This is a genomic window from Micrococcus sp. HMSC067E09 (assembly GCF_001812555.1).
GTDB classification, from domain to species: Bacteria; Actinomycetota; Actinomycetes; order Actinomycetales; family Micrococcaceae; genus Micrococcus; species Micrococcus lylae.
The window spans coordinates 1-44,410 of sequence record NZ_KV809452.1; the positions used below are offsets into that span (position 1 = coordinate 1).

The window sequence follows — 44,410 nt, forward strand, 5'->3', positions numbered from 1 at the left end:
GGCCCACCTCCTCCAGGAGGTGGGCCACCGCCGTCGTGAAGCGTGTGGGCGTGGCCCCGTGGGCGCCTCCGCCCGTCAGCGCACCGCGGGCTCCCGGCGTTCCGTGCGGACGGGGCCGCGACCGGCAGGCGGGAGCAGGAAGCGGTCCGGGTGGTCGGCGAAGACGCCGTCGCCCGGGTCCGCGTAGCGGCCGTCCCCGGCGTCCGGGGCGAGCCCGGCACGCACCGGGTCTCGCTCGGGGTCGAGGATGTCCTTGACCACGGTCACGCAGATCCAGATGACCGCGGCCATGTGCAGGACGATGCCGGAGCCGTACCAGAGCGGGATCCACAGCGCGTCCTGGCCGAAGGCGCCGGAGGAGGTGATGCGGGCCGACTCCATCCAGACGCCGCCCCAGTGGTAGACCTCGATCGCCTGCCAGACCCAGAAGGTCTTCCAGCGCGGGCTGGCGAGCACGACGAGCGGGATCAGCCACATCACGAACTGCGGCGAGTACACCTTGCCGAGCAGGATGAACGAGGCCACGATCAGCAGGCACAGCTGGGCCATCCGCGGACGGTGGCGGCTGGACAGGCCCAGGTAGGCCACGCCGGCGCAGCAGAGGGCGAACAGGCCGTTGGAGATCAGGGAGAAGGTCTCGCCGGACCAGCCGGTCCAGGTGAAGGCGAGCCACAGGGAGGAGAACGAGACGGGCCGGTCGCCGGAGAACGTGTAGAAGCGGGACCACTGGTCGAAGGCGGTGAGCATGAACGGGACGTTCACGGCCAGCCAGGTGAGCACGCCCACGGCGAGGGTGGTGAAGAACCTCCCGAGCTTCAGGGTGCGGATCGCCAGGACGAGGATCGCGCCGAGGAAGAACAGCGGGTAGAGCTTCATCGCCGCGCCGAGGCCCAGCAGCACGCCGGAGAGCACGGTGCGGCCGTTCGACCAGGTCCACAGGGCCAGGGCGGCGAGCATGACCGCCCAGAGGTCCCAGTTGAGCATCGAGGTCAGCACGATGCCCGGGGCGAGGGCCACCAGGAGGGCGTCCTTGGAGCGGTGGCCTGCGGTGAAGGCCGTGGCGACCACGACGACGATCCAGCACAGCACCACCCCGAGCGCGTTGACGTCGAAGTAGGTGACCGTGCGCTCGGCCACGGAGCCGTCTGCCGGCACGAGCCAGCTCGTCACCCCCGCGACGACCGCCAGCAGCGCCGGGTACTCCATCCACTGGTCCTCAGGCAGCGGCGTGTAGAACGGGAAGTAGCCGTCGGCGAGGCCGCGCGTGGGGTACAGCTGAGCGAAGTCCGAGTAGCACATGTGCAGGTGCACATCCGGCACGCCCCAGCCGTTCAGGCGGCACCACTGTTTGGACAGGAACGCCGCGACGGCGGCCAGCAGCGTGAGACCGACCAGCATGGCGATCCACTTCGACCGCGGGGCGGTCTGTCCGGCGACGGAATGGCTCACTGGGGACTCCTGGGGAGGGGACGGGAAGCGGGACCGGAGTCGGTCCGGTTCGAGGCTATCGCGGGGGCGAGGCGGACGACGTCGGCGGCGCGGTGCGCCGGGGTGGGCTCTGCCTCGGGTTCGATCAGCTCGGCCTGCCGGCGGCGGCCCGGGAAGAGCCGTCGCGTGTGCGGGTCGAGCCAGACCAGCCACACGATCATGGCCAGGCAGAGCACCGCCGTACAGAGGCGCACCACGGTCAGCGGCACCCAGTTCGCCACAGCGAGCTGGTCCACCGCCCCCACGGCGGTGAGGGCGAGGACCAGGGCGATGTTCACCCAGCCGAGCCAGCGCGGGTGGTTGTTGCGTCCCGGCAGCGCGCAGGCCGCCAGGGGCAGCACCCAGAGCAGGTACCAGGGCTGGACGATCGGGGCCAGCACGATGGCCACGAGCAGCACCGAGGCGGAGGTGGCGATGGGGTCGGCGGCGCGGGGACGCAGGGCACACCAGGCCGTGTAGGCCAGCGTCGCCGCCGTTCCTGCGGTGTAGAACCAGCCGGCGGCCTGCCGGGCGGGCACGGCGGTGACCACGTCCACGAGCGCGCCGAAGCCGAGGCCGAGCAGTCCGAAGGGCGCATACGGGAAGGCGGCGTCGCCGCTGGTGAGCATCGCCTGGACCCACCCGAAGCCCAGGCCGGTGGCCGCGCCGATCGTCGCGAGGACGGCCAGGGCGGCGGCACCGGTGGTGAGCCAGGGGCCGATGCGGCGGCGCAGGCTCAGGCCGGTTCCGTCCCGGAAAGGCCTCCAGCCGGCCGGCAGCAGCAGGGCCGCGAAGGGCAGCACGAGCGCCGTGAGCGGCTTGATGGCGACGGACAGCACGATGAGCAGGATCCCTGCGAGGGCGGGGAGACGGCGGCGGGGCTCGCGCACCAGCAGCACGAATCCGGCGAGCATGAGGCCGATCATCAGGGCGTCGTTGTGGACGCCGGCGACCATGTACAGCAGGAAGAGGGGGTTGGCCACCACGAGCCACACCGCCCAGTCCGGGTTCCGTCCGGCCGCCTCGGCCAGGCGCGGCACGGCCCAGAGGCACAGTGCCAGCCCGGCCACGGCGATGGTGCGGTACAGGAGGACCGCGACCTCCGGGATGCCGGCGCTGAGGCGCCAGATGGCCTCGGCCATGCCGAGGAACAGCGGCCCGTAGGGGCTCGGCGACTCCGCCCAGATGGAGTCCGCGCCGTACATGAACCAGCCGGGCAGCTGGGAGACGCCCTCGGTGTACGGGTCCAGCCCCGCGGAGACCATCCGACCCTGCTGGATGTAGGAGAACACGTCCCGCGAGAAGATCGGCACGCAGACCAGCAGCGGGACCGTCCACCACCAGACCGCCCGGCGGACGGCGATCCCGTGGGTGGCCCAGCACCCTGACACCTGCTGGCCCAGCCGCAGCCAGGACCGCACGAGCAGCAGACAGCCCACGGCGAGGACCAGGGCGAACGGCAGCGCCGTGGACAGGTCCAGCCGGACGAGCTGGAAGGAGCGCACCCGGGCGAGGAACGACGCGGGCACGGAGGGCATCCATCCCACGCCGAGGGAGCCGATCACCACGAGCACCGAGGCGAGCACGCCCTGACGCAGCGCGGCGTAGGGGTCACGGTCGTGGGACGGCAGGAACCAGCCCACCACCGCCAGCCGGCAGAGGCGGCGACGCAGCCGGTGCAACGTCCTGCCGAGCCCTCCGGCCGGGGGCTCGTGCGCGGGTGCCTGCCGGCCGCCGGCCCGCGGGGACGTGCCGACCGGGCCGGGGTGCTGCGCAGAGGTCATCGTTCGTCGCCCGAACGACCCTGCACCTCGTGCGGCTCGGCGGATCGGCTGCCGAACAGGGCCGCCAGCGCCGGGCGCACGTGCCAGTCGTCCTTCACGAAGCGTGACGTCTTGCGGTCGACCACGAGGATCCACCCCAGGCAGATCACCGAGACCAGCAGGGAGAGGTGCTCGACGTCCTGGGCGATGTCCAGGAACTGCCAGGTGAACAGCTGGTCCGAGGCGCCGAAGGCCAGGAAGTAGCCCACGGTGAAGACGACCCACTTGATCTGCCAGTTGTCCCTCAGGCCGATCACGGCGAAGAACGGGAGCAGCCAGAGCAGGTACCAGGGCTGGATGATGGGCGAGAACACCACCAGGGCGGTGAAGGCCCACGTCATGCGCTCCATGGCCCGGTCCTGCCGGCCGACGAACATGAGGATCACAACGACGATCACCGAGATGATGCGGCCCACCCGCTTGTAGGTGTCCTCCACACCGGAGGTGTCCCAGTCCATCAGGCCGAACACGCCCTGGGTGATGTCGTTGAGGATGCCGATCGGCGACCACGGGACGGTGCCCGTGCCGGTGCCGAGCATGACCTCGAGCCACCCGAAGCCGAAGCCGTTCAGCCGGCCGACGACGACCATGATGCCGAAGGCCAGGGCCGCGGTGATGCCCCACATCACGAAGCGCCGTATCCAGCCGGCCGCCGGACCGGCCCAGAGCAGGGCGATGAACGGCAGGAGCACCATGGTGATCGGCTTGATGCCGATCGACAGTGTGGTCAGCACGACGGCCCCGACTCCCCAGGCGGCCGAGATGACCGGCCCCTCGGCGGGCCGCGGCCTACCGGCGCGCAGCGCACAGTAGGTTCCGGCCAGGGCCAGGCCCACCATCAGGGCGTCGTTGTGGCCGGAGGCGACGAAGGAGATCGTGAACAGCGGATTGGCCGCCGTGATCCATACGGCCCAGGCCCCGTTGACCTGACGCTCTCGGCACAGCAGGGGGACGAAGACGAGGATCAGCACCACACCGGCGACGGCGGCGAGGCGGAAGAGGAAGATCGCCAGGTCCGGGTTGTCCGGGCCGGTCGCGGCCACGACCGCCTCCTCGATCCAGAGGAACACGGGACCGTAGGGGGTGCCGTCGTTGGCCCAGGTGGCGTCCGTGCCCAGCTGGAACCAGTTGGAGAGGGAGGAGATGCCGTCGGTGTAGGGGTCCTGGCCGGCGACCATGAGCCGCCCCTGCCCCACATAGGCGAAGATGTCACGGCTGAAGATCGGCAGCGCCAGCAGCTGCGGCAGGCACCACAGGACCGTGGCGACGTTCACCGTCCTGAGCGCTCCGTGGCCGAACGGCCGGGTCACCTGGCCCAGCCGCAGCCAGGCCCAGAACATCACCCAGCAGCCGAGGGTGAGCAGGACGGTGCCGAGCATGACCCCGCTCTCCTGCGTGCGGTACGGGATGAGCCACTGCCAGCGGTTGATCGGGGAGGTGGAGGCGAGCCAGCCGACGGAGAACGACCCCAGCACCAGCAGCAGGGAGCCGAGCGTGCCCGCGACGAGCGGGGTCGCGGTCCAGCCGCCCACCTTCGGATCGACGCGGAACCCGCCGATGCCCACATACTCCGGCGCGTTCGCGTCGCGCGCGGGCGGCGTCGGCACGTTCATGTGGCGGCTCCTCCTCCGGGGCACCCCTGCGGCGGGGCTCACGTGGGTCCCGTTCCCACCGGCAGTCCGGGTCGGGCGTCTACGGGGCACGAATCTACCATCGAGGCCCCCTCGAGCACGCTGGACTCCCACGGAGACGGTGGCGGCAAGAGTAGGGTGTGAGCCGTGACCGAGACGACGAAGAACGCCTACGCCCACGCCCCGCTGGTCTGGATCGACTGCGAGATGACCGGCCTGGATCCGGTGGTCGACGACCTCGTGGAGGTCGCGGTGCTGATCACGGACTCCGAGCTGAACATCCTGGACGAGGGGATCGACCTCGTGATCCGACCCTCGGCCGAGGCCTTGGCGCAGATGGACCCGTTCGTGCGAGACATGCACACCACCTCGGGGCTCATCCGCGAGTTCGACTCCGGCCTCGCCCTCGAGGACGCCGCGGCGCAGGTGCTGGAGTACATCACCGCCCGCGTGCCGGAGCCGCGCAAGGCCCTGCTCGCCGGCAACTCGGTGGGCCAGGACAAGCTGTTCCTCTCCGCCTCCATGCCGAAGGTCGTGGAGCACCTGCACTACCGGATCGTGGACGTCTCCACCGTCAAGGAGCTGGCCCGCCGCTGGTACCCCAGCGCCTACTACCAGGCTCCGGCGAAGACCGGCGGCCACCGTGCCCTCGGGGACATCCGCGACTCCATCCAGGAGCTGCGCTACTACCGCCGCGCCGTGATGGCCGCCCCGCCCGGGCCGAGCACCGACGAGGCCCACCGGATCTCCCGCGAGGTCACCCGGGAAGGCCAGGCCGGCACCTGACCGGAGACGGCGGCCCCGCACCTGGCGCCGCATCGATGCGTGAGCGGTGTCACCCGCGGAATGGTCATGACCGGCTGCCGAGTGTGTGTATAGTTGAACGCGCTGCTCCGAGCGCTCCACCGCTCGGGGACGCATGGTGGGCGTAGCTCAGTCGGCAGAGCGTCTGGTTGTGGTCCAGAAGGTCGCGGGTTCAATCCCCGTCGCTCACCCCATGCGGAAGGCCCCGGAATCCTGCGGATTCCGGGGCCTTCCTCGTCTGCCCGAGCGGGCTGCGGTGCCCCTGCGCGCCGTCGGGTGCTCGTGGGGCCGGCCCGGTCCCGCGTGGCCGGGCATCGAGGCGGCCGGTGACCGAGCGCTGGCGGGACGGGCGCCTGCCCGCCGCTCACGCCGCCGAGCGGGGCGGCCGCCCGGCGCCGGTCGCCACGGGCGCCGACCTGCTCAAGGTCGAGGTCGTGGACCTGGGCTGATCACGGCGCCGCAGCAGGCGCATCGCGTTCACGATGACCAGCAGCACGGACGCCTCGTGCACGAGCATGCCGACGGCCATCGTGACGCCGCCGGCGAAGACGCCGGCCAGCAGGGCCGCGACGGTCACGAGGGAGATCGCGATGTTCTGCCGCATCACCCGCACCGTGCGCCGAGCCAGATTGAGGGCCTGCGGCAGCCGCTCGAGCCGGTCGCCCATCAGGGCGATGTCCGCGGTCTCGATGGCCACACCGGAGCCGGCCGCGCCCATGGCCACGCCGATGTCCGCCGTCGCCAGGGCCGGGGCGTCGTTGACGCCGTCACCGACCATCGCGACGACGCGGCCCTCGGCCTGCAGGGCCTCGATCGCCTCGAGCTTGTCCTGGGGCAGCAGGCCCGCCCGCACGTGGTCGACGCCCACCTGCCGGGCCACGGCCTGCGCGACGCCGGGCTGGTCGCCGGTCAGCATCACGACCTCGCGGACGCCGATGCCGTGCAGCGCCCGGATCATGCCCGCGGCTTCGGGCCGGACGGTGTCTGCGACGCCGAGGACGCCGAGCGGGACACCGTCGACGACGACCGCCGCCGGGGTCCGGCCCGCCTCCGCCAGCTCGGCCGCGACGGTCTCGACCCGGTCAACCGCGGCCGGGTCCACGCCGCGCTCGCGCAGCAGCGCCACGTTGCCCACGGCGACGACGCGGCCGTCCACCTCTCCGGTGAGCCCGCGGCCGAGGACGACGTCCACATCGGTGGCCAGCGAGCCGTCCAGCAGGCCGCGGTCCCGGCCCGCCGCGACGACCGGCGCGGCCAGCGGGTGGTCCGAGGCCGCCTCGAGCCGTGCGGTCCAGCGCAGCACCTCGTCCTCGGCCCCGGGCTCGAACGCGACGACGTCTGTCAGCTCGGGGGTGCCCGAGGTGAGGGTGCCGGTCTTGTCGACGGCGACGGCGTCGACCTTCGCGGAGCGCTCGAGGAACTCCCCTCCCTTGATGAGCACGCCGTCCTTGGCGCCGCGGCCGATCCCCGCCACAATCGCGACCGGGATGGAGATCACGAGGGCGCCCGGGCAGCCGATGACCAGCAGGGTCAGGGCCAGGGGGACGTCCCGCGTGATCAGACCGGTCGCGAAGGCCAGCACCATGATCGCCGGGGTGTACCAGCGGGAGAAGCGGTCCATGAACCGCTGGGTCCGAGCGCGGGCCTCCTGGGCCGCCTCGACGCGGTGGATGATGCGCGCCAGCGTGGTGTCGGCGCCCACGCCCCGCGCCTCCACCTGCAGCAGGCCTGCCGTGGCCACGGTGCCCGCGTACACGGTGTCGCCGTCGGACTTCTCCGCCGGGATGGACTCGCCCGTGATGGATGCCTCGTCCACGGCGCCGGCCCCGGTGAGCACCACGCCGTCCACGGGCACCCGGGCGCCGGCCTTGACGAGGACGGTCGCGCCGGGGACCACCTCGTGGGCGGGCACGGTGCGCTGCGTCCCGTCTGCGTCCACGACGACGGCGTTCTCGGGCGCCGTGGACACGAGGTCCGCGAGCGCCGAGCGAGTCTGAGACAGGGTCGCGTCCTCGAGGCCGTGGCCGAGGGCGAAGAGGAAGGTCACGGCGGCGGCCTCCCAGAAATTGCCGAGCAGAGACGCGCCGATCGCGGCGGTGGCGACGAGCAGGTCGATGCCGACGGTCTTCACCCGCAGGGCGGCGATCGCGTCGCGCGCGATCGGCAGGCCGGCCACGACGGCGGCGGCGAGCATCAGGCCCGCCGCCACGAGCTGTCCGGTCCCGTGGGCCAGCTGCTCGGGCGCCAGCACGAGCGAGACGGCGATCAGCAGGCCGGCCACCACGGGGCGCTGCCAGCGGCGGGACAACGTGAACCGGGCACGAGGGCGGCCCGGACGTGTGACGGCGGGGATGGACATGGCGGACTCCGTTCGTCGGGGGCGGGGCGGTGTCAGAAGGCCGACGGCCGGGCGGTGTAGCCGACCTTGGCGACGGCCTCGACGAGGTCCTGGGCAGTGGTGGTCTGCGGGTCGTGGTCGACCTCGATGCGCTGGGTCTCGAAGTGGACCTGCGCGCCGGTCACGCCGGGCAGGGCGTCGAGGGCCTTCTCGATCTTCCGGACGCACGAGGGGCAGCTGAAGCCCTCGGCGCGGAGCAGGGTGTGCGTGGTGGGGGTCATGGTCACTCCAGTCGGTCGTCACCGGCGCGGCCGTCGGTGAGGCTGAACGGACCGGGCGGGTGCCGGGTCCGGGTCCCCGTTCCTTCCGGGGATGTCACTGACGCTACGAAGGGGACGGCGGACTTGCCTTGACCACGGTCAAGGCACCGTGTGGGAGGCTGATGGCGTGCGTATCGACCTTCCCCTCGCCCCTGTGGGTAAACCGGAGCCGTGCGCGGCACGGGTCCCGCTGTTCGCCGGGCTGGACCTGGAACAGCTGCGCCGGGTCTCGGACCTGGCGCGGCCGGTCGTGCTCGAGGCCGGCGAAGCCCTGCACCTCGCCGGCGACCGCACCGACCGCCTGTGCGTCGTGCACAGCGGCCGCCTGGCGCTGACCCTCGGCTCAGCGACCGGCCGGGAACGCGTGGTGCGGATGGTCGAGCCGGGGGACTCCGTGGGCGAGCACGAGTTCCTCACGGGCGAGCCGGCCCGACACGGGGCACGCGCCGTGGTCGCGACCCGCCTGTGCACCTTCTCCCATGCCGAGGTCACCCGACTTCTGGCCGAGCATCCGGGCATCGGCGCACGGGTGATGCGGACGCTGGCCGTTCGCCTGGCCGAGGCCGAACAACGTCTGGCCCGGGAGCGTCAGCCGGTCACCGCGCGGATCGCCGGGCATCTGCTCGGCCTGCCCGCCTCCCGGAACAAGGCCGAGCTCGTCGTGGTGCTGGCCGCGCCGAAGAAGGACGTCGCCTCGCTGCTGGGCATTACCCCAGAGGCGTTCAGCCGCGGGCTGCGCCGACTCGCCGACGACGGCCTGATCGCCCTCGAGGGCCCGCGGGTGACGCTGCTGGATCCGGATGCGCTGGAGGCCCTCGCCGCGGAATGACCGCCGTGGTGGTGTCCCCGGCGGTAGGCTGGGGACTCCCCCGTCTCCGACCCACGCAGGCCCGCACCCCGGGCCGGGAAGCGCAAGCACCATGCCCTCCATCCGTCCCATCACCGTCTACGGCGAGCCCGTCCTGCACGAGCGCGCCGCCGAGGTCGAGGTCATCGACGACGAGATCCGCACGCTGATCGAGGACATGTACGTCACCCAGGAGGCGGCCCGCGGCGTCGGCCTGGCCGCCCCGCAGGTCGGCGTGGGGCTGCGCATCTTCACCTGGACCTTCCACGACACCGGCGACGCCCCGAACGTCGGGCACGTGATCAACCCGGTGCTCACCTATCTGTCCAAGGCCTCGCAGGAGGAGCCGGACCGCCACGAGGACTCCGAGGGCTGCCTCTCCGTGCCGGGCCTGTCCTACCCGCTGAAGCGCTCTGACCACGTGCGCCTGACCGGTCAGACGGTGGACGGCGAGCCGATCGACTTCGAGGCCCGCGGCTGGTTCGCGCGCATCATGCAGCACGAGTACGACCACCTCAACGGCACGCTCTACGTCAACCGACTCGGGGGCCGGTGGGCCCGGAAGTGGAAGCGCACCCAGCGCGCCGAGAAGATGAACGTCCCGGGCGTGACCTGGCTGCCCGGCGAGGACCGCGACCCCTTCGGCCACGACGACGTGGACGCAGACGAGGTGACCGGACAGGCGGACTGAGCCGTCCGTCGTCGCCCCCTTCCCCCGACGACGGTGCCGGCCTCCTCCAGGCCGCCCTCCGCCGGTGACGACTCACCGCAGACAGACGAAGGCCCCGCCCGGGACGACGGGCGGGGCCTTCGCGTCAGCCGTTCAGGCGCTCAGGCGTCAGGCCTTCGGGAAGGACGGCACGTCCTGGCCGGCCATCTTCTCGACGACGCGGACCACCTGGTGCGAGTAGCCGTACTCGTTGTCGTACCAGACGTAGAGGATGGCGTTCTTGCCCTCGTTGTTCACGAGGGTGGCGAGGCCGTCCACCACACCGGCGCGGTCCGAGCCGACGAAGTCGGTGGACACGACCTCCGGGGAGTCCACGTAGCCGATCTGGCCGCGCAGCTCACCGGTGAGGGACTCCCGCTGCAGGCGGGAGTTCAGCTCCTCCACCGAGGTCGGCCTGTCCAGGGCCAGGTTTATGATGGCCATGGACACGTCCGGAGTGGGGACGCGGATGGCGTTGCCGGAGAGCTTGCCGGCCAGCTCCGGCAGGGCCTTGGCCACGGCCTTGGCGGCTCCGGTCTCGGTGATCACCATGTTCATGCCGGCGGCCCGGCCTCGGCGGGCACCCTTGTGGAAGTTGTCCACGAGGTTCTGGTCGTTGGTGTAGGCGTGCACGGTCTCCACGTGGCCGTGGTCGATGCCGTACTCGTCGTTGACGACCTTGAGCACCGGGGTGATCCCGTTGGTGGTGCAGGAGGCGGCGGACACGATGGTGTCGGCGTCCTCGATGGTGTCCGAGTTCACGCCGAACACGATGTTCTTCATGTCGCCCTTGCCCGGGGCGGTGAGCAGGACCTTCTTGGTGCCGGTGGCCTGCAGGTGCTGGGACAGCCCCTCGACGTCGCGCCAGCGGCCGGTGTTGTCGACGACCAGGGCGTCCTTGATGCCGTACACGGTGTAGTCGACCGTGGTCGGGTCGGACGAGTAGATGACCTGGATCTCGGTGCCGTTGGCGGTAATGACGTTGCGGTCCTCATCCACCACGATGGTGCCGTCGAACGGGCCGTGGATGGAGTCGCGGCGCAGCAGGGAGGCGCGCTTGATCAGGTCGTCGTCCGAGTTCTTGCGGACCACGATGGCGCGCAGGCGCAGCTTGGAGCCGCCGCCGGCATGGGACAGGAGGATGCGGGCCAGCAGTCGTCCGATGCGGCCGAAGCCGTAGAGCACCACGTCCTGGGTCTCGCCGAGGCCCTCGCCGCCCTTGCCCTTGACGTCGGCGAACTCGGCGTCGAGGAAGGACTGGACGTCCTGGCCGGACTCCTTCTGCTTGCGGGCCAGCTTGGCGAGGTCCACGGTGGCCGCGCCCAGGTCCATGGCGGCCATGGCCTCGACCAGCGGGTAGGTGGCCTCGACGGACAGCGGCTCGTTCTCCACGCGGCGGGCGTAGCGGTGGGCCTTGATGATGTCGATGACGCCGCGGTGGACGAGGGAGCGGCCGTAGATGCTGGTCACCACGTTGTTGTCGCGGTACAGGGTGCCGAGCAGCGGCACCATCTTCTCGGCGAGCTGCTCCTGGGTGTTCCACTCGGGAGTCTGGGTCGAGGCGTTGTCTGCCACGGTGGTCCTTCCTTGGATGCCGGTGCGGGCAAGCGCGGGCGCTTGGACCCGATCCACGTCGTCGTTGACTGCGGACGGGCCTCATTCTAGGGGGTGCGGACGCCCTCGGGCAGGGGACGGCCGCGTGGGCGGGGGTGATGCTCCGCACGCGGGTAGACTCTCGGCTCGGGACGGACCGGTGGACGGCCGCGGCCCGCACCGTCCACGGTGCGGGGTGAGGAACGTCCGGGCACCACAGGGCTGGATGGTGGGCAACACCCACTCGGGGCGACCCGCAGGCCAGTGCCACAGAGAGAAGACCGCCTCCGCTGCTCGCAGCGGGGGTAAGGGTGAAAGGGTGGTGTAAGAGACCACCAGCGGCCCCGGTGACGGGGCCGGCTCGGTAAACCCCATCCGGTGCAAGGCCGAACAGGACGCGTCACGAGGGCTGCCCGCCCCAGCGTCCGGGTTGGCCGCTCGAGCCCGTCGGCGACGGCGGGCCTAGACAGATGGCCGTCGCTGCGTTCCAGGGCAACCGACGCGCAGAACAGAACCCGGCGTACAGCCGGTCCGTCCCCTCGCCCCTGATCTGCCGGAGGCACCGCCGCCGTCCGCGTCGTCCCGACGACCGCCCCGCCCCTGTGCCTGTGCGCGGCGGTCGGTGCGGGTCCGGGTGGGCTCAGTCATCCTCATGGACCCTTTCGAAGCGCAGGACCACGACGTCGTCTGCATCCTCCCGGTCCGTCAGGCGGTATCCGTACATCTCTGCGATGCGCAGCACCTCCGCCAGGGTGGGCTTCCGGCGGCTGCGCGGCCACTCGAGGGTGGCCCGTTCGGCGCCGGTGAAGGTGCCCTCGCGCAGCTCGGCCTCGCCGACGCGCTCCTTCGTCCGGCGAGTCCCGGAGGAGCGCACCCCGATCACGAAGGCGGCGATCAGCACGAGGAAGGCCGCAGGGGCGAGAACACCGAACACGTCCATGGCGTCGACGGCCAGCACGCTGAGTCCCTGCATGTCCTTCTCCTCTTCCGCTGCACGGTCGCCGGTGCGATGGGCCCGGACCCGGTTCCGAGCCGTCTCCACCGTAGCCGCCCTCGGCCGAAGCAAAAGTGCTTAGCGTGTCCGCACGCGCTTCTAAGATCACACACATGAATGAACGCTTCGACGCACGGTCCTCCCCGTCCCCATCCAGCTCGATCCGGGGTGAGTCCGCATCGGGCTCCTCCACCCTCGCCTCCGTTCCTTCCAACGTCCCGGCACCGCCGGCACAGCAGCAGCTCGCGGTCCAGCTGCCTGCCGGCCGCCCGTACACGTTCACCGGCGGGGCCGGCAGCTGGGTTCTCAACTGCCTGCTGGTCTGGCTCCTGATGACGGTCACCTTCGGCTTCGGGCTTCCCTGGGCGTTGACCATTCAGGAGCGTTGGAAGGCCTCTCACACCTACCTCTACGGCCGACAGCTCGCCTTTGTCGGCACAGGCGTGGGCCTCATCGGCCAGTGGATCAAGTGGTTCCTGCTGATCATCGTCACGCTCGGCATCTATGCGTTCTGGGTGTATCCCCGCATCGTCCGTTGGGTCCAGGAGCACACCGTCGTCGATCCCCACGGACGCACCCTGGGCCACTGACCGGAGCTGCTCCGTCCGTGGCGACGTGTGCCTGGATAGGGTGGACGACGTGCTGATCCTCCTGCCGCCCTCCGAGGGCAAGACCGCGCCCGCCTCCGGCCGACCGCTGGACCTGTCCGGCCTGGTCCTGGCCGACGACCCCGAGGTGACCGCCGCCCGGACCGAGCTGCTCGACCGGCTCGCCCGCGTCTCCGGACGCGAGGACGCGCTCGAGGTGCTCGGCGTCGGCGCGAGCCTCGCCGCCGAGGTCGAGGCGAACCGGACGATCACGCAGAACCCCGCCGCAGCCGCCCACCGGGTGTACACCGGCGTCCTCTTCGACGCCCTCGACTACGCCTCGCTCCCGACGGCGGCCCGTACCCGGGCCCGCCGCCGCGCGCTGGTGTTCTCCGCCCTGCTCGGCGTCACCGCGCTCGGCGACGCGATCCCGGCCTACCGGCTGTCGGTCGGTGCGAGGCTGCCGGACATGCCGGGACTCGGCACCTGGTGGAAGAAGCGCCTCACACCCGCGCTCGACGCCTTCGCTGAGGAGGACGCAGGCCCTGTCGTGGACTGCCGCTCCGGCGGCTACGCGTCCCAGTGGAAGGCCCCGTCCGGGCGCACCGTGACCGTGGACGTGTTCCAGATGAAGGCCGGGAGGCGGACCGTCGTGTCCCACTTCGCCAAGCACACCCGCGGGCTCGTGGCCCGCGAACTGCTGGCGGCCCCGGCCTCCCAGGTGCGAACCCTGGAGGAGGCGGTGGCCGTCGTCGAGAGGGCCGGGTCCCCCGAGGGCCCCCACGACTGGAGCGTGGAGCTCGTGGAGCCGACCGTGACCAAGGCCGGCTCGCTGCAGGTGGTCCTGCCCGAGCGCTGAGGCTCAGGCGGTGGCCACCAGCTCCACCTCGAAGCCGTCGTCGGTCTCGAGATAGGCCGCGTAGTGTCCGCGCCCGCCGGCGAACGGGTGGGTGTCCTCGAACATCAGGGAGAAGCCGTGCTCCTGGGCGAGCTCGGTCAGCGCATCCACCTGGGCACGGGTGCCCGCCATGAACGCCAGGTGGTTCAGACCCGGCCGACGGCGCTCATGGGCGCCGTCGGCGACGTCGGCACCGGACTCGAGCACGATGTACTCCCCCGCCCCCTGGTAGGAGCGGCCCTGCTTCCATCGCCCGTTGCACTCGTAGCCCAGCTGCTCGAGCATCCAGCCGAGGCTGCGCTCGGCCGCCTCGAGGTCCGCGACCCAGACCTCGACGTGGTGCAGCCGACCGGGCAGTCCCTGGAGCGCGGTCTCCGCGGCGCCCGACGCGGCCGGGGCCGCAGGCTCTTCGTCGTCGGCCGCAACGGCCCGGGCGTCGGTCGGCTCCGGTTCCGCGGCGTCCGGGGCGGCGACCGTGACCTCCGACGCGCCGGCATCCCAGTCCACGCCCTTCGCCCCGGCGTCCATGGCCTCATTGGACAGCCGGTCGGCATCCTTGTTCTCGGCACGCGGGATCCACTCGTAGTCCACGCGTCCGGCCGGGTAGAGGCTCCGGGCCTCGGCGGCGAGACGGCGCATGTCCTCGTGCTTGATCCTCCAGCGGCCGGACATCTGCTCGACCACGAGCTTCGAGTCCATCAGCACGTGCACCCGCGCCGAGGGGTCCACCAGACGCGCCATCTTCAGTCCGGCGATCAGGCCGGAGTACTCGGCCACGTTGTTGGACGCCCGGCCCAGCGGCCCGGCCTCGGTCATCAGGACATCGCCCGTGACGGGGTCCCTGACCAGGGCTCCGTAGCCGGCGATGCCGGGGTTGCCGCGGGAGCCGCCGTCGGCTTCGACCTGCAGGACGCGTTCGGACACGGGGTGGTTCCTCCTCGAGGATCGGCGGGGCCGGCGGTGGGGCCGCCGGCTCAGCGGGGACGCTGTGTCAGGGGGTGCTCACACGGTAACGGGCGCAGGGCGCCGGCCGGACGCCAGGCGCGGATGCTCAGACGCGCACCAGCAGGGCGCCGGTCTCGGGGCACTCGGCGAGCGCGTCCTCCGGCAGGGCCCGGAGGCGTTCGAGCTCGGCGGGGCTGAGCGGGGTGCCGGAGGCGCTGGAGCGGTTGCCCTCGAGGCGCCCGGCACCGATCCCGCCGTTCCGGGACCGCACCTTCTCATAGCGTGCCACGATCTCGGCCGGCAGCCCGGCGGCGGCCTCGGCACGCCGCGCGGCGAGGGAGCGACCGTGCTCGGTGATGCGCTGGCCCTCCTGCTTGAGGTGGGCCGCACGCGCGCGGCCAGAGGCCTCGACGGCGGCCTTCCGCTCCTGGACGGCGGTGACCTTCCCGGCCGCGGCGTCGGCGGCCTGCATGGCCTCGAGGGCGGCCTGGTCGTGCTCGGCGAGCAGACCCTCGAGGGTCTGTGCCTCGTGCATCATCGCCTCGAGCTCCTTGTGGGATCCGCCACCGGCGTGGAGTCGGTTGCGGGTGCGGTCGCGGTGGGCGCGGGTGGCCGCGGCCTTCTCGGAGGCCTCGGCGGCATCCCGGTCCGCCTCGCGGCGGGCCCCCTCGGCCGCCGCGAGCTGCTCGGCGAGGTCGGCGGCGTCCTTCTTGGCCTGCGCGAACTCCTCGTCCGTGCGGAGCCGGTTGAGGGCGGCCTTGGCGCGGTCGATCTCCGTGTCCAGATCCTGCAGGTCCAGCAGCGCCTGGCGCTGGGCGGCGGTGGCGGTCAGCGTGCTCATGAGGGGTTCCTTCCGACGAGGATGAAGTCCCAGGGGTCCGTGACGATCGAGGAGACGGCCATCTCCACCTCGTGGCCGTCCTCGGCGAGACGGCGTTCCAGGGCCTGGGCGCCGGCTGGCAGCCACAGCCACTCGCTGGCGAAGTGGGACACGTCCACCAGGTAGGGGCGGCCGTCGTCGAGGAGCGCGGCCTCACGGGCCTCCGAGGCAGGGTGGTGCCGCAGGTCTGCGGTGACGTACACGTCCGCGTCGGAGGCGCGGACAGCGTCGAAGAGGCTGTCGCCCGCTCCTCCGCAAACGGCCACGGTGCGGACGATCGCCTGCCGGTCGCCTGCCACGCGGACGCCGGAGGCCACGGACGGCAGGTTCAGGTGCACACGCTCGGCGAAGGCCTGCAGGGTCATGGGCGTCTCGAGCTCCCCGACACGGCCGATGCCCTCCTCCTCGGTGCCGCCGTCCGACGGCGCGAGCGGGCGGAGTCGGGTCAGGCCCAGGACCTCGGCGATGACGTCGGAGACGCCGCCCACGGCCGAGTCGGCGTTCGTGTGGGCGGCGACCAGCGCACAGCCGTTCTCGATCAGGGTGTGGACCACATCGCCCTTGAAGCCGGTGCCGGCCACGGAGGTGACGCCGCGGAGCAGGAGCGGGTGGTGGGTGACCAGCATGTCCGCCTCGTGTTCCACGGCCTCGGCCACCACTGCCGAGACGGGGTCCACGGCCCAGTGGATGCGGGAGACGGTCGCATCCGGCCGGCCGACGACCAGTCCGCACGCGTCCCAGGACTCGGCGAGCGCGCTCGGCCAGAGCTCCTCCATGAGACGGAGGACGTCGGCGACGGTGGGGCGGCTGGTCTCGCTCATGGAGGCCATTGTGCCGAAGAGCACGTCCGGAATGAATCCGTGCCGCGCGGTGCTGTGCCGGATGTGACTGTGAATCAGACCCCGCAGAGCCCCTGCCGTGAGCGCCAGGAGCCGGACGTGCGCGAGCTGACGCTCGCAGGCGGCTGCTTCTGGTGTCTGGACGCCGTCTACCGCCGCGTACGCGGTGTGCTGGACGTGGTCTCCGGCTACACCGGCGGGGCGCACCCGGACCCGGACTACGAGGCCGTCTGCTCCGGCGCCACCGGCCATGCCGAGGCGGTGCGTGTGCGCTACGACGCCTCCGTGGTGCCCACGGACGTGATCCTGCAGATGTTCTTCACCTCCCACGACCCGACCTCGCTGAACCGCCAGGGACACGACGTCGGCACGCAGTACCGCTCTGCGATGTTCTACCGGGACGAGGCCGAGAGGCAGCTGTTCGCCTCCGCGATCGCGGACGCGCAGCGTCTCTACCGCCGGCCCATCGTCACCACCCTCGAGCCGGCCGCCGCGTGGTTCGACGCCGAGGACGTCCACCAGGGCTTCTACGACGCGCGGCCGTTCAACGGCTACTGCCGAGTGGTGATCGACCCGAAGATCGCGAAGGCCCGCGAACACTACGCCGTGTGGCTCGAGCGCTGACGTGTCACGACTGCGCTGACTAGCCTGACCCATAGACATCCCCCGACCCCCACTTCCACGGAGGAGCTCACCGTGACCATCCTGAACAACATCACCGAGGCCGTCGGCGGCACCCCGCTGGTCCGCCTGAACCGCCTGGCCGAGGGCCTGCCCGGCACCGTGGCCGTCAAGCTCGAGTTCTACAACCCGGCCAACTCGGTGAAGGACCGCATCGGCCGCGCCATCGTGGACGCCGCCGAGGCCTCCGGCGAGCTGAAGCCCGGCGGCACCATCGTCGAGGGCACCTCCGGCAACACCGGCATCGCCCTGGCCATGGTCGGCGCGGCCCGCGGCTACCGCGTCATCCTGACCATGCCGGAGACCATGTCCACCGAGCGTCGCGTCATGCTGCGCGCCTACGGCGCCGAGATCGTGCTGACCCCGGGCTCCGAGGGCATGCGCGGCGCCGTCGAGCGCGCCCAGCAGATCGTGGCGGAGACGGAGAACTCCATCTGGGCCCGCCAGTTCGCCAACCCGGCCAATGTCCAGGCGCACTACACCACCACCGGCCCGGAGGTCTGGGAGGCCACCGAGGGAGAGGTCGACGTGTTCGTGGCCGGCGTGGGCACCGGCGGCACCATCACCGGCGCCGGCCGGTACCTGCGCGAGCAGAAGAAGGGTGTTCGCCTGGTGGCCGTGGAGCCGTCCGACTCCCCGATCCTCTCCGGCGGCCAGCCCGGACCGCACAAGATCCAGGGCCTCGGCGCGAACTTCGTGCCGGACGTGTTGGACCAGGACCTCTACGACGAGGTCTACGCCGCCACCCTCGAGGAGTCCGTGGCCACCGCCCGAGACCTGGGCACCAAGGAGGGCATCCTCGGCGGCATCTCCTCCGGCGCGATCGTCTCGGCCGCCCTGAAGGAGGCCGCGAAGCCGGAGAACGAGGGCAAGCTGATCGTGGCCGTGGTGGCCGACTTCGGTGAGCGCTACATCTCCACCGTCCTGTTCGAGGACATCCGCGGCTGACCCGCAGCCGCTCCTTCCAGAGGACGACGTCGGCACCCGCCGCGGGTGCCGACGTCGCCTCCCTTGACTCCGGCCGTGCCCCGTACCGGGCCGGCCGCACGACGCGAAAGGCGAGCACCGTGGGACTTCTCTCCCGTCTCAAGGAGGACATCGCGGCCGTCCGCAGCCATGACCCGGCCGCGCGCGGGGACCTGGAGATCGCCGTGGTGTACTCGGGCCTGCACGCGGTGTGGGCACACCGGGTCGCCCACCGGATGTGGCAGCACGAGCGGCTCAAGACGCCTGCCCGCGTGCTCTCCCAGGTGGCGCGTTCCCTCACGGGTGTCGAGATCCATCCGGGCGCGACGATCGGCCGTCGCCTCGTCATCGACCACGGCATGGGCGTGGTGATCGGCGAGACCGCGGAGATCGGCGATGACGTGATGATCTACCACGGTGTCACCCTCGGCGGCCGCTCCCTGGAGAAGGTCAAGCGCCACCCCACCCTCGGCGACGGCGTCGTCGTGGGCGCCGGCGCGAAGATCCTCGGGCCGGTGGAGATCGGCGCCGGCAGTGCGGTGGGCGCCAACGCCGTGGTGGTCAAGGACACCCCGGCCGACTCCATCGCCACCGGCATCCCGGCCCGGGTCCGCCATCGCGACGAGAAGACCGAGAAGGCCCCGGCCGTGGACCCCGCGGAGTACGTGGACCCGGCCATGTGGATCTGATCCGGAGCCGACGACGGCGACCGACCCGCAGAGTGAGGGCCCAACACGGTGATGAGATCGCGTCTCGGCACCGTGTTGGGCCCTCACTCTCCCAGGACCCGGCTGTCCTCGCGGGGCCGGGGTGTCCGGCTCAGGACTGCACGCCGGGGCGTCCGGCTCAGGACTGCACCTCGGTGCGGTCGCCGGACCACTGGGTGTGGAAGGAGCCGTCCCTGTCCGTGCGGCGGTAGGTGTGGGCGCCGAAGAAGTCGCGCTGGCCCTGGATGAGGGCGGCGGGCAGGCGCTCGGCGCGCAGGCCGTCGTAGTAGGCCAGGGCCGAGGAGAACACCGGCACCGGGACGCCGGCCGCGACGGCGGTGGCCACCACGCGGCGCCAGGACGGCAGGGCCTCGGCGATCGCCTGGGTGAACTCCGGGGCGAACAGCAGGTTCGCCGGCTGGCCCTCGGCGCGGGTGCCCGGCTCAGGGTGGCGGTCGGTGTCCCGGCCGCCGAAGGCCCGCATGATCACGTCGAGCAGGTCGGCGCGGATGATGCAGCCGTCGCGCCACAGGGAGGCGATGGTGCCCAGGTCCAAGGACCAGCCGTACTCCGCGGCGGCGGCCGAGAGCATGTCCAGACCCTGCGCGTAGGCGACGAGCTTGGAGGCGAACAGCGCCTGACGCACGTCCTCCACGAAGGCCTCCCGGTCGGACGGGGCCGGGGTGCCGGACCCTTCGGTGCCGGCGGCGAGCAGCTCGCGGGCCTGGGCGCGCACCTGGGGCTGGGAGGACAGGGAGCGGGCGAACACGGACTCGGCGATGGCGGCCACCGGGGAGCCCACGTCCAGGCCGGAGATCGCGGTCCAGCGGCCGGTGCCCTTCTGGCCCGCCTCGTCCACGATCACGTCCACGAGCGGCCGCCCGGTCTCGGCGTCGACCTGGGAGAGCACCTCGGCGGTGATCTCGATCAGGTAGGAGGCCAGGTCGGTCTGGTTCCAAGCGGTGAACACCTGGGCCTGTTCCTCCGGCTCCATGCCGGCGACCTGGCGGAGCAGGTCGTAGGCCTCGCCGATGACCTGCATGTCCGCGTACTCGATGCCGTTGTGGACCATCTTCACGTAGTGGCCGGCGCCGTCGGTGCCGACCCAGGCGCAGCAGGGCTCTCCGTCGAAGTCCGCGGCGATCTTCTCGAGCATCGGGCCGAGGGCCGTGTAGGACTCCTTCGGGCCGCCGGGCATGATCGCCGGGCCGTTGAGGGCGCCCTCCTCGCCGCCGGAGACGCCGACGCCCACGAAGTGCAGGCCCTTCTCGGCCAGCGCGGCCTCGCGGCGCCGGGTGTCCTCGTAGTGGGAGTTGCCGGCGTCGATCACGATGTCCCCAGTCTCCAGCAGCGGCACGAGCTGCTCGATCACGTCGTCCACCGGCTGGCCTGCCTTGACCATGATCAGCACGCGGCGCGGGGCGGCCAGCGACTGCACGAGCTCCTCAAGGGTTTCGGTGGCCACGAACTCGCCTTCGTGGCCGTGCTCGGCCACCAGCGCGTCGGTGCGGGCGCGGGAGCGGTTGTGCAGGGCCACGGTATAGCCGTTGCGGGCGAAGTTGCGGGCCAGGTTGGCGCCCATGACGGCCAGGCCGGTCACGCCGATGTCCGCGGTGCCGGTGGGGATGCTGGTGGTCGCCTCGCTCATGCTCTGCCTCTCCCGGGCGTCTGACGCCCTCTGCGGTGGGTGGGTCTGGTCGAATGTCCCCTGCGGGGACGTGTCGCCGTCCGGCCGGGCGGCGACGTGCTGTCTCCAGCCTACGCGTCGGACCCGTCGGCGAGCGCCTGTTCCATGCCGTCGGCGAGCTTCTGTGCGCCGGACACGGACAGGTGCAGCCCGTCCGTGGTGTCCTGCGGATCCGCGAACGTGTTGGATGCCTCGTCTCGAACCGGCCCCCACGGGTCCACGAACGTCCAGCCGCGTTCGGCGGCCGCGGTGCGGGTGCGCTCGTTCCAGTCGCGCACGGGGCCGGGGACGCCGCGGGCCGGGTCCGTCCCGGACGGGCCCACCGCCACCACGACGACGGCCGCCCCACCTCTGCCTCGTCGGCCCGCCAGGTCCTCGACCTCGCCGACGAAGGCCGCGTGGGCGGACGCGGTGTCGCCGGCGGCGCGGAACAGGTCGTTGGTGCCGAGGAAGACCAGCAGCGCGTCAGCCTCCATGGGGCCGTCGGCGAGGTGTCCGGCGAGCACGTCCGGCACGGTGGCGCCCCACCGGCCGCCGGCCGCGGTCACCGCGAAGCGCTCCGGATCCATGTGCGCCAGCCAGGACTCCGGGCCGAGACGACCGCCCGCGAAGTCCGGGGAGTCGGCCACGGTGAGGGAGTCTCCGTAGACCTCGTACACGGCCGCGGAGTCGGCCGGTGTGTCGAACAGCGGCGAGCGGTCCTGGCCTGCCGGCCCTCCCGGACCGGTGCCGGGGGCACCGGTTGCGTCCACGGAGGGGCCGTTGTCGACAGAGGTGCCGGGGCCGTCGTCGGGCAGAGAACAGCCGGCCAGGACGAGGGCGAGCGCGGCGACGGCCGCGACCCCACGGCGGGGTGCGCGGCCGCCGGCAGCGCGGAGGACGGCCCCGTGCAGGTCAGTCCCCCACGGCGTCGCGGCCACGGCGGACGATGTTCGGGTCCGGCTCGCCGACCACGGCGTGGTCCTTGCCCTCGTACTCGTACTGGGAGAGGAAGTAGCGCATGGCGTTCAGGCGGGCGCGCTTCTTGTCATTGGAGCGGATGGAGATCCACGGGGCGTGGTCCGTGTCCGTGTGGAGGAACATGGCCTCCTTCGCGGCCGTGTACGCCTCCCAGCGGTCCAGGGACTCCAGGTCCATCGGGGACAGCTTCCACTGGCGGACCGGGTCGATCTGTCGGATCGCGAAGCGGGTGCGCTGCTCGGTCTGCGTCACGGAGAACCAGAACTTGGTCAGGTGGATGCCGTCGTCGACGAGCATCTTCTCGAACGTCGGGGTCTGGCGCATGAACGTCTCGTACTGCTCGTCCGTGGAGAAGCCCATGACGCGCTCCACGCCGGCCCGGTTGTACCACGAGCGGTCGAACAGCACGATCTCGCCCTCGGTCGGGAAGTGCTGGATGTAGCGCTGGAAGTACCACTGGCCCTGCTCACGGTCCGAGGGCTTGTTCAGTGCGACGACGCGGGCGGTGCGCGGGTTCAGGTGCTCGGTGAAGCGCTTGATGGTGCCGCCCTTGCCGGCGGCGTCGCGGCCCTCGAACACCACGATGAAGCGCTGGCCGGTGTCCTCGCCCCAGTACTGCAGCTTCAGCAGCTCGATCTGGAGGCGGTACTTCTCCAGCTCGTAGTCCTCACGGGACATCCGCTCCTCGTACGGGTAGTCCTCCTTCCACGTCTCCACGGCCTTGCCCTGCGGATCGATGAGGTCCGGGTCGTTGGTGTGGCCGTCGGTGACGGTGTAGCCGCCCTCGCGGAGCTTGTCGATGAACGAACGGAGGTTCTCGCGGGGGGCGTCGGGGGTGAGCAGCTGCACGTGCATCGTCCTCATTTCCTTCTCGCGCGGCACGCCCTCCGGTGCCCGGCGGCCCACAGGGGGCGGGACGCGACGGACCCGAGAGGCGGATCGTGTCTCCCATTATGGTCCGAGACCCCCGCCACGGCCCGGCCCGGGGCGCGTGGTGACGTGAACAGAAGGTGAACGAGTGTGGTTCGCCTCGCCGGTCGCCGGCAGGACCCGGACGCCCGCCCGCAGGGTCCGGCCGCAGCGTGGTCCCACGGCGGATGTGATGGGGTGGAGTCATGTCCACTCCGGAATTCATCCTGTCCCTGCGAGAGAAGATCGGCCACGACCCGCTGTGGCTGCCCGGCGTCAAGGCGGTGGTCCTGCGCGCCGAAGACTCCGAGGTGCTGCTGGTGCGGCGGGCCGACAACGGCCGGTGGACCGTCCCGGCCGGCATCCCCGATCCCGGCGAGGAGCCCGCGGACACCGCCGTGCGCGAAGTGCACGAGGAGACGGCTGTGGAGGCCGTGCCGCGACGTCTCGCCGGTGTGGGGACCACGGCTGAGGCCGTCTACCCCAACGGCGACCGGGCGCAGTACCTGGACGTGGTCATGGTCCTGGACGCCGTCGGCGGCGAGGCGCGGGTCAACGACGACGAGAACCTCGACGTCGGCTGGTTCCCGGTCGCAGACACCCCGGAGCTGCCGCCGCTGCACCGGCGGGCGATCGAGTGGGCTCTGGCCGGCGGGGGCGGGCGGTTCGTGGCCGACGGTCAGGTGCGCGGGTCCTGAGGACCTCAGAGCAGGTTGACCAGGACGACGTAGCAGGCGGTGCCGGCAGCGATGGACAGCACGGTGCGCCGACCTGCGGCCAGGTGGACCACGACCGTCACGGCGGCCGCGAGGAGCGCGTACGACAGGCGGCGGACGTCCACCGGCTCTCCGGGAGCCAGGGCCGCGGAGTCCAGGAGCATCACGAGCGCCAGGACCGTGAGGATCCCGGCGGGCATCCAGACGGCCAGGCGGCGGACCAGCAGGGACTCGCGCAGCGGACGCAGCAGCGCGAACGGCAGCGCACGCAGGCCGAAGGTCACCGCTCCGGCGACGAGCGCGACGGCGACGATGTATCCGGCGGACACGGTCATCGGCTCCCCTCCTCGGGGTCGTCCGTCACCGGGACGGCGGCCGCCTCCAACGGGTCCTCCGCCGGCAGCCCCACATCCCGGCCACGGCGGGCCACGAGGTGCGCGACGATGAGGAACAGCACGTAGACGGCGAACGCCGTCACGAGGAGCTCTCCCGGGGCGAGGGCGACGCCCACGACCACGGCGGCCGCGGCCATGACGACCAGCGGCACCTGGCGGCGGGTCCGCGCTGCGTCCAGGGCGAGCACGATGAACAGCGCCGTCAGGGCGAACTCGAGGCCTTCGATCGGCGCGGGCAGCAGGGATCCTGCCGCGACGCCCACCACGCCGCCGAGCACCCAGTACACCTGCAGCGCGGCCTGCATGGCCAGCAGGCGCGGCCCGGTCCAGCCGGTGCGGTGCGTGGTGGCGATGGCATAGGCCTCGTCGATCAGCGCGCCCATGGAGTAGAGCCTGGCCGGACGCGAGCGGACGACCCGGAGCGGGAAGCTGAAGGCGTAGAAGACGTGCCGGAAGTTCAGCAGGAACACCGTGACCGCCACCGAGACCAGAGGGGTGCCCGCCACGATGAGGGACACCAGCAGCAGTTCGACCGAGCCGGCGAAGACCACGGTGGACAGCAGCGGGGCGGTCCAGCACGGCAACGGTGCCTGCGCCACGAGCAGTCCGAAGGCGACGCCGAGCGGGACCAGACCCAGCCCGGCGGCCGAGGACAGCCGCAGGCCCCGGCGGACCTCCGCAGAGGTCGACGCCGTGGCAGCGGTGAGAGCGGAATCCGTGTTCATGACCGGACCAGGGTGCCACAGGCGGCGGGCCGCATAGGCAGACGACGCCGGACAAGGTCACATGGCGGGCGCCACGGCGACCGGTGCCCCTGGGAGGGGCGCGGGGCGCACCTCGATGCGGCGGCGCGGCCGTGGCGGCCGTGATCATGGTCGTGCTGCCGACCATCGGCGGTGGACCCAGACGGACTCGAACCGCCGACACCCACGGTGTAAACGTGGTGCTCTGACCGACTGAGCTATGGGTCCTGGGACGGCCTCATCCTACCGGCCGGCCGTCGTCACGGGCGGCGCCGCGCTCGCACCGCCCAGCAGCCGATCCGTGAGCTCCTCATGCTCGTCGCGGCTGCGCGCCCGCCCCGGCTCGGCCTCCACCCGGCCGAGCTCCATGCCCTGTGCGTCCAGCAGCACCGAGATCCGCCGGGGCCTGCCCGTGTCCGCGTCGAAGGCACCGAAGCGGCGGGCGGCGGCCCCGTGGGGCCAGAAGTCGGACAGCAGCGTCAGTTCCTCGGGAAGTCCGAGGTCCTCGGCCGCGCGGCGCAGGACGGGAGCCGAGTCGCAGGAGACCACCCTCACGGCCACACCCTGCGCGGCCCACCGCTCGGCGAGCTCGCCGAGCCAGGCCAGCTCACTGGTGCACACGGGGGTGAAGGCCCCCGGCAGGAAGGCGAGCCACACGCCGAGGGGGCGTGCGCCGTCGTCGGGACCGGCGGTGGCCGACCTGCCCGGATCCGTCACGGGCGGGAAGGGCCAGGACTGGCCGTGGCAGTCCCGGAGCGCGGGACTGTCAGCCACCGCGCTTCTGCACGAGCTTGACGGCCGCCCAGTCCTCGGAGGCGCCGGCGCCGGTCGTCGCGTGCAGGCCGGCGGTCGTGGCGGCCTCCTGCACGTCGGCGGGATCCACGTGACCCTCGCGGCCCTTGCGCGGCGTCAGCACCCACACGGGCCCCTCCTCGAGCGACAGCTGTGCGTCGACGAGCGTGTCCGCGAGGTCGGTGGCGTCGCCGTCCTCGGCACGCCACCACACGAGCACGGCGTCCACCGGCTCCTGGTCCTCCTCGGGCTGCAGCTCGGTGCCGAGCGCGCCCTCGAGCCGCTCGCGCAGACCGTGGTCGACGTCCTCGTCATAGCCGAACTCGTGGACGTACTGTCCGGCGGTCAGGCTCAGCTCGTCCAGCAGGGCACGGGGTGCGTCGGTCGCGGCGGACCCGGCGTCCATAGTCGTACAGACCTCCTCGGTTGGCGGCGGCGCCGGTGTCCCGGCCACCGCCCGATCGGGTGACTCTCCCCACCCTACGCGCAATGGCCCCCTGGGCCTTACCGCGTGCGGGGCGGGCCCGGGTAGGCTGTCATGCAGACCACCTCAACGACGGGGGCGGCCGCGCACACCGCCGGTCGAGGATGCCGCCGCACGCGGCCCGCGCCCCCACCACAGACCCCGCGGAGACACCCCTCCGCCCAGCCAGAGGAGGCAGCTTGAGCGCAGCCGAAGAGAGCTCCCGCATCCTGAGCGGACTGACGAACAACTTCCCGGACAAGGATCCCCAAGAGACCGCGGAGTGGATCGAGTCCTTCGACGGCCTCGTGGAGGAGCGCGGCACGGAGCGCGCGCAGTACATCATGCGCTCCCTGCTGCAGCGGGCCGGCATGAAGTCCGTGGGCGTGCCGATGGTGACCACCACCGACTACGTCAACACCATCCCCGCCGACCAGGAGCCCGAGTTCCCCGGCGACGAGGAGCTCGAGCGCCGCTACCGCAACTACCTGCGCTGGAACGCCGCCGTCATGGTGCAGCGTGCCCAGCGCGAGGGCATCGGCGTGGGCGGCCACATCTCGTCCTACGCCGGTCAGGCGACCCTCTACGAGGTGGGCTACAACCACTTCTTCCGCGGCCAGGACCACCCGGGCGGCGGCGACCAGGTCTTCTTCCAGGGCCACTCCTCGCCCGGCAACTACGCGCGCGCCTTCCTCGAGGGCCGGCTGACCGAGGAGGACCTCGACGGCTTCCGCCAGGAGAAGTCGAAGAAGGGCCACGCGCTGTCCTCCTACCCGCACCCGCGCATGATGCCGGAGTTCTGGCAGTTCCCGACCGTCTCCATGGGCCTGGGCCCGATGAACGCGATCTTCCAGGCGCAGTACAACCGCTACCTGCAGGACCACGGCATCAAGGACACCTCGGACCAGCACGTCTGGGCCTTCCTCGGCGACGGCGAGATGGACGAGCCGGAGTCGCGCGGCCAGCTGCACATCGCCGCGAACAACAACCTGGACAACCTGACCTTCGTGGTGAACTGCAACCTGCAGCGCCTCGACGGGCCCGTCCGCGGCAACGGCAAGATCGTGCAGGAGCTGGAGTCCTACTTCCGCGGCGCCGGCTGGAACGTCATCAAGGTCCTGTGGGGCCGCGAGTGGGACCCGCTGCTCGAGAAGGACGACACCGGCGAGCTCGTTCGTGTCATGAACGAGACCGTCGACGGCGACTACCAGACCTACAAGGCCGAGGACGGTGCCTTCGTGCGCGAGCACTTCTTCGGCCGGTCCTCCGTCACCAAGGAGCTCGTCGCGGACATGTCCGACGACGAGATCTGGGGCCTCAAGCGCGGCGGCCACGACTACCGCAAGGTGTACGCCGCCTACAAGGCCGCGATGGAGCACAAGGGCCAGCCGACCGTCATCCTGGCGCACACCATCAAGGGCTACGGCCTCGGCAAGTCCTTCGAGGGACGCAACGCCACGCACCAGATGAAGAAGCTGACCGTGGACGACTTCAAGACCTTCCGCGACCGCCACCGCATCCCGGTCTCGGACGAGGTCATCGAGGGCGACCCGTACAACATCCCGTACTACCACCCGGGCGAGGACGCCCCGGAGATCCAGTACATGCTCGAGCGCCGCAAGGCCCTCGGCGGTGCCGTCCCGGAGCGCCGCAGCACGTACCCCGCCATCCCGGTCCCCGGCGAGGCCGCCTACAAGCAGGCGCGCAAGGGCTCCGGCAAGCAGGAGGCGGCCACCACCATGGCGTTCGTCCGCCTGCTCAAGGACCTCATGCGGGACAAGAACCTGGGCTCGCGCCTGGTGCCGATCATCCCGGACGAGGCCCGCACCTTCGGCATGGACTCGTTCTTCCCGACGGCGAAGATCTACAACACCAAGGGCCAGAACTACCTCGCCGTGGACCGCGACCTGTTCCTGTCCTACAAGGAGTCTCAGCAGGGCAAGCTCTTCCACGTGGGCATCAACGAGGACGGCGCCACCGCCGCGTTCAACGCGATCGGCACCTCCTACTCCACCCACGGCGAGCCCATGGTGCCGGTGTACATCTTCTACTCGATGTTCGGCTTCCAGCGGACCGCGGACAACATCTGGGCCGGCGCCGACCAGCTGGCGCGCGGCTTCATGATCGGCGCCACCGCCGGACGCACCACGCTCACCGGCGAGGGCACCCAGCACATGGACGGCCACTCCCCGGTGCTCGCCGGCACCAACCCGGCCGTGAAGACCTACGACCCGGCCTACGGCTACGAGATCGCCCACATCGTCCGCCAGGGCCTGGAGGACATGTACGGCGACCACGACCGTGGCGAGGACGTCCGCAACGTCATCTACTACCTGACGGTCTACAACGAGCCGATCGTGCATCCGGCCGAGCCGGAGGACCTGGACGTCGAGGGCCTGCTGAAGGGCATGTACCTGCTCTCCGCGGGCGAGGCCGACGGCCCGAAGGTCCAGCTCATGGGCTCGGGCGTGTCCGTGCCGTGGGCCGTGGAGGCGCAGCGGCTCCTCGCCGAGGACTGGGGCGTGTCCGCGGACGTGTGGTCCGTGACCAGCTGGAACGAGCTGTACCGCGACGCGGCCGCCGCCGAGAAGGAGGCCCTGCGCGACGCGGACGGGCAGGAGCGGATCCCGTACATCACGCAGAAGCTGGCCGACGTGCAGGGCCCGATCGTGGCGTCCACGGACTACACGACCTCCCTGCCGAACCAGGTGCGCCCGTTCGTCAAGCAGGACATGGCGGTGCTCGGCGCCGACGAGTTCGGCTTCGCGGACACCCGCTCGGCCGCCCGCCGCTACTTCCTCATCGACGCCCACTCCATGGTCGTCCGTGCCCTCCAGATGCTGGAGAAGGACGGCTCCGTGGAGGCCGGCACCGCCAAGAAGGCGCATGAGAAGTACCGGCTCGACGACGTGAACGCCGGCACCACCGGCAACGCCGGCGGCGACGCCTGATCCGTTCCGCAACGGGCTGACGCCCCGCTTCCCGACGACGGCCCCTCGCCTTTTCCACCGAAAGGCGAGGGGCCGTCGTCGCGTCCCGTGGGGTTCCCCGGTGCCCGCGGTGGGATGCGCGGCCTGTAGGGAACGTACAAAGACCCCCGCTAGGATCACCCCATGCCCGATTCGCGTCCCCCTGCCGGCACACGGCCGATCTCGGCGGAATCGCTCGCGCGGCTCCGTACGCACCTGGGCGAGCTGAACACCGCCATCCTGCAGCGCGTGGACGCGGCCCTCCCCTGGTACCGCCGGCTGACGCCGGACGAGCGCAGCCACCTGGGGCTGGTGGCACAGCGCGGCCTCAACGGCTTCGTGCAGTGGTTCCAGAAGCCCGGGGTGACCAGTGGGCATGTGCTGGCGGACGTGTTCGGCGAGGCGCCCACCGAGCTGACCCGCTCGATCTCGCTGCAGCGGGCGCTCCAGCTGATCCGCACCATCGTCGAGGCCGTCGAGGCCGTGGTCCCGGAGATCCTGCAGGACCGTGACCAGGCCGCGGTGCGCGAGTCGATGCTGCGGTACTCCCGTGAGGTCGCCTTCGCCCTGGCCGATGTCTACGCCCGCGCCGCCGAGACCCGGGGGGCCATGGACTCCCGCCTCGAGGCCGTCCTGCTGGATGCGGTGCTGCGCGGTCAGGACGCGGATGAGATCCGCCACCGTGCCACCGCCATCGGCTGGCGCGGTGAACGCCAGGTGCTGGTCATGGCCGGCGGCGCTCCGGGGCCGGACAAGCCCGCCTACGTCGGTGAGCTGCGCCGGGCTGCGGCCCGGCACAAGTGCGACGTGCTGATCGGCGTGCAGTCCGAGCGCCTCGTGGTGGTGGTCGGGTCCGTGGAGGACTCCACGGTGGTGGCCGCCGCCCTGGCCCCGTGGTTCGCGGAAGGACCGGTGATCGTGGGGCCGACCGTGGACTCTCTGACCGAGGCCCACGTGTCCGCTCGGCATGTGTTCGCCTCGCTGTCCGCGGCGGGGGCACACCCACGGGCACCGCGGCCGACGCCGACGCACGAGCTGCTGCCCGAACGTGTGCTGATGGGCGACCCGACCGCGCGGGAGGCGCTGATCCACGGCGTGTACTGGCCCCTGCTGCAGGCCGGCCCGTCCCTGTTGGAGACGGTGGACACCTACGGCCTGCTGGGACACTCGCTCGAGGCGACCGCCCGCGAGCTCTACATCCACACGAACACCGTCCGCTACCGCCTGCGCCGGGTCAGCGAGCTGACCGGATGGGACCCTCTGGTGCCGCGCGACGCCTACGTCCTGCACACGGCGATCACGGTCGGTCGACTCGCCGAGCACGACGCGCCCCTCGGCGGCGAGCGACCCCACGGCGAACGCGATCGCTGAGTCCGCCATCTGAGACTGTTTGTAGGAATCCTCCAAAGCTGTTCGGAAGGGTTGGTGACCGCCGTGCCGCCCGCTGAGTGCGTCCACCTGGAAGAGTGGAGGCCATGCTTGCGATCGTGTGCCCCGGACAGGGATCCCAGACGCCCGGCTTCCTCGCCCCCTGGCTCGAGCTCGACGGCGCCGCCGAGCTGCTCGGTCGGCTCTCCGAGACGTCCGGCATGGACCTGGCGGAGCACGGCACGGTCTCGGATGAGGAGACCATCAAGGACACAGCGGTGGCCCAGCGCCTGATCGTCGCCGCAGGCCTCGTCTCGGCACACGCACTGGACCTGGACGCCGTCGGCGGCGAGAAGGTCCTCCTGGCCGGGCACTCGGTCGGCGAGATCACCGCGGCGGCCCTGGCCGGCGTGCTGACCGCCGAGGAGGCCGCCGCCCTGGTGAGGGTCCGCGCGGACGGCATGGCCGAGGCCGCGGCCTCGGCCCCGACCGGCATGGCGGCCGTCGTGGGCGGAGACCAGGACGAGGTCCTCGCCGCGATCGCCGACCACGGCCTCACCCCCGCCAACGTGAACGGAGCCGGCCAGACCGTCGCCGCCGGCGCCGTCGAGAAACTTGCGGCTCTCGGCGAGGACGCCCCCGCCAAGGCCCGCGTCATCCCGCTGAAGGTCGCCGGAGCCTTCCACACCGAGTACATGGCCTCGGCGGTGCCTGCGCTCAGCGAGCACGTCGCAGGCCTCTCCCCCGAGGATCCGCGGGTGGAGCTGCTGTCCAACCGGGACGGCGAGGCCGTCGCATCCGGCGCCGACGCCCTCGACCGGATTGTCGGACAGGTGACCCGCCCGGTGCGCTGGGACCTCTGCATGGAGGCGATGGCCGCCCGCGGCGTCACCGGCATCCTCGAGGTGCTGCCCGGCGGCACCCTGACCGGCCTCGCCAAGCGAGGCCTGCGCGGCACCCGGGTGTGCGCGCTCAAGACCCCCGACGACCTCTCCACGGCCGCCGAGTTCATCGCCGAGCACACCGCCTGACACGGCCGGACCGCTCGACCTACGGAGGGAAGCACCTCGTGAACGTCACCCTGAACCAGACCACCCCCGTCGCCGGCAGCCGCATCAGCGCGGTCGGCGCATACCGCCCGAAGAACCTCGTCCCGAACGAGGAGCTCGTCGGACCGATCGACTCCTCTGACGAGTGGATCCGTCAACGCACGGGCATCGTGACCCGCCAGCGCGCCACCCCAGAGGAGACCGTGCCCATGATGGCCGAGGGGGCCGCCCGGGAGGCCCTCGACGCCGCGGGGCTGACCGGGGCGGACCTGGGCGCCGTCATCGTCGCCACCGTTTCCTTCCCGTATCAGACGCCCTCCGCTGCGGCGCTTCTCGCCGAAGCCCTGGGTGCCACCCCGGCACCGGCCTTCGACGTCTCCGCCGCATGCGCCGGCTACTGCTACGGCGTGGCCCAGGCCGATGCCCTGGTGCGCTCCGGCATGGCCGAGCACGTGCTGGTGGTCGGCGTCGAACGCCTGTCCGACCTCGTGGACCCCACAGACCGCTCCATCTCCTTCCTGCTCGGCGACGGCGCCGGCGCCGTGGTCGTCTCCGCCACAGACGAGCCGGGCATCTCCCGCTCCGTGTGGGGCTCTGAGGGCGCCCGCTGGGAGACGATTCGCATGACCCACTCCCTGCTGGACATGAAGCAGACCGTGGATCAGGCCATCGAGGCCGCTGACGCCTCCTGCCTCACGGGAGGAGAGCACACGGCCTGGCCGACCCTGCGCCAGGACGGCCCGTCCGTCTTCCGCTGGGCAGTGTGGTCCATGGCGAAGGTCGCCCAACAGGCCGTCGACGCCGCGGGCGTGCAGCCGGAGGACCTGGCCGCGTTCATCCCCCACCAGGCCAACATGCGCATCATCGACGAGTTCGCCAAGCAGCTGAAGCTGCCGGACTCCGTGGTGGTCGCCCGGGACATCGCGGATGCCGGCAACACGTCGGCCGCGTCCATCCCCCTGGCCATGCACAGACTCCTGCAGGAGCAGCCGCAGCTCAGCGGCGGCCTCGCCCTGCAGATCGGCTTCGGCGCCGGGCTGGTCTACGGCGCCCAGGTCGTGCGTCTCCCCTGAGACGCCAGACACATGATTCACTGACCAACGTACCCATTCCGCAACCAACAAAGGAGACGCCACCATGGCTTCCAAGGAAGAGATCCTCGCCGGCCTGGCCGAGATCGTGAACGAGGAGACCGGTCTGGAGACCGAGGAGGTCCAGCCGGAGAAGTCCTTCACCGATGACCTGGACATCGACTCGATTTCGATGATGACCATCGTGGTCAACGCCGAGGAGAAGTTCGACGTGAAGATCCCGGACGAGGAGGTCAAGAACCTCAAGACCGTCCAGGACGCCGTGGACTACATCGAGGGCGCCCAGGCCTGAGCCTGACGCCCGACGCCCGCCAGCGCGGCGACACCGTCGGCATCGGCCGGGGACGCATTCCGCGTCCCCGGCCCCTCAGCCGCTGGGGCCCGCGCAGCATCGGCGCCGCATCCGCCGGCACTACAGACACTGACGAATCCGTCCGAGGACGGCCGAATCGAGGGGACAGCAGACACCATGACCCGCACCGCAGTCATCACCGGCCTGGGCGCCACCACGCCGATCGGCGGCGACGTGCCCTCCTTCTGGGCGAACGCGCTGGCCGGCACCCCGGGTGCCCGCACTCTTGAGCACGAGTGGGTGGAGAAGCACGACCTTCCGGTGACCTTCGCTGCGGAGCTCGCCGTCCCGACCTCCGAGGTGCTGAAGAAGGTCGAGCTGAAGCGCCAGGACCCGTCCATGCAGATGGCCACCGTGGCCGCCCGTGAAGCCTGGGCGGACGCGGGCTTCGGTGAGGACGCGGACATCGACCACGACCGCTTCGCGATCGCCTTCGGCACCGGCATCGGCGGTGTGTGGACCCTCCTGGAGGGCTGGGACACCCTGCGCGAGCGCGGCCCGCGCCGCGTGATGCCCATGACCGTGCCGATGCTCATGCCGAACGGCGCCGCCGGTGCGCTGTCCCTGGAGTTCGGCGCCCGCGGCGGCGCCCGCACCGTGGTCTCCGCCTGCGCCTCCGGCACCGAGTCCCTCGACCTCGCCCTGCAGCTCATCCGCTCCGGCAAGGCGGACATCGTCATGACCGGGTCCACCGAGGCCGCCATCCATCCGCTGCCGATCGGCGCCTTCTGCGCCATGCAGGCCATGTCCAAGCGCAACGACGACCCCCAGGCTGCCTCCCGCCCCTACGACGTGGACCGTGACGGCTTCGTGCTCGGCGAGGGCGCAGGCGTGATGATCATCGAGTCCGAGGAGCACGCCAAGGCACGCGGCGCCCGCGTCTACGCCCGCCTGGCCGGCACCGGCGTCACCTCCGACTCCCACCACATCACGGCGCCGGAGCCGGAGGGCCTGGGCGCCACCCGCGCCATGCGCGCGGCCCTGGAGGACGCCGGCCTCTCCCCGGAGCAGGTGTGCCACGTGAACGCCCACGCCACCTCCACCCCGGTCGGCGACAAGCCGGAGTACCTGGCCATGCGTGCCGTCTTCGGCGACCACGTCGAGCAGGTGAAGGTCTCCGCCACCAAGTCCCAGACGGGCCACCTGCTCGGCGCCTCCGGCGCGATCGAATCGGTGCTCTCGGTGCTGGCCGTGCACCACGGCAAGGCCCCGGTCACCATCAACCTGGACAACCAGGACCCCCAGATCCCGCTCAACGTGGTCACCGGCACCCCGGCCGAGCTGCCCGAGGGCGACCGCGCCGTGGTGAAGAACTCCTTCGGCTTCGGCGGACACAACGCCGTCGCCGTGTTCACCTCGTACTGATCTCGGCCGCGCCGACGAACGGCGGCTGCACGCCAGAAGGGCCGGGCCCGGAGGTTGCTCTCCGGATCCGGCCCTTCCTGACATCCCGGCGACGATGCGATGCGGCCGTCTGCGCGCTGCTCGGGGATGTCCTGCCTGCCTGCGGATGTCCTGCCGGACCGCTCACCACGGGGTGTTGCGGGACTGGATCCTCATGATCGCCTCGCGGTCGTCCGGCTGGCGGCAGTTCTCGGCCACCTTGTTCCGCTGCCGGTGCCCGCAGCGGGAGCACACGTGGACGATCTGGAAGCCCTTCTTCGGGTGGTAGTCGATCTGCTCGGCCGTCATGACGCCCCGGCACTCGGAGGCCCGGTCCCCCGGCATGACGTCCACGTGGACGGAGGCCAGGCAGAACGGGCAGTGGTTCCGGTAGGAGCCGTTGTTCAGCGGCAGCACGTGCTTCCCGCAGGCGGCACAGTCGAACTCCGTGTTCTCGGTGGACCGGGACATGGGTGAGGGGCTCCTTCGGCGTGGGGACTGCTGACAGCGTAGCCGGGACGGCGGCCGGGGACGTCTGGGCGGCACGAGCCTGTGCGGGCAGCGGCCGGGTCTGAAGCCGAGACACGACGACGGCCCCCGCCATCCGGTGCGGGGGCCGTCGGTCTGTGCCGGCCGGGGACCGTGGGAGTGTGGCCGCCTCCGCCCGCTGCCCGCCGCACAGTGTCGAGGATGCGCGGGAGCGCAAGGTCGGGGACGCGCGGGAGCGCAAGCGGACGACTCAGGCGGTCAGCCGACCTCGCGGAGCCAGCGGACGGGGGCGCCCTCCACGGCCTGGCGGAACGGCTCGAGCTCCTCGTCCCAGGCCTCGCCGAGAGCGAGGGAGAGCTCGTGGAACACGGCGGTGGGGTCTCCGGCGCCCTGCTCGTAGGCGTAGCGGATGCGGTCCTCGGACACCATGATGTTGCCGGTGACGTCGGTGGTGGCGTGGAAGATGCCCAGCTCGGGGGTATGGGACCAGCGCGAGCCGTCGCAGCCGGCGGAGGCCTCCTCGGTGACCTCGTAGCGCAGATGGGCCCAGCCGCGGAGGGCAGAGGCCAACGCCGCGCCGGTGCCCTGCGCGGCGGTCCAGTGCAGTTCAGCGCGGTAGTGTCCGGGCGCGGCCGGCTGCGCCGACCAGTCGACGCTGACATGGGTGCCCAGAGCAGAGCCCAGTGCCCACTCGACATGCGGGCAGAGCGCTGCAGGGGCGGAGTGGATGTGGACCACTCCGCGGGTCTCGACGTGGGACATGTTTCCTCCGGATGCAGTGCGGTACGTCTTCCCCTACGACCACGCTGCTCTGACGCCCTGGGTGAGGGCCCGGCGGTGTTCCACGCTCTTCGGTTGTGAGGACGTGTCACCCCTGCCTCCTCCGTCCTGGGACGGCGACGACGACGCTGACACGTCGGGTCCATTGTGCACCCTCCGACGGGTGCGGGCAACGACGGCGGCCGATTCCGTCGCCGTGTCGTGACCGGCTCAGGCGCGCGGGTGCGCCTGCCGGTATCCCTCGCGCAGGCGGTCGATCGACACGTGTGTGTAGACCTGGGTGGTCTGGAGGGAGGAGTGTCCGAGGACCTCCTGGACGCTGCGCAGGTCCGCGCCGCCGTCCAACAGGTGGGTGGCGGCGGTGTGTCGGAGGGCGTGCGGCCCGCGGGCCGAGGTGTCGCCCAGTCCCTCCAAGGATCGGTCGACGACGGCACGCACCTGGCGGACGCCGATCCGCCCTCCACGTGTGCCGAGGAACAGCGCCGGTCCGGAGGCGGCGCGAGCCAGCCGGGAGCGTCCGTGCTCCAGCCAGTCCTCGAGTGCCTGCGCGGCGGGACCTCCGTACGGGACGGTGCGCTGGCGGTCTCCCTTGCCGACCACGGTGAGCGTGCGCCGAGCCCGGTCCAGGTCGTCCACGTCCAGTCCCGCAAGCTCGGCCACGCGGATGCCGGTGGCGTAGAGCAGCTCCAGTACGGCGAGGTCGCGGCGCGCCACGCCGGCCGCGATGGGATCCTCGGCTTCATCCGCGGCGGCGACCGCCTCGGACAGGCCGGACAGGAGACGGCCCACCTGCTGCCGTTGGAGCACCGGCGGCAGCGTGGAGTCGGCCGTGGGAGAGGCCAGACGGACGGTGGGGTCGTCCTCACGCAGGCCCTCGCGCACGGCCCAGGCCATGTAGGTCCGCACGCTGCTGACACGACGGGCGAGCGTGGCGCGGGCCAGGCCGCCGCGGGCCATCCCGGCCAGCCAGCGCCGCAGGTCGGTGAGGTCGACGGCGTCCAGGGCACTCACCCCGGTCGGGGCCGCCGGCCCGGTGGTCTCCGGATGCTCGATGCGCAGATGCACGAGCAGGTCCCGCAGGTCGGTCTCATAGGCGCGGACGGTGTTCTCACTGCGGTGCAGCTCGTGGCGTTGGTGATCCGCGAACGCCTCGAGCCTCGCGAGGTCGGCGGCGGAGCATTGGTCGCCGATCTCTGCGCCGGAGCCCCGGCGGGATGCCTCGGCGCGACGGTCCTGGTACGGGGTCATCCCTTCATTGTGCTCTCCTCGGTGCCGGCGCCGGCGGAGCCTGCCCGCCGAGCCGCGGCCCGCGATCCGCGCCGCCAGCGACGATCCCTCTCCTCGGCCAGCCCGGCCCGGGCGAGGCGCTGGAGGACCGGCAGCAGCATCGGCACCGGCATCCCCGCTGCCACGGTGAGGCGGTCGAGGGTGGCGTGGGCGCGCACCGGGAGGGCGTCGAAGACGAGCAGCTCCTGCTCGGACAGCGCGTCCTCGGGCCTGGCCTGCTGTCCGCCGACGGGCGCGGCGGCATGCGCCGAGGGACTCGACGGCGTCCCCGCAGGGCCGTGGGCGGCGGGCAGCGGCCCGCAGGACCCGCCCGCACCGAGCAGCTCGCGGACCCCGTCCACGTCGGTGACGAGCCGGGCGGGGGTGTCCCTGAGGAGGCGGTGGCAGCCGGCAGAGCTGGGTGAGGTGATCGGCCCCGGGACCACACCGAGCTCCCGGCCGAGGCCCAGGGCGTGGGACGCGGTGTTCTGGGCCCCGGACCGCCACCGCGCCTCGACGACGAGCACCCCGGCGGCCAGCCCTGCGATCAGCCTGTTGCGGTGCAGGAAGCGGTGGCGCGTCGGGCTGGCCCCGGGCGGCATCTCGGAGAGCAGCAGGCCCTGATCCATGACGGCGCGCAGCAGGTCCTCGTGCCCGGCCGGGTAGAAGCGGTCCAGTCCCCCGGCGAGCACGGCGACGGTGGGAGGGCGTCCGTGTCCGGCCTCGAGGGCGACGCGGTGGGCGTGCCCATCGATGCCGTAGGCGCCCCCGGACAGGACGGTGACGCCCTCGGCGGCGAGCGGTGCCACCACCTGCCCGGTGACCGCCCGTCCGTAGGGGGTGGCCTCACGGCTGCCGACCACGGCCAGGGTGCGCGCCTGCTCCGGAAGGACACCTGGTCCTCGCGTCCAGAGGGCGATGGGTCTGCGGTGGCCCAGGTCGTCCAGGCAGGAGGGCCAGGCGGCGTCTTCCGGGACCAGCAGTCCGCCGCCGAGCCGGTGCATGGCCACCAGGTCCCGCTCCGGTGCGAGTGTGGTGGAGCGGGTGCCCCAACGGCGCAGCCCCGCCGCGAACCGTCGCCGCCAGGAGTCGCCGCCTGCTCCGCACGCTTCGGCGAGCGCGTCCTCCTCCTCGCCGGTCGGTCGGCACCGGCCGGTGAGGACGACCAGCGCGTGCTCGGCGCCGAGGACGTCGATCACAGTCAGCGCGGTCTCGTCGCCGGGCTCGATGAGTCGCGTCAGTGCGGCGCGCGCCAGGCGCACGGAGTCCCGGTGCCGTGGCCGATCGCTGGCAGCCGTGGGGGCGTCGAGCCCCGCAAGGGGCCGGGTGGTGGGGTTCGGAGTCATGCGGCGGCCTCCTCGTCGTGACGGCGGCGCAGGTGCAGGGCGACGTCCACGTCCTCGGCGGCCGGCACGGTGGCCCCGCGAAGGTCCGCGACGGTCCAGGCCAGCCTCAGCACACGGGCGTGGCCGCGGGCACTGAGCCAGCCGGCGTCGACCGCGGCGTCGGCGGCGGCCCTGGCGGCGGGCGGGACGGCGAACCGACCCCGACGCAGCAGCGCCCCGGAGATTCGCCCGTTGGCCTCTCCCCATCGTTCGCGCTGGGCGCCGACCGCTGCTCGCACCCGGGCCGCGACCGCGGCGGAGGCCTCCGCCCCGGCCGGGGATCCCAGCTCCGCCCCTGTGACCGGGGCGACGGTGACCTGCACGTCCACCCGGTCCAGCAGCGGACCGGAGAGTCTGTCGGCATAGCGTCGTCGTTGCAGCACGGTGCACCGACACTGCGCCCCGGATCCCGCGCCGTAGCCGCACGGGCAGGGGTTCGCGGCCAGGACCAGCTGGAAGCGCGCCGGGTAGCGGACGGTGCCGTGGGCGCGGTGGAGGACGACCTCGCCGGCCTCCAGCGGCTGACGCAGCGCCTCCAGGCTGCGCCGGTCGAACTCGGGTGCTTCGTCCAGGAAGAGCACTCCGCCGTGGGCCAGCGATGCTGCTCCGGGGCGCGCGAGCCCGCTGCCTCCTCCCACGAGCGCGGGCATGGAGGCCGAGTGGTGGGGTGCCTGGAAGGACGGCCGGGTGTCCAACCTGGTGGGCGCGGGGCCGTCCGAGCGCAGCGATGCCAGGGCCGCGGCCTCGAGCGCGGTGCGGTCGTCCAGCTCCGGCAGGATGCCGGGCAGGCGCTCGGCGAGCATCGTCTTCCCCGCACCAGGTCGGCCGGACAGCAGCAGGTGGTGGCCGCCGGCGGCGGCGACCTCGAGCGCATAGCGGGCCTCCCACTGTCCGACGACCTCCGACAGGTCGGGGACGCCCTCGGGCGCGGCGAGGGGCGCGCCGGAGGTGCGGCGGCCGCCGTCGGGACGGCAGGAGCTTCCTGCCGCCTCCCCGGGGCGGACCATGAGGGCCTCGGGGCGCACCCCCGGCACCGGGTCCGGCTTGCCGCCGAAGGCATGGACCACGTGGTGCAGGTGTGCGAAGCCGCGCACCCGGGCGCCGGGGACCAGTGCCGCCTGGTCGACGGCGTCGGCCGCGACGACCATGTCCGGCAGCCCGGCGTCCACCGCGGCCATCGCCATGGCGACCATGTCCGACGGCCCGTGCAGGGAGCCGTCCAGGCCGAGCTCGGCGAGGAACACCGGGCCATGGACGCCGGAGACCTTCCCCTCCGCGGCGTACGCCGCAAGGACGATCGCCAGATCGTGTCCCGCCCCCCGCTTCTGCACACCGGCCGGCAGCAGGTTCACCGTGAGATGACGCCGGGTGAGCGGCAGCCCGGCGTTGCGGGCGGCGGAGCGGATGCGGTCACGGCTCTCCTGCAGCGACTGGTCCGGAAGACCGAGCAGAGTGAAGCCGGGCAGGGACTGGGCGATGTCCGCCTCGACCTCCACCACCGTGCCGCGCAGACCGGCGAGCGTGATCGAGCGGGTGCGTCCGATGCGGCTCATGGGCGCACGTCCGTCAGCAGGTCGAAGCGGGGCGCCTCCCCCGGCACCACGAGCACCGCGACGGCGTCCACCCGCCACGGCTCCTCGCGCCGGGCGATCCCGGACTGGGCGTGCCACTGCCGCATGAGACGGTGCAGGCGGGCGAGCTTGCGCGGGCCGATCGCCTCGAACGGGTCGCCGAAGCCCAGGCCCGAGCGGGTCTTCACCTCGACGGCGACCCACCAGCCGTCCTGCAGGGCGATCAGGTCCAGCTCACCGCCGGCGCCGCGCCAGTTCCGCTCCACGACGCTGTAGCCGTGGCCGGCCAGCCAGACTGCGGCAGCGTCCTCGCCGAAGCGACCGAGAGCGGTGCGGGCGGTGCTCGAGCGGGGCCGGTCCAGGCGCGATCCGGTGGGCGGCTCCGAGGCCGGGTGGACGGCGGGGTCGGGTGCCGGGGACGTCTTCGGGGTCTGCATGGGACCACCTCCTGCCACCACGATGGGCGTCCCGGGGACGGCCGTGCAGGCCCACACCCCGAATGTGGAGGACGCAGCGGCCTGTGCAGGACAGGACCGCGGACCCGTCAGCCGCCGAAGGGTCCGCCGGGGCCGTCCGGCGGCAGCGAGAGGTCGGGGTTCGCCGGGAGCTCCTCGATGTTCACGTCCTTGAAGGTCAGGACGCGCACGCGCTTGATGAACCGGGCGTGACGGTAGACGTCCCAGACCCAGGCGTCCTCGAGGGTGAGCTCGAAGAACACGTCGCCACCGGAGCGGTGCGGCGTCAGGGACACCTCGTTGGCCAGGTAGAACCGGCGCTCGGTCTCCACCACGTAGCGGAACAGGCCGACCACGTCCCGGTACTCGCGGTACAGCAGCAGCTCGGCCTCGGACTCGAAGTCCTCCAGGTCGTCGGCGCTCACGGCCATGCTCCTTCCCGCCCGTCGTCGGGCCCGGTGTCCTCGCCCCACGCGAACAGCGCGGGCTCCTCGACGCGCCGCACCGGCAGCGCCCAGGATCGGCGGTGGTGGACGACGGCGCCGTCCTGCTCGATCGCGGCGCGGTGCTCGGCCGAGCCGTAGCCCTTGTTGCCCGCCCACCCGTAGGCGGGGAACTCCTCGTGCAGCGCGATCATCAGATCGTCACGGTACACCTTCGCGGTGATGGAGGCGCCGGCGACCGTGGCGGCCTGGTCCTCGGCCTTCACCACCATCTGCGGGACCGGCGGCACCGGCCCCGGCACCTCGTCCACGACCTCGCGGCCTGTGCCGCGGGTCAGCCAGTCGTCACGGCCGTCCAGGATCAGGGCGACCGGTTCGGCGCCGGCGTTGCGGCACAGCACGGACCAGGCCCGACGCCCGGCCAGGGCCAGGGCCGTCGAGAGCCCGTGCTCGTCGATCTCCGCGGGACTGGCCTCCCCGATGCCGACGGCGGCCGCCCAGTCGAGGACCTCCGGCACGAGGCTCCGCCGGCGGCGGTCCGTGAGGGCCTTGGAGTCCCGGACGGGCGGCGGCGCCTCGTCGGTCGGCACCCGGACGGCCACGGCTCCGACGACGGCCGGACCGGCCATCGCGCCGCGGCCCACCTCGTCCATGCCGGCGACGAGCAGGGGCGTCTGCGCCGTGGCGCCCCGGGTCTGGGCCAGGGCGGACTCCAGGTGCAGTCCGGCGGTGATCACGGGGCGGCGCGGGCTCATCGTGACGCCTCCGGCACGCCGGCGAAGGTGTCCGGATCCGACCCGGCGCTCCCCCAGCGGGACACCGGCCACACGCGGGCCTCGGCACGTCCGACGACGTCGTCCACGGAGACGAAGCCGGCGCCCGGGCCGTCCCGGTGGGCGCGCGAGTCCGCGGAGCGGCTGCGATGGTCGCCGAGGACCCACAGGCGTCCTGCGGGGACGACGACGTCGAACGGTTCCTCGGAGGGGGCGTCGCCCGCGAACAGGTACGGTTCGGTGACCTCGACGCCGTTCACCGTCAGGCCGGCGTCGCCGGGCTCCCAGCGGACGTGGTCGCCGGGAAGCCCCACCACTCGCTTGACGACGTTCTCGTCGGTCCGCTCGGGCACGAGCCCGGCGACCCGCAGGACGGAGGTGACGAGGCCGTCGTCGTGCACCGCCGGCAGCCAGCCCTTGGTGTCCCGGAACACCACGACGTCGCCACGGCGCAGGTCCATCACCTGCGGGACGAGCAGGGACACCGCCACGCGGTCCCCGACCTGCAGGGTGTCCTCCATCGACTCGGAGGGTATGTGGTAGACGCGGACCAGGAACAGGCGGATCAGGCCGGTGAGCAGCAGGACGACCGCAACGATCACGAGGACCTGGCGGAGGGTGGGCCCCACGCGCTTCCACGTGGTGGAGCCGCTCACGGCGCCCCCTCCCCGGTCGAGGCGGCGGGTCCGTCCAGGGCGCCCCGCCGGCCCAGGGGCCAGACGACGTCCTCCGCGGTCCCGACCACCGAGTCCAGGCCGATCAGCCCGCCGCCCGGGGCGCCGAGCAGGGCACGCGAGTCCAGCGAGTCCGAGCGGTTGTCCCCGAGGACGACCATGCGGCCCTCCGGGACCGAGAACTCGAACTCGGTGCCGCTGGCCGGGTGGCCGGCGTCCACGGCACGGCCGAGGTAGGGCTCGTCGACAGGCACCCCGTCGATCTCGAGGCGGCCGTCGTCCCCGCAGCAGCGCACCGTGTCCCCGGGAAGGGCGACGACGCGCTTGACGTAGACGTCCGATCTGGCGCCCAGGCCCCACCAGACGACGAGGTCCTCCAGCGCCCGGTCCAGGCTCGTCCGGGAGCGGTAGGGCGCGAGGCTGCCGGAACCGTCGAAGACCACCACGTCCCCGCGCTCCAGCCCCTGTCCCTGCTCGTGGGAGGTGTCCACGCGCACGCGGTCGCCGGGCATCAGGGTGGGTTCCATCGACCCGGAGGGGATGAGGTAGACCGGCCCCACCAGCGCCCGCAGGACCGCCGCCAGCACCACGGCCACGGCCACCGTCAGCCCGATGTTCCGCAGCCAGCGGATGCCCCGGTCGGACTCGCCGCCCTCGGCAGACACAGCGGAGCCCCGGGACCGACGGGGGTCTCGGGGCTCCAGCTGCGTCATCGCATGACCGGGCACGGCAGGCCGTGTCCAGGGACGATCACTTGGCGTCGGCGCGCTTCTCGCGGATGCGGGCGGCCTTGCCGTGACGATCGCGCATGTAGTACAGCTTCGCGCGGCGCACGTCGCCCTTGGTGACGAGCTCGATCTTCTCGATGACCGGGGAGTGCACCGGGAAGACACGCTCCACACCCACACCGAAGGACACCTTGCGGACGCGGAAGGTCTCGCGCACGCCATGGCCGGAACGGCCCATGACGTAGCCCTGGAACACCTGGACGCGGGCGGTCTTGCCCTCGACGATGTTCACGTGCACCTTCACGGTGTCGCCGGGGGCGAACTCCGGGATGTCGGTGCGCAGCGAGGCGTTGTCGAAAGAGTCAAGGATGTGCATGTCGCATACTCCTCACGCGGACGCCACAGGTCCCCCGCGCTGGACAGGCCGGCCCCGTGTCCGCGGCGGGACAGGACGGGGACCGGAAGCGGTGTGACCGGGTCCGGCGATGGCCGCGACCCGGTGGTCTCGCTGTCGACGCCGACCCCCTGTGGCAGGTGCGACGCCCAGCAGACGCAAGGCACCATTATGCCATACATCGGGCTCAGGCCGACGGCTCCTGGGCAAGCAGGTCGGGACGGCGCTGCCGGGTGCGCTCCAGCTGCTGGGCGCGACGCCATGCGGCGATCTTCCCGTGGTCGCCGGAGAGCAGCACCGGCGGCACGTCGTGACCCCGCCAGCTGGCGGGCTTCGTGTACACCGGGTACTCCAGCAGCCCGTCCTCATGGGACTCCTCCACGAGCGACTCCGGGTTGCCGATCACGCCCGGGATCAGGCGCCCCACCGCCTCGACCATCGCGAGCACGGCCACCTCTCCCCCGTTGAGCACGTAGTCGCCGAGGCTGACCAGGCGGACGTCGAACCGCTCGGCCGCCCACTGGAACACGCGCTCGTCGATGCCCTCGTAGCGGCCGCAGGCGAACACGAGGTGCTCGTGCTCGGCGAGCTCACGGGCCAGCGGCTGGGAGAAGACGGTGCCGGACGGGGTCGGGACGAGCAGGGTGGGCCGCTCCACCGGCGAGTCCGCGGCCACGGCCTCGAGCGCCTCGGCCCACGGCTCCGGCTTCATGACCATGCCGGCGCCGCCGCCGTACGGGGTGTCGTCCACCGTGCGGTGGCGGTCGTGGGTGTGCTCGCGCAGGTCGTGGACGCGCACGTCCAGCAGACCGTCCTGACGTGCACGGCCGATCAGGGAGATGTCCAGCGCGGACAGGTAGTCCGGGAAGATCGAGACGACGTCGATGCGCACAGCTCAGGCCTCCGGCTCCACGCCGGGGGCCTGGTCGGCGCCCGGCTCGTTCAGGTCGAGCAGTCCGGGCGGCGGGGTCAGCAGCACGACGCCGCGCTCCTCGTCCACCTCCGGCACGATCTCCTCCACGAAGGGCACGAGGACCGGCTCGTCGCGCCCCTCGACGGCGATCTCCAGCAGGTCCTGGGCGGTGCCGGTGATCAGACCGACCACGGTGCCGATGCGGCGCCCGTCGGCCTCGACGGCGAGGTCGAGAAGGTCGTCCTCGTACCACTCGTCGTCCTCGGCCCGGTCCTCCGGGGCGGCGAACAGCTGGGTGCCGCGCAGCGCCTCGGCCGCGTTGCGGTCCGGGGACTGCTCGAAGCCGAGGACGAGGATCTGCTTGTTCCACCGCGCTCGGGTGACCGTCAGCTCGGCCGGGGTGCCGGCAGGCCCCTCGGCCGTGAGCACGGAGCCCGGGGCGAAGCGGGTCTCGGGGTCATCGGTGAACAGCTGGACCGTCACTTCGCCACGGATGCCGTGTGGCTTGCCGATGCGGGCCAGGCGAACCAGGCCCTCGGTGCGGGTGCTCATGCGGGTGTCTCCTCGGGTGGGACGGACGTTCTGGATGCGGGGACGACGACGGCCCGCCGCCACCGTTCTACCGGTGGCGGC

The 44,410-nt window shown here is 72.1% G+C and carries 45 protein-coding genes, 2 tRNA genes and 1 other RNA gene; 17 read left to right on the forward strand and 31 right to left on the reverse strand.

The annotated features are described in order from the left end of the window. Positions 1-75: 75 nt before the first annotated feature. Genes HMPREF2863_RS09415 through mptB (HMPREF2863_RS09425) form a run of 3 tightly spaced genes read right to left on the reverse strand, consistent with a single transcriptional unit; the run spans position 76 to position 4,903 of the window. Positions 76-1,449: a glycosyltransferase family 87 protein gene (locus tag HMPREF2863_RS09415; RefSeq protein ID WP_245232172.1), complete on the reverse strand. Its 1,374-nt coding sequence runs from the start codon at positions 1,447-1,449 to the stop codon at positions 76-78. Continuing rightward, positions 1,446-3,251, reverse strand: a complete 1,806-nt coding sequence (mptB, locus tag HMPREF2863_RS09420; RefSeq protein WP_067192035.1) for a polyprenol phosphomannose-dependent alpha 1,6 mannosyltransferase MptB — start codon at positions 3,249-3,251, stop codon at positions 1,446-1,448. The genes HMPREF2863_RS09415 and mptB (HMPREF2863_RS09420) overlap by 4 nt, the downstream gene beginning before the upstream one ends. Next, positions 3,248-4,903, reverse strand: coding sequence for a polyprenol phosphomannose-dependent alpha 1,6 mannosyltransferase MptB (gene mptB / locus HMPREF2863_RS09425; RefSeq protein ID WP_067192032.1), 1,656 nt, complete (start codon positions 4,901-4,903; stop codon positions 3,248-3,250). Before mptB (HMPREF2863_RS09425) ends, mptB (HMPREF2863_RS09420) begins: the two co-directional genes overlap by 4 nt. A 165-nt stretch (positions 4,904-5,068) precedes the next feature. Here mptB (HMPREF2863_RS09425) and orn point away from each other — a divergent pair, with 165 nt between their 5' ends. Next, on the forward strand, positions 5,069-5,707 hold the full coding sequence (orn, locus tag HMPREF2863_RS09430; protein ID WP_070639695.1) for an oligoribonuclease: 639 nt from the start codon (positions 5,069-5,071) through the stop codon (positions 5,705-5,707). A 136-nt stretch (positions 5,708-5,843) separates the two neighbouring features. Continuing rightward, a tRNA-His gene (locus tag HMPREF2863_RS09435) sits at positions 5,844-5,919 on the forward strand. Between the two features lie 170 nt (positions 5,920-6,089). Here HMPREF2863_RS09435 and HMPREF2863_RS09440 read toward each other — a convergent pair. Together HMPREF2863_RS09440 and HMPREF2863_RS09445 are read right to left on the reverse strand one after the other, a co-directional pair. After that, entirely contained in the window at positions 6,090-8,084 is a 1,995-nt protein-coding gene (locus tag HMPREF2863_RS09440) for a heavy metal translocating P-type ATPase (protein WP_371327629.1), read from the reverse strand. A 32-nt stretch (positions 8,085-8,116) separates the two neighbouring features. Continuing rightward, the gene (locus tag HMPREF2863_RS09445; protein ID WP_036381311.1) at positions 8,117-8,344 is read right to left on the reverse strand and encodes a heavy-metal-associated domain-containing protein; all 228 of its coding nucleotides are present in this window, start codon (positions 8,342-8,344) and stop codon (positions 8,117-8,119) included. Between the two features lie 166 nt (positions 8,345-8,510). Between HMPREF2863_RS09445 and HMPREF2863_RS09450 the strand changes: the two genes are divergently transcribed. Further along, a complete protein-coding gene (locus tag HMPREF2863_RS09450; RefSeq protein ID WP_246828873.1) occupies positions 8,511-9,212 on the forward strand; it encodes a Crp/Fnr family transcriptional regulator in 702 nt (233 codons plus the stop codon). A gap of 91 nt (positions 9,213-9,303) precedes the next feature. Next, complete coding sequence (def, locus tag HMPREF2863_RS09455) at positions 9,304-9,921, forward strand: peptide deformylase (protein ID WP_067192025.1); 618 nt, start codon at positions 9,304-9,306, stop codon at positions 9,919-9,921. Positions 9,922-10,068: 147 nt separating this feature from the next. Here the strand turns inward: def and HMPREF2863_RS09460 are convergent, their stop codons facing one another. Beyond that, positions 10,069-11,514 (reverse strand): glyceraldehyde-3-phosphate dehydrogenase, encoded by a 1,446-nt coding sequence (locus tag HMPREF2863_RS09460; protein WP_070639700.1) that lies wholly within the window; start codon positions 11,512-11,514, stop codon positions 10,069-10,071. A gap of 170 nt (positions 11,515-11,684) precedes the next feature. Between HMPREF2863_RS09460 and rnpB the strand changes: the two genes are divergently transcribed. Further along, an RNA gene (rnpB, locus tag HMPREF2863_RS09465) (RNase P RNA component class A) lies at positions 11,685-12,071 on the forward strand. A 101-nt stretch (positions 12,072-12,172) separates the two neighbouring features. Here the strand turns inward: rnpB and HMPREF2863_RS09470 are convergent. Further along, on the reverse strand, positions 12,173-12,505 hold the full coding sequence (locus HMPREF2863_RS09470) for a hypothetical protein (protein ID WP_070639701.1): 333 nt from the start codon (positions 12,503-12,505) through the stop codon (positions 12,173-12,175). A 134-nt stretch (positions 12,506-12,639) separates the two neighbouring features. Between HMPREF2863_RS09470 and HMPREF2863_RS09475 the strand changes: the two genes are divergently transcribed. Continuing rightward, positions 12,640-13,116, forward strand: a complete 477-nt coding sequence (locus HMPREF2863_RS09475) for a DUF898 family protein (RefSeq protein WP_083315357.1) — start codon at positions 12,640-12,642, stop codon at positions 13,114-13,116. Positions 13,117-13,165: 49 nt separating this feature from the next. Next, entirely contained in the window at positions 13,166-13,972 is an 807-nt protein-coding gene (locus HMPREF2863_RS09480; protein ID WP_070639874.1) for a YaaA family protein, read from the forward strand. A 3-nt stretch (positions 13,973-13,975) separates the two neighbouring features. Here the strand turns inward: HMPREF2863_RS09480 and HMPREF2863_RS09485 are convergent, their stop codons facing one another. The 3 genes from HMPREF2863_RS09485 to HMPREF2863_RS09495 all read right to left on the reverse strand — a co-directional run bounded on the left by HMPREF2863_RS09485 (position 13,976) and on the right by HMPREF2863_RS09495 (position 16,657). Then, positions 13,976-14,935: a reverse transcriptase-like protein gene (locus tag HMPREF2863_RS09485; RefSeq protein WP_070639702.1), complete on the reverse strand. Its 960-nt coding sequence runs from the start codon at positions 14,933-14,935 to the stop codon at positions 13,976-13,978. Between the two features lie 127 nt (positions 14,936-15,062). Then, on the reverse strand, positions 15,063-15,797 hold the full coding sequence (locus HMPREF2863_RS09490; protein ID WP_070639704.1) for a zinc ribbon domain-containing protein: 735 nt from the start codon (positions 15,795-15,797) through the stop codon (positions 15,063-15,065). Then, positions 15,794-16,657, reverse strand: a complete 864-nt coding sequence (locus HMPREF2863_RS09495) for a Nif3-like dinuclear metal center hexameric protein (RefSeq protein ID WP_311199918.1) — start codon at positions 16,655-16,657, stop codon at positions 15,794-15,796. The genes HMPREF2863_RS09490 and HMPREF2863_RS09495 overlap by 4 nt, the downstream gene beginning before the upstream one ends. A gap of 63 nt (positions 16,658-16,720) precedes the next feature. On the opposite strand from HMPREF2863_RS09495, the gene msrA reads away from it, so the two are divergent. The 3 genes from msrA (at position 16,721) to epsC (ending at position 19,011) form a co-directional block, all read left to right on the forward strand. Continuing rightward, on the forward strand, positions 16,721-17,299 hold the full coding sequence (gene msrA, locus HMPREF2863_RS09500) for a peptide-methionine (S)-S-oxide reductase MsrA (protein ID WP_371327630.1): 579 nt from the start codon (positions 16,721-16,723) through the stop codon (positions 17,297-17,299). Between the two features lie 72 nt (positions 17,300-17,371). After that, a complete protein-coding gene (gene cysK, locus HMPREF2863_RS09505) occupies positions 17,372-18,304 on the forward strand; it encodes a cysteine synthase A (RefSeq protein WP_070639706.1) in 933 nt (310 codons plus the stop codon). Positions 18,305-18,423: 119 nt separating this feature from the next. Further along, entirely contained in the window at positions 18,424-19,011 is a 588-nt protein-coding gene (gene epsC, locus HMPREF2863_RS09510; RefSeq protein ID WP_067192265.1) for a serine O-acetyltransferase EpsC, read from the forward strand. Positions 19,012-19,168: 157 nt separating this feature from the next. Here the strand turns inward: epsC and gndA are convergent, their stop codons facing one another. The 3 genes from gndA to ppk2 all read right to left on the reverse strand — a co-directional run bounded on the left by gndA (position 19,169) and on the right by ppk2 (position 22,540). Further along, positions 19,169-20,677: an NADP-dependent phosphogluconate dehydrogenase gene (gene gndA / locus HMPREF2863_RS09515; RefSeq protein WP_070639708.1), complete on the reverse strand. Its 1,509-nt coding sequence runs from the start codon at positions 20,675-20,677 to the stop codon at positions 19,169-19,171. A 110-nt stretch (positions 20,678-20,787) separates the two neighbouring features. Next, complete coding sequence (locus HMPREF2863_RS09520) at positions 20,788-21,636, reverse strand: SGNH/GDSL hydrolase family protein (protein WP_070639710.1); 849 nt, start codon at positions 21,634-21,636, stop codon at positions 20,788-20,790. Next, on the reverse strand, positions 21,611-22,540 hold the full coding sequence (gene ppk2 / locus HMPREF2863_RS09525; RefSeq protein ID WP_245232037.1) for a polyphosphate kinase 2: 930 nt from the start codon (positions 22,538-22,540) through the stop codon (positions 21,611-21,613). Before ppk2 ends, HMPREF2863_RS09520 begins: the two co-directional genes overlap by 26 nt. 251 nt (positions 22,541-22,791) lie before the next feature. Between ppk2 and HMPREF2863_RS09530 the strand changes: the two genes are divergently transcribed. Then, entirely contained in the window at positions 22,792-23,283 is a 492-nt protein-coding gene (locus tag HMPREF2863_RS09530) for an NUDIX hydrolase (protein ID WP_067190246.1), read from the forward strand. Between the two features lie 5 nt (positions 23,284-23,288). Here the strand turns inward: HMPREF2863_RS09530 and HMPREF2863_RS09535 are convergent, their stop codons facing one another. The 5 genes from HMPREF2863_RS09535 to HMPREF2863_RS09555 all read right to left on the reverse strand — a co-directional run bounded on the left by HMPREF2863_RS09535 (position 23,289) and on the right by HMPREF2863_RS09555 (position 25,637). Then, the gene (locus HMPREF2863_RS09535) at positions 23,289-23,636 is read right to left on the reverse strand and encodes a branched-chain amino acid transporter permease (protein WP_067190248.1); all 348 of its coding nucleotides are present in this window, start codon (positions 23,634-23,636) and stop codon (positions 23,289-23,291) included. Beyond that, positions 23,633-24,421, reverse strand: coding sequence for an AzlC family ABC transporter permease (locus tag HMPREF2863_RS09540; protein ID WP_070639712.1), 789 nt, complete (start codon positions 24,419-24,421; stop codon positions 23,633-23,635). Before HMPREF2863_RS09540 ends, HMPREF2863_RS09535 begins: the two co-directional genes overlap by 4 nt. Before the next feature lie 172 nt (positions 24,422-24,593). Next, positions 24,594-24,667, reverse strand: a tRNA-Val gene (locus HMPREF2863_RS09545). 15 nt (positions 24,668-24,682) lie between these two features. After that, positions 24,683-25,213 (reverse strand): redoxin domain-containing protein, encoded by a 531-nt coding sequence (locus HMPREF2863_RS09550; protein ID WP_070639714.1) that lies wholly within the window; start codon positions 25,211-25,213, stop codon positions 24,683-24,685. Then, positions 25,206-25,637, reverse strand: a complete 432-nt coding sequence (locus HMPREF2863_RS09555; protein WP_067190255.1) for a DUF3052 domain-containing protein — start codon at positions 25,635-25,637, stop codon at positions 25,206-25,208. The genes HMPREF2863_RS09550 and HMPREF2863_RS09555 overlap by 8 nt, the downstream gene beginning before the upstream one ends. A 257-nt stretch (positions 25,638-25,894) precedes the next feature. Here HMPREF2863_RS09555 and aceE point away from each other — a divergent pair, with 257 nt between their 5' ends. The 6 genes from aceE (at position 25,895) to HMPREF2863_RS09585 (ending at position 33,888) form a co-directional block, all read left to right on the forward strand. Continuing rightward, entirely contained in the window at positions 25,895-28,645 is a 2,751-nt protein-coding gene (gene aceE, locus HMPREF2863_RS09560) for a pyruvate dehydrogenase (acetyl-transferring), homodimeric type (RefSeq protein ID WP_070639716.1), read from the forward strand. A 162-nt stretch (positions 28,646-28,807) separates the two neighbouring features. Continuing rightward, positions 28,808-30,034 carry a PucR family transcriptional regulator gene (locus HMPREF2863_RS09565; RefSeq protein ID WP_070639718.1) on the forward strand — a complete coding sequence of 409 codons (1,227 nt, stop codon included), beginning with the start codon at positions 28,808-28,810 and terminating at the stop codon, positions 30,032-30,034. Positions 30,035-30,138: 104 nt separating this feature from the next. Further along, positions 30,139-31,062 (forward strand): ACP S-malonyltransferase, encoded by a 924-nt coding sequence (locus HMPREF2863_RS09570; protein WP_070639720.1) that lies wholly within the window; start codon positions 30,139-30,141, stop codon positions 31,060-31,062. Between the two features lie 38 nt (positions 31,063-31,100). After that, positions 31,101-32,153, forward strand: a complete 1,053-nt coding sequence (locus HMPREF2863_RS09575; RefSeq protein ID WP_067190263.1) for a beta-ketoacyl-ACP synthase III — start codon at positions 31,101-31,103, stop codon at positions 32,151-32,153. A 64-nt stretch (positions 32,154-32,217) separates the two neighbouring features. Continuing rightward, a complete protein-coding gene (locus tag HMPREF2863_RS09580) occupies positions 32,218-32,463 on the forward strand; it encodes an acyl carrier protein (RefSeq protein ID WP_067190265.1) in 246 nt (81 codons plus the stop codon). A 177-nt stretch (positions 32,464-32,640) separates the two neighbouring features. Continuing rightward, positions 32,641-33,888, forward strand: coding sequence for a beta-ketoacyl-[acyl-carrier-protein] synthase family protein (locus tag HMPREF2863_RS09585; protein ID WP_067190267.1), 1,248 nt, complete (start codon positions 32,641-32,643; stop codon positions 33,886-33,888). Between the two features lie 162 nt (positions 33,889-34,050). Here HMPREF2863_RS09585 and HMPREF2863_RS09590 read toward each other — a convergent pair whose 3' ends face one another. The 13 genes from HMPREF2863_RS09590 to rimM all read right to left on the reverse strand — a co-directional run bounded on the left by HMPREF2863_RS09590 (position 34,051) and on the right by rimM (position 44,329). Then, the gene (locus HMPREF2863_RS09590) at positions 34,051-34,377 is read right to left on the reverse strand and encodes an RNHCP domain-containing protein (RefSeq protein ID WP_067190269.1); all 327 of its coding nucleotides are present in this window, start codon (positions 34,375-34,377) and stop codon (positions 34,051-34,053) included. Positions 34,378-34,653: 276 nt separating this feature from the next. Next, entirely contained in the window at positions 34,654-35,157 is a 504-nt protein-coding gene (locus HMPREF2863_RS09595) for a DUF3145 domain-containing protein (RefSeq protein WP_067190271.1), read from the reverse strand. A gap of 228 nt (positions 35,158-35,385) precedes the next feature. Then, positions 35,386-36,423 carry a tyrosine recombinase XerC gene (locus tag HMPREF2863_RS09600; RefSeq protein WP_083315358.1) on the reverse strand — a complete coding sequence of 346 codons (1,038 nt, stop codon included), beginning with the start codon at positions 36,421-36,423 and terminating at the stop codon, positions 35,386-35,388. Then, complete coding sequence (gene dprA / locus HMPREF2863_RS09605; protein WP_082739784.1) at positions 36,420-37,787, reverse strand: DNA-processing protein DprA; 1,368 nt, start codon at positions 37,785-37,787, stop codon at positions 36,420-36,422. Before dprA ends, HMPREF2863_RS09600 begins: the two co-directional genes overlap by 4 nt. Next, complete coding sequence (locus HMPREF2863_RS09610; RefSeq protein WP_070639724.1) at positions 37,784-39,379, reverse strand: YifB family Mg chelatase-like AAA ATPase; 1,596 nt, start codon at positions 39,377-39,379, stop codon at positions 37,784-37,786. The genes dprA and HMPREF2863_RS09610 overlap by 4 nt, the downstream gene beginning before the upstream one ends. Continuing rightward, the gene (locus tag HMPREF2863_RS09615) at positions 39,376-39,834 is read right to left on the reverse strand and encodes a YraN family protein (protein ID WP_067190275.1); all 459 of its coding nucleotides are present in this window, start codon (positions 39,832-39,834) and stop codon (positions 39,376-39,378) included. The genes HMPREF2863_RS09610 and HMPREF2863_RS09615 overlap by 4 nt, the downstream gene beginning before the upstream one ends. A gap of 107 nt (positions 39,835-39,941) precedes the next feature. Further along, the gene (locus HMPREF2863_RS09620; RefSeq protein WP_067190312.1) at positions 39,942-40,277 is read right to left on the reverse strand and encodes a DUF2469 domain-containing protein; all 336 of its coding nucleotides are present in this window, start codon (positions 40,275-40,277) and stop codon (positions 39,942-39,944) included. Further along, positions 40,274-41,050, reverse strand: coding sequence for a ribonuclease HII (locus HMPREF2863_RS09625; RefSeq protein WP_067190277.1), 777 nt, complete (start codon positions 41,048-41,050; stop codon positions 40,274-40,276). The genes HMPREF2863_RS09620 and HMPREF2863_RS09625 overlap by 4 nt, the downstream gene beginning before the upstream one ends. Further along, positions 41,047-41,724, reverse strand: coding sequence for a signal peptidase I (gene lepB, locus HMPREF2863_RS09630; RefSeq protein ID WP_245232036.1), 678 nt, complete (start codon positions 41,722-41,724; stop codon positions 41,047-41,049). The genes HMPREF2863_RS09625 and lepB (HMPREF2863_RS09630) overlap by 4 nt, the downstream gene beginning before the upstream one ends. Then, positions 41,721-42,455: a signal peptidase I gene (gene lepB, locus HMPREF2863_RS09635; RefSeq protein ID WP_070639726.1), complete on the reverse strand. Its 735-nt coding sequence runs from the start codon at positions 42,453-42,455 to the stop codon at positions 41,721-41,723. Before lepB (HMPREF2863_RS09635) ends, lepB (HMPREF2863_RS09630) begins: the two co-directional genes overlap by 4 nt. A gap of 37 nt (positions 42,456-42,492) precedes the next feature. Further along, the gene (gene rplS / locus HMPREF2863_RS09640) at positions 42,493-42,846 is read right to left on the reverse strand and encodes a 50S ribosomal protein L19 (RefSeq protein WP_067190281.1); all 354 of its coding nucleotides are present in this window, start codon (positions 42,844-42,846) and stop codon (positions 42,493-42,495) included. Positions 42,847-43,051: 205 nt separating this feature from the next. Beyond that, positions 43,052-43,756: a tRNA (guanosine(37)-N1)-methyltransferase TrmD gene (trmD, locus tag HMPREF2863_RS09645; RefSeq protein ID WP_070639728.1), complete on the reverse strand. Its 705-nt coding sequence runs from the start codon at positions 43,754-43,756 to the stop codon at positions 43,052-43,054. Positions 43,757-43,759: 3 nt separating this feature from the next. Beyond that, entirely contained in the window at positions 43,760-44,329 is a 570-nt protein-coding gene (rimM, locus tag HMPREF2863_RS09650; RefSeq protein ID WP_070639730.1) for a ribosome maturation factor RimM, read from the reverse strand. Between the last annotated feature and the right edge of the window lie 81 nt (positions 44,330-44,410).

Excerpts from the sequence above, each read along its gene's own strand:
- HMPREF2863_RS09615 (WP_067190275.1), bottom strand. The coding sequence starts at position 39,834 with ATGCAGACCCCGAAGACGTCCCCGGCACCCGACCCCGCCGTCCACCCG.
- HMPREF2863_RS09555 (WP_067190255.1), bottom strand. The coding sequence starts at position 25,637 with ATGGACGCCGGGTCCGCCGCGACCGACGCACCCCGTGCCCTGCTGGAC.
- mptB (WP_067192032.1), bottom strand. The coding sequence starts at position 4,903 with ATGAACGTGCCGACGCCGCCCGCGCGCGACGCGAACGCGCCGGAGTAT.
- gndA (WP_070639708.1), bottom strand. The coding sequence starts at position 20,677 with ATGAGCGAGGCGACCACCAGCATCCCCACCGGCACCGCGGACATCGGC.
- HMPREF2863_RS09595 (WP_067190271.1), bottom strand. The coding sequence starts at position 35,157 with ATGTCCCACGTCGAGACCCGCGGAGTGGTCCACATCCACTCCGCCCCT.
- HMPREF2863_RS09570 (WP_070639720.1), top strand. The coding sequence starts at position 30,139 with ATGCTTGCGATCGTGTGCCCCGGACAGGGATCCCAGACGCCCGGCTTC.
- HMPREF2863_RS09530 (WP_067190246.1), top strand. The coding sequence starts at position 22,792 with ATGTCCACTCCGGAATTCATCCTGTCCCTGCGAGAGAAGATCGGCCAC.
- HMPREF2863_RS09600 (WP_083315358.1), bottom strand. The coding sequence starts at position 36,423 with ATGACCCCGTACCAGGACCGTCGCGCCGAGGCATCCCGCCGGGGCTCC.
- dprA (WP_082739784.1), bottom strand. The coding sequence starts at position 37,787 with ATGACTCCGAACCCCACCACCCGGCCCCTTGCGGGGCTCGACGCCCCC.
- HMPREF2863_RS09565 (WP_070639718.1), top strand. The coding sequence starts at position 28,808 with ATGCCCGATTCGCGTCCCCCTGCCGGCACACGGCCGATCTCGGCGGAA.
- def (WP_067192025.1), top strand. The coding sequence starts at position 9,304 with ATGCCCTCCATCCGTCCCATCACCGTCTACGGCGAGCCCGTCCTGCAC.
- HMPREF2863_RS09535 (WP_067190248.1), bottom strand. The coding sequence starts at position 23,636 with ATGACCGTGTCCGCCGGATACATCGTCGCCGTCGCGCTCGTCGCCGGA.
- HMPREF2863_RS09440 (WP_371327629.1), bottom strand. The coding sequence starts at position 8,084 with ATGTCCATCCCCGCCGTCACACGTCCGGGCCGCCCTCGTGCCCGGTTC.
- HMPREF2863_RS09625 (WP_067190277.1), bottom strand. The coding sequence starts at position 41,050 with ATGAGCCCGCGCCGCCCCGTGATCACCGCCGGACTGCACCTGGAGTCC.
- HMPREF2863_RS09475 (WP_083315357.1), top strand. The coding sequence starts at position 12,640 with ATGAATGAACGCTTCGACGCACGGTCCTCCCCGTCCCCATCCAGCTCG.
- rimM (WP_070639730.1), bottom strand. The coding sequence starts at position 44,329 with ATGAGCACCCGCACCGAGGGCCTGGTTCGCCTGGCCCGCATCGGCAAG.
- HMPREF2863_RS09590 (WP_067190269.1), bottom strand. The coding sequence starts at position 34,377 with ATGTCCCGGTCCACCGAGAACACGGAGTTCGACTGTGCCGCCTGCGGG.
- HMPREF2863_RS09610 (WP_070639724.1), bottom strand. The coding sequence starts at position 39,379 with ATGAGCCGCATCGGACGCACCCGCTCGATCACGCTCGCCGGTCTGCGC.
- HMPREF2863_RS09495 (WP_311199918.1), bottom strand. The coding sequence starts at position 16,657 with ATGAGCGAGACCAGCCGCCCCACCGTCGCCGACGTCCTCCGTCTCATG.
- rplS (WP_067190281.1), bottom strand. The coding sequence starts at position 42,846 with ATGCACATCCTTGACTCTTTCGACAACGCCTCGCTGCGCACCGACATC.
- mptB (WP_067192035.1), bottom strand. The coding sequence starts at position 3,251 with ATGACCTCTGCGCAGCACCCCGGCCCGGTCGGCACGTCCCCGCGGGCC.
- HMPREF2863_RS09585 (WP_067190267.1), top strand. The coding sequence starts at position 32,641 with ATGACCCGCACCGCAGTCATCACCGGCCTGGGCGCCACCACGCCGATC.
- HMPREF2863_RS09540 (WP_070639712.1), bottom strand. The coding sequence starts at position 24,421 with ATGAACACGGATTCCGCTCTCACCGCTGCCACGGCGTCGACCTCTGCG.
- ppk2 (WP_245232037.1), bottom strand. The coding sequence starts at position 22,540 with ATGAGGACGATGCACGTGCAGCTGCTCACCCCCGACGCCCCCCGCGAG.
- HMPREF2863_RS09470 (WP_070639701.1), bottom strand. The coding sequence starts at position 12,505 with ATGCAGGGACTCAGCGTGCTGGCCGTCGACGCCATGGACGTGTTCGGT.
- HMPREF2863_RS09445 (WP_036381311.1), bottom strand. The coding sequence starts at position 8,344 with ATGACCCCCACCACGCACACCCTGCTCCGCGCCGAGGGCTTCAGCTGC.
- HMPREF2863_RS09490 (WP_070639704.1), bottom strand. The coding sequence starts at position 15,797 with ATGAGCACGCTGACCGCCACCGCCGCCCAGCGCCAGGCGCTGCTGGAC.
- HMPREF2863_RS09580 (WP_067190265.1), top strand. The coding sequence starts at position 32,218 with ATGGCTTCCAAGGAAGAGATCCTCGCCGGCCTGGCCGAGATCGTGAAC.
- lepB (WP_070639726.1), bottom strand. The coding sequence starts at position 42,455 with ATGACGCAGCTGGAGCCCCGAGACCCCCGTCGGTCCCGGGGCTCCGCT.